The sequence below is a fragment of the Lysinibacillus antri genome (assembly GCF_003977595.1).
GTDB lineage: Bacteria > Bacillota > Bacilli > Bacillales_A > Planococcaceae > Ureibacillus > Ureibacillus antri.
Genome location: NZ_RYYR01000025.1, coordinates 1 through 57,385, shown reverse-complemented (window position 1 = coordinate 57,385; position 57,385 = coordinate 1). Strand labels below are relative to the sequence as shown.

Sequence of the window (57,385 nt, the reverse complement as noted above, 5' to 3'; positions counted from 1 at the left end):
TATTAGCTCCGGTTTCCCGGAGTTATCCCCAACTATAGGGCAGGTTGCCCACGTGTTACTCACCCGTCCGCCGCTAACCTTTAGGAGCAAGCTCCTAAAGGTCCGCTCGACTTGCATGTATTAGGCACGCCGCCAGCGTTCGTCCTGAGCCAGGATCAAACTCTCCATAAAAGAGAAAATTTGATTAGCTCAAATTTCTTGCTGGCATCAATTATGATGTCCAAATTTTGTTTCCTAACTTAATAAGAAACTATATTTCATTAACGTTTTGTTGTTCAGTTTTCAAAGTTCATAACTTCATATGTCTTAACGACTTACTTATAATAACAAGGATTTCGACTTAAGTCAACACTTCTCAACAAAAAAATACCTATTTTTTATAACCGTACTAGAATTCTTTCTTTATAAACCTCCAACTTCATGAGAAAAACAGGGGAGAACATCGCTTTCTCCCCTTATTCATTTGTAATAACACGCGAAATATAAAAACTACGATTCTTTGATAAATCTACTATTTCACCAGTAGTCGACAATTTAATTAATGGACGCGTTGGAGCAAATTTGTTAATAAACATTACCTCACCACGTTCTAAATTTGTTAACTCAATTTTTGTACCAATAGGTAGGGCAGCAACAAGATCAATAAGTGCTTGTACCACTTTAATATCAAATTTACCAAACTCAGATTCCTTTATCATTTCAATTACTTTAAATGGCGACTCTTTTGATCGATAAAGGCGCTCACTTGTCATAGCATGAAACGTATCGGCAACTGCAATAATTTGCGCATAGTTTGAAACTTGACCGATTCTAAATTTATCAGGGTAACCGCTTCCATCTAAACGTTCATGATGTTGATGAATTGCTTCTTTCATTTCTTCTTTAATAGCAGGTAGACTTTTAATCATTTGAAAGCTATAGGTAGGATGTTTACGAACTTCTTCAAACTCCATTGCGTTTAGAGGTTCCTTTTTTTCCCTAATACGAAGAGGAACCTTTGACATACCGGAATCAGCTAATGTTCCAGCAATAGCCATTTGAAGGATATAACCACGTTCATATCCTAATTTTTGTGTAATAGCAGCGCTAATTAAACCTGTTGCGATACAATGATGATATAAATAATCCTTTGCATTAGAATAGCTATTTAAATTAAAGATAATTGTTCGGTCTTCAAGCACTTTTTCTACTAAAGGTAAAATAACGCCACGAACTTTCGTTATATCTACTTTCGTACCTCCACCCCATCCATTAAATAATTTCTTAAACTCCTCTACTGCATCACGATAGTTTTTTTCAAATCGATCAACAACTGGTGGTAATTGAATTTGTATAACCTCAGACGTTTCTTCAACAGTTTGTCCACCTTTATTCGTCTTAGGATCATTTTCTATAAGAATAGGAATTTTAAAAATATGAAATGCTTTGAGTACGTGTAAATGCTCGGATGTTACTTTCGTATTTTTTAAAACAATTGGGTATGGTGAATTTGCATAAATATCTTCCGCAATCACTTTACCAATTCGAAGTTCATTTAAGGTTACATTGATAGCTTCCAATTCAAAAACCCCCTTATATCAATTCTAACTAGTTTGTTTTAAGAGATTGTTTTTTGTATCATTTATTCTATATGTAAAATTATACTATATTTTTTGTATCTAAATTTGCTTGTCTACGAAAAAAATCAGAAACTTTGTCTAAACTAAGTTTCTGATTTTAATGATTAGTTATTTTCTGAATCTGTATTTGGGATGTTATTACGGTTTTCAGTCGCTTCTTCAGTCGCTTCTAATTCTTCTTGGTTATCTGTTAATTCTACTTCTTCATCTATTTCATCTTCATGTTCTTCTTTCTTAACACGAGCTACAGTTGCCACTGTTTCATCTTCGCCTAAACGAATTAGACGTACACCTTGTGTGCTACGGCCGACAATTGAAATATCATTTACATCCATACGAATTAACATACCATTAACAGTAATTAACATTAAGTCTTCTGTTCCATCCACTGTTTTCACTGAACACATTGGTCCATTTTTATCAGTGATATGAATTGTTTTAATTCCTACTCCACCACGACTTTGGAGACGGTATTCTGTTTCAGGCGTTCTTTTACCATAACCTTTTTCAGTAACTACAAGTATTTCTTGACCTGGTTCAATAATTTCCATTCCAACAACATAGTCGCCATCACGTAATTTGATACCACGCACGCCAGCCGCAGTTCGACCCATCGAACGTATATCATCTTCTTTGAAACGAATTAACATTCCATTATGCGTACCAATAATGACATCTTTTGTTCCGTCTGTTAAACGTACGGAAATTAAATCATCTTCTTCATGTAAGCTAATTGCAATTAAACCATTGTTTCGGATGTTAGCGAATTGAGAAAGTTGCGTTCTCTTTGTAATACCCGTTTTTGTTGTGAAGATGAAATAAGCGTCTTCTTTAAATTCATCAACACGTATCATGGCTGTTACTTTTTCAGATTTATCTAGGTTTAAAAGATTAACAATCGGTAACCCTTTTGCCGTCCTTCCAAATTCAGGAATTTCGTATCCCTTAGAACGATATACTTTTCCTTTTGTTGTGAAGAATAATATTGTATCGTGGGTAGAAGTAAATAATAAATGTTCAACAAAGTCATCTTCATGAGTACCCATTCCTTGAACACCACGGCCACCACGTTTTTGACTACGATAAGTATTTGCAGCAAGTCTCTTAATATATCCGTTATGTGTTAGTGTAAGAACTGAATCTTCACGTGGGATTAAATCTTCGTCTTCAATCATTTCAAGACCACCAGCTGAAAATTGTGTTCGACGATTATTATTGTATCGATCCTTAATTTCAAGCAACTCAGTCCGAATTATATCTATTATTCTTCCTTCATCAGCTAAAATTGCTTTTAAATCAGCAATTAGCACTTGTAACTCTTGATATTCATTTTCAATTTTTTCTCGCTCTAGACCACTCAAACGAACAAGTCTCATATCTAAAATTGCTTGTGCTTGACGATCAGTTAGGCTAAAGCGCTCCATTAAGGTCGGTTTTGCCTCTTCACCTGTACGTGACGAACGAATTATCGAGATAATTTCATCGATGTGGTCAAGTGCAATACGTAAACCTTCTAAAATATGTGCACGATCTTCAGCTTTTCGTAATTCAAACTGTGTACGACGAGTAATGACTACTTTTTGGTGCTCTAAGTAGTAATGTAAAACTTCTTTTAAACTTAAAACTCTAGGTTGACCATCTACTAGAGCAAGCATATTTACTCCAAAGTTAGATTGCATTGCTGTTTGTTTATATAAATTATTTAAAATAACATTGGCATTTGCATCTTTACGTACTTCCATAACGATTCGCATACCGCGGCGATCTGATTCGTCACGTAAATGTGTAATCCCCTCAACTCGTTTATCACGAACTAATTCTGCAATTTTTTCAATTAATTTTGCTTTATTTACTTGGTAAGGTAGTTCATTTACAATGATTGTTTCTTTACCATTTGATTGAACTTCTATTTCAACCTTAGCACGAACAGTGATTGATCCACGACCGGTTTCATAGGCACGACGAATACCACTGCGCCCTAGAATAATTCCACCTGTAGGAAAGTCTGGACCAGGAATGATCTCCATTAATTCGTCAGTCGTAATCGCAGCGTTTTCTGATAATGCAATAATGGCGTCAATTGTTTCTCCTAATTGATGCGGCGGGATATTAGTTGCCATCCCAACTGCAATACCAGAAGCACCATTTACAAGTAAATTTGGGAAACGGCTAGGTAACACGATCGGTTCTTTTTCCGATCCGTCATAGTTATCTTGATAATCAATTGTATCTTTGTTAATATCACGTAGCATTTCCATTGCAATTTTAGACATACGTGATTCCGTATAACGCATAGCGGCAGCACCGTCACCGTCTACAGAGCCAAAGTTACCATGACCGTCAACTAACATATAACGATAACTAAAATCTTGCGCCATACGTACCATTGCATCATAGATAGAGGAGTCGCCATGTGGATGGTATTTCCCCATTACATCCCCAACAATACGGGCGCTCTTTTTATATGGTTTATCAGAGTAGTTCCCTAATTCATGCATTCCATATAGAATACGACGATGTACTGGTTTTAAACCATCCCGTACATCTGGTAATGCACGGGAAACAATAACACTCATTGCATAGTTTAAAAATGATGTTTGGACTTCTTCGCTAATTTTTATTCCTTTTACACCAGAATGTTGATTTTCAGACATTTAATTACCTCCCTTCAAAGAAGAACTTATATATCTAGATTTTGAACATATACTGCATTTTCTTCGATAAATTGACGGCGAGGTTCAACCTCATCCCCCATTAACTCTTGGAAAATTTTATCGGCTTTCATTGCATCATCTAACTCCACTTGTAAAAGTGTGCGATGCTCTGGATCCATTGTTGTATCCCATAATTGCTCAGCATTCATCTCACCCAACCCTTTATAGCGTTGGATGGCTGGTTTTGGGTTTTGTGATAAGCGACCTAAAATTTCTTGTAGTTCTTCATCCGAGTAACAATACTCCACATGTTTCCCTTGTTTCACTTGATAAAGCGGTGGCTGTGCAGCATATACATAACCCGCTTCAATTAGTGGACGCATAAAACGGAAGAAGAATGTAAGTAATAAAATACGAATGTGCGCACCATCAACATCGGCATCTGTCATAATAACAATTTTGTGATATCGTGCTTTTTCTAAATCAAATTCTTCTCCAATTCCAGTACCAAAGGCCGTAATCATAGCACGAATTTCAGTATTAGATAAAATACGATTTAAATTTGCCTTTTCGACGTTTAAAATTTTACCGCGCAATGGCAAAATCGCTTGGAAATAACGGTCACGACCAGATTTGGCAGACCCACCAGCAGAGTCACCCTCAACGATGTAAATTTCTGACTCAGAAGGGTTTGTAGAAGTACAGTCTGCTAATTTCCCTGGTAAGCTTGAAACTTCTAAAGCAGATTTACGGCGAGTAAACTCACGCGCTTTTTTTGCTGCAACGCGTGCACGTGCTGCCATTAACCCCTTATCTATAATTTTCCGCGCAATGGCAGGATTTTCTAACAAGAAGCGTTCAAATCCATCAGAGAAAAGGGAGTTTGTAATTTGACTTACTTCTGAGTTCCCTAATTTTGTTTTTGTTTGCCCTTCAAATTGAGGATCTGGATGTTTTACTGAAACAATAGCAGTTAATCCTTCACGAACATCTTCACCTGTTAAATTTGTATCTGAGTCTTTTAATATTCCACTTTTACGTGCATAGTCATTTATTACACGAGTTAGTGCTGTTTTAAAGCCCGACTCATGTGTTCCACCTTCATAAGTATTAATATTATTGGCAAATGAATAGATATTTGAAGAGTATCCGTCATTGTATTGCATAGCAATTTCAACAGATATGCCATCTTTTTCACCCATAATATCAATTGGATCATGTAAAGGCTCTTTTGAATTATTTAAATGCTCAACATATTCACGAATCCCACCTTCAAAGTGGAATGTATTTGAAATGATTTCTTCTCCTCGTTCATCTGCAATCGTAATTTGGATGCCACGATTTAAGTATGCAAGCTCACGAACACGAGTAGCTAAAATTTCATATTCATACTCTGTTGTTTCTTTAAAGATTTCTGGATCCGCTTTAAAACGAGTAGTTGTACCTGTTTCATCCGTATCACCAATAATCTTTAATGGCTGTACTGTTTGACCACGTTCAAAAATAATGGAGTGAATATGACCATCACGTTTTACATAAACTTCCGTAGTAATAGACAACGCATTAACTACGGATGCCCCTACACCATGAAGTCCACCTGATACTTTATATCCTCCACCGCCAAATTTACCTCCAGCATGAAGAACAGTCATGATAACCTCAACAGCAGGTATACCCATTTTTTCCTGAATACTAACTGGAATGCCTCGACCATTATCTTCTACACGAATCCAATTATCTTTTTCAATGGCAACAATAATGTCCGAACAATGCCCCGCAAGAGCCTCGTCAATACTGTTATCCACGATTTCCCAAACTAAATGGTGAAGCCCTTTAGAGCTTGTTGAACCAATATACATCCCGGGACGCTTACGAACGGCTTCTAACCCTTCTAAAACTTGTATCTGTTCAGCATCATAAGCTTGTTGAACTTGTTTCTCTTCTAAAGCCACCACGTTCACCTACTCTTTCCAACTTCAGTATGTGTCAAAATTAAAAAGTCTTATCAAAAAATGTAAAAATTTCAACGAATCATTTAATCTTTGTGTCATTGCATACACAATTGACACACAAATTCTTATGACTCGTTTGGAATTATTTCATTCAGCCCTTATTATTTATGAGAATTATACGTAGGAGTAAGGTTCAACCCCTTCACAAATATAGTAGCCTTTATATTTTTCCCTAAAAAAAGTGGGAATTATTGTAGTAAATAAATATTAACTACTTTCAATTTCACCCTGTTTCACGTGAAACATTTTTGCATGTTGAATTGTCTCATGATGAATCCCATCCACACTTGTTGTTGTGACAAACGTTTGCACTTCACCTTGTATGGTGTTAAGTAAGTGTGATTGGCGATAATCATCTAATTCTGACAACACATCATCTAAAAGCAAAATAGGCGCTTCTTTTGTTTCTTTTTTTATTAACTCTATCTCAGCAAGTTTTAAAGAAAGCGCAGTTGTTCTTTGTTGACCTTGGGAGCCATAAGTTTGTACATCGTAGCCATTGACGATAAATTGCAAATCATCTCGATGTGGTCCAACTAATGTAACCCCTCTTTCAAGCTCTCTTTTTTTTACTTCTGCTAGTTTTTGTTCCAAATATGTAGCCATTTGTTCTTCAGTCCAGTCTGAATCTAGACCAGAAGGAGGACGATATTTAATAACTAGTTTCTCCAACCCACGACTTATACCGCTATGGATTGTTTCCGCCCATTCTTGTATCAGTTCAACAAAATGAAATCTTTTACGAATAATTTGGACAGCAGAATGAATATATTGTTCAGTATATATAGCAAATAACACATCATCTATTTGATGCTTGCCTTGATTGATCTTTAACAGATGATTACGTTGTTTTAATAACTTTTGAAATGTAAGTAATTCATGTAAATAGGTTGCAGATATTTGTCCAATTTCCATATCAATAAAACGGCGCCTTATTTGAGGGCTTCCTTTAACGACATTTAAATCCTCTGGCGCAAACATAACTACATTCATTTGTCCGATATAATTACTTAATTTCGTTTGCTCTAGGTGGTTCACCTTGCCCTTTTTACCTTTTTTTGTAATGGATAATTCCATTGGAAAGCTACTATAACGGTTTTGTACAACACCTTCTATTTTACCATAGTCTGCTTCCCAACGTATCAATTCTTTATCATTACTTGTGCGATGAGATTTTGCCATGGCTAAAACATAAATAGATTCCATTACATTTGTTTTGCCTTGTGCATTTTCTCCGATAAATACATTGATTTTTGGAGAAAAGTCTAAAGCTAGTGATTCGTAATTACGGTAATTTTTTAGTTGTAAATGCTCAATGAACATTTAATTTTCTCCGTTCTGATTGGCAATTACAAATCGTCCCACTCCTGGGATGTTAATTACATCACCATGACGTAATTTACGTCCCCGACGATTATCAATTTCGCCATTTACATATACATCATGTTCTTGTAAAAACCATTTAGCCATACCGCCAGAACTTATTGCATCTGTGACTTTTAATACTTGGCCAAGCGTTATAAATTCTGTTTCAATTACAATTTCATCCAAAGTAAATTCATCCTCCGATTCACATACATCTATCTCTCTATCATACCTAAAATGCGTGGAAAATGCCAAAAGAAAGTGGGTATGGCATATCAATTCAAGAAAAGCTTAAACCTAAAAGAAAAAAGATAGCCACAGCGGACTATCTTTCAAATATATGTTTTATGTTATTAAAATTTAGTACGTTCGAACAGGTAAAATTAGTTGTAAAATTGCATCATCGTGTACAGAACGTAAAATAAACGGTCTCATAGCACCTGTAAATTGAATGATGACATCTTGACCATCAATCGCTTTTAAAGCTTCCATCATGTATTTCGCACTAAATGAAATTTTTAAGTTTTCCCCTTCTAACGATTCAACCTGAATTTGTTCTTCTACTTTCCCTATTTCAGGTGAATTTGATGAGATTTCTACAATGTTACCATCAAATGTTTCAAAGCGAACAACATTATTGCGATCTTCACGTGCTAAAAGAGATGCACGATCGATTGCTTGTAATAATGATTTCCCGTTAATTTGTAAGTTTGTTTTAAATTCTTCAGGAATTAAACGTGTTGTTTCTGGGTAATTTCCTTCTAGCAAGCGTGAGAAGAATAAAACATTGTCTGCTTTAAATAAAACTTGTTGATTTGTAATGACAATTTCTACTGGGTTACTTGAGTCGCCCAGAATTTTATTTAACTCATTTAAACTTTTACCTGGAATAACAACTGAGCTTACATCTGTTGGTAATTGTTCAAGAGTTGTTTTTCTTCTTGCTAGACGATGACTGTCCGTTGCAACACAAACTAATTCATCCCCTTGAATCTGCCAATTTACCCCTGTTAAAACAGGTCGACTTTCTGAAGTAGCTACAGCAAATACAGTTTCACGAATAATAGACTTTAATAAGTCAGCAGCAATTGTAAACTGTTGATTTGTCGATACTTCAGGTAATAATGGGTATTCAGAAGCATCAGATCCAATTAAGTGGAATTCTGATTTACCAGAACGAATATGCGTTTGTAAACCGTTTGATACTTCAATTTCTACATCATTTGTTGGTAATTTACGTACAATTTCATTAAACATACGAGCTTGTAACACAATTGAGCCTGTATTAGAAATATTGATTAATTGATTCCCATCTTCTTCAATCGGAATAAACGTTTGAATTGTAATATCCGCATCACTACCAGTTAATGTTAGTCCCTCGTTTGTTACATCAATTTTTATCCCTGTCAAAATTGGAATGGTTGTTTTTGAACTTACTGCTTTCATTACATCATTCAATCCATCTAGTAAACGGTCTCTCATAATATCAAATTTCATCTATGATACCTCACTTATTAATATATTATTTTTAATAGATTTTAATAGATATAGTAATAGGTCCTGTGGATTTGTGGATAACTATAGTTTTCGCTATAAAAATCAAACTATCCACATGTTGATAAAGTGTGGATTAGTTTGTGTGAAAAGAAAAGAGTTATCCACACTGATTATTTACCTAAAACACTACGAATTTGTTTAATATCTTGTTGTAGTTGTTGATCTTCTTTAAGCATGTTAGAGATTTTTTCATGCGCATGAATGACGGTAGTATGATCCCGTCCCCCAAATTCTTCCCCTATTTTAGGTAAAGAGAAATCCGTTAATTCTCTTGATAAATACATCGCCACTTGACGAGGGTATGCAATAGATTTTGTCCGTCGTTTTGCAGAGAAATCCTCTAACTTAATATGATAATGCTCACCCACAACCGTCTGAATATCCAAAATTGAGATAGCACGAGGCTTAGAATTTGGAATAATATCTTTTAAAGCTTCTGCAGCAAGTTCTGCATTAATATCTCGATTAGCTAAAGAGGAGAACGCAACAACACGAATTAGTGCGCCTTCTAACTCTCGAATGTTCGTATCAATCTGATTCGCAATATAGTGCATTACTTCATTAGGTATATCTAGTCCGTCAGCTTTTGCTTTTTTACGCAGGATCGCAATACGCGTCTCTAGGTCGGGCGGTGTAATATCAGTAATTAAGCCCCATTCAAAACGTGAGCGAAGGCGGTCTTCAAGGGTAGGAATTTCCTTTGGCGGCCGGTCACTTGATATAACAATTTGTTTTGATTCGGTATGCAATGTATTAAACGTATGGAAAAATTCCTCTTGCGTAGATTCTTTCCCAGCTAAAAATTGAATATCATCGATTAGTAGCACATCGACATTTCGATATTTGTTACGAAAATCTACTGCTTTGTTATCTCGAATTGAGTTAATAAATTCATTTGTAAACTTTTCTGATGATAAATAAACGACTTTAGCATTAGGATTATGTTCGAGCACATAATGGCCAATCGCGTGCATTAAGTGAGTTTTTCCTAATCCTACTCCCCCATAAATGAAAAAGGGATTATAGGCTTTTGCAGGAGCTTCAGCTACAGCTAGTGAGGCTGCATGTGCAAATCGATTCCCAGATCCAATGACAAACGTGTCAAATGTATACTTTGGGTTGAGCATTCCTGGTGATATTTCAGAATGCTCATTATTATTTACCTGCATCACCTGTGGGACAGGCAAATCTTCGCTATCATCATCCTGATCCTTTTGAACAACAAATTTTATAAACAAGTCTTCTCCTGTTAATTCAGATAAAATGCCCGCGATTAGATGAACGTAATGATTTTCAAGCCAATCACGAGCAAAAGAGTTTGGGGCTGCAATAGTAACATTGGAACCTTTATATGAAAGTAGCCTTGTTGATTTCAGCCATGTTTCAAAGCTTGGTTTTGAAATTTTTTGTTCTACTTGAGCCAGGACATTGTTCCATAATTCTTCTAAATGTGCCAAGCTTTTTTCTCCTTTTCATGTATATTTTCAATTCAAATTAAATAAAATGCATCTATATAGAATAACAGAATTATTTTAAAACACATAATCACAGTATGTGGATAACTTTTATTCAAGGATTGTGATTAAAATTGTCCACAGGTTATTAACATCTGTGGATAAAATATTTCCCGAGATACATTTCCACAAAGGAAAACACAATAATAGTAACAGAAAAAGATAGGCATTTCAATAGCTCGCAAAACTTATCCACATAGCTATATTTTACTCACAAATGAGTTGTCCACAGGCTTAGTATTTGTTAAAAAGCTGTCAGTAACTACTGTGGATAAAAAAATATTAAAAAAAATTATCCACAATGATTTTTTCATTTAGTGAAAAATTATGTGGATATTTTTAATGTAATAGATAGATAAGGAAGCTATGGAACAGGTGTGTTGATCAAGTTAGTGAAAAGGAATTAAAATGTGCGCTGTAAAATGGAATGTGAAAAAATGTGCTTTAAATTATTAATTGACAAGCTATTTCTTTTGACTATATAATGTTATGGTCTGTATGTTAGATAGATAATCAACTTTCATCTGGAGGTGTATATATAATGAAACGCACATATCAACCAAAAAAACGTAAACATAGTAAAGTACATGGATTCCGCGCACGTATGAGCACAAAAAACGGTCGTAAAGTTTTAGCAGCTCGTCGTCGTAAAGGAAGAAAAGTATTATCAGCATAAGTCCACTGAGCTTCTTCAGTGGTCTTTTTTTTCTTTATTTTAGGTTAGAATAAAAGAAGTACCGATGGAATATGGAGCGGGTGAAGTATGAAAAAGCGCCAAAGAGTAAAAAAGAATGAAGACTTTCAAAAAGTATTTAAAAAAGGAAAGTCCTTTGCTAATCGGCAATTTGTAGTGTATTGCTTACCAAAAGAGGATCAATCTGAGTTTCGAGTAGGGTTATCAGTGGGGAAGAAGATTGGAAAAGCAGTAACGAGAGTTCAAATTAAGCGATATATAAGACAAGTATTTTTAGAATTGAAAGATGAAATACGATTAGATATGGATTATGTTATTATCGCCAGACATCCGGCGGCCACTTTAGACTTTCATGAAACAAAAAAGAGCTTAGAACACGTACTAAAAATAGCGAAAGTACTGAGGAAGAAATAAAAATTTGACGTTGTTATGAGCACTTTTTACTTCCTATATCTGAATTTTCTGAATAAGTGGATTATTGCCAATTAAAATATATGAAATCAAAACAATTAGTAGAGTGAAAGCGTTACCCATGTTAAAATAGCATCAATGAAATTGAATAGTGCTCTAGGAGGAAGAAGGTTGAAGAAAAGATTTTGGATTGTTCTGTCTCTAGTTTCAGTAGCTTTACTGCTTTCTGGATGTACAGAATTCGATCAGCCAATCTCATCTAAAAGTGAAGGCTTTTGGAATGAATTTATCGTTTGGCCATTAGTATCGTTTATCAAGTACTTTGCTGAAATACTAGGCTCATACGCTTTAGGGATTATTATTGTAACGATTATTATTCGTTTAGTAATCCTTCCATTTACTATTAAACAAGTAAAAAGTTCGAAAAAGATGCAAGAAATCCAGCCTAAAATGAAAGAATTACAACAGAAATATGCTTCTAAAGATGCTGTCACACAACAAAAGTATCAACAAGAAATGATGGCGTTAATGCAATCTTCTGGTGTAAATCCAATGGCAGGTTGTTTACCAATTTTTATCCAAATGCCAATTTTAATAGGCTTCTATCACGCAATTAGCCGTATGAATGCAACCCCAGCATTTGATCTAGGAACGTTTTTAATTTTCCCATTAGCTGAACCTAGTATTGTACTAGCTGTATTGGCTGGTTTAATCCAATTTGGAGTGTTAATGACTGGACCTGCAGTTGATAATCCGCAGATGAAAGTCATGATGTATATCATGCCAGTAATGATTATTGGATTTGGTATAGTGTTACCAGCTGCATTATCATTATATTGGGTAGTCGGAAATATTATCTCAGTTATTCAAAACCTTGTGATTTATAAACCTTTTAATAAAAAGAAAACAGAACCTGCGACAACTGGAGGAGCGAAAAAGTGAAACAGATTACGCAATTAGGCGCGAGCAAAGAAGAAGCGATCTCATTAGCGTTACAAAATCTCGGGGTAACTCGTGATCAAGTTGAAGTTGAAGTTTTACAAGAGGCGAAAAAAGGATTTTTAGGTTTTGGTGCACGTGCTGCTGAAGTTCGTGTAACTGTAAAAGAAACACAACAAGAAGAACAACTAGTACCGGAAATTGCAGTAGAAGAAGACCTTGTTAAAGTACAACTAGAAGTAGAAGAGGTAAAAGAGGAACTTATTGAACTTGATGCAGAACAACAAGAAGAAATTCACGAAGATGAGTTACCAAAAGTAAGCCCTGTAGAGGTTGCAAAGGATTATGTTATAAGCATTGCGAAGGATATGGGCATTGAAGACTTAACAATTTACTCTAAAGTAGAGGGAAAAAACGTATTACTAAAGTTAGAGAGTGAGAAAGCAGCTCTATTAATTGGTAAACGTGGTTCAACATTGAACGCACTACAACAATTAACACAGTTAATCGTTAATAAAAGTGCAAAGTCTTTCCTACTAGTTAAGTTAGATGTGGAAGATTATCGTGAACGTCGTCAAGTGGCATTAGAACAATTAGCTGAACGCATGGCAGATCGAGCGATTCGTACCGGAAGAAAAGTTCCATTAGAACCGATGCCTTCATATGAGCGAAAAATTATTCATAATGCACTAGCAAATCGCATTGATATTGAAACTTACTCTGAAGGAACAGAACCAAATCGTTATATCGTAATTGAATCAGTAAAATAAAAACAGAATACAGACAAATGATGAAGGGGATGTCCAGAAAGCACTGCACTTTCTGGACATCTACGTTTCTAATAATAAAATATCGCTAAAAAGCTGTGCTCCTGCGGTAGTAACAATAAATTGTCACTATCCTCGTCGCAAAGGAGCCGTCCAAAATCACTTTTGGACGGCTCCTTTTTTGCGTTTTTTTAAGAGCTATAAGAGTAAAAAAATGAAAATTTTCCACAAAATAAAACCGAGTACACATAAAGACGGAGCTGGGCGAGCACCTATAACTTTTCTTTTATCCACATGTGGGAAATTGCTTTACTTTCGTATTTTAATAAAATATGTTACCCTAAGTTGTTAGTAAACAATGTTCGTTGTAGTTATTCACATGTGGATAAGTTTAATATTGACTGCAGGTTTTGCAGTTGTTGATAAAGTATGCAAAAAGGTAGTTTCACTTAGTAGGAGGATTCATTCATGGAGTACGATACGATTGCAGCCATTTCCACTCCAATGGGCGAAGGAGCTATTGCCATCGTTCGTTTAAGTGGGGATGAAGCAGTAAAAATAGCAGATCAAATTTTCAAATCACCAAATGGGAAACGCTTGAGCGATGAAAAATCACATACCATACATTACGGACACTTAGTTGACCCGAAAACTGAGGAAGTAGTTGAAGAGGTTATGCTAGCCTTAATGCGAGCACCCAAAACCTTTACACGAGAAGATGTTGTCGAAATCAATTGTCATGGTGGAATTGTTTCAGTAAATCGCGTGTTACAGTTGGTACTGAAAAACGGTGCAAGACTAGCTGAACCTGGGGAATTTACGAAACGTGCCTTTTTAAATGGACGAATTGATTTATCCCAAGCGGAGGCAGTAATGGATTTAATTCGTGCAAAAACAGACCGTGCAATGAATGTCGCACTTGGTCAAATGGAAGGGAAACTTTCAAGACTTATTGAACAATTGCGTGGAGCTCTTATTGAGACGTTAGCGCACGTGGAAGTTAATATAGATTATCCTGAGTATGATGATGTAGAAGAAATGACAATTCCAGTATTATTAGAAAAATGTTCTTGGGTACGAGATGAAGTAGCGAAACTTTTACAAACGTCATCACAAGGGAAAATATTACGTGAAGGTCTTTCAACTGTTATATTAGGTCGACCAAATGTAGGAAAGTCGTCTTTATTAAATAGTTTAGTTCACGAGAATAAGGCAATCGTTACTGATATTGCAGGGACAACTCGTGATATTATAGAAGAGTATGTTAATGTGCGCGGTGTACCATTACGTTTAGTAGATACGGCAGGAATCCGTGAAACAGAAGATATCGTTGAACGTATAGGGGTAGAAAGATCTCGTCAAGTTTTAAAAGAAGCCGATTTAATTTTACTTGTGCTGAACTCCGCAGAAAATCTTTCTGAAGAAGATGAACGTTTATTTGAAACCATTCAAAATATGGACTTTATTGTTGTTGTAAATAAGACTGATTTACCGCGTAAAATTGATTTAGATAAAGTAAGTCATTTAGCGAATGGCCGCGCAGTAGTAACAACTTCACTACTACAAGAAGAAGGCGTTATTGAGCTTGAGGAAGCCATTGCGAAAACATTCTTTGAAGGACAAATTGAAGCGAGTGATTTAACCTATGTTTCAAACGCTCGTCATATTGCGTTACTTCACCAAGCAAAAGAGACAATTGAAGATGCAATCAATGCAGCCAATTCAGGAGTGCCGGTCGATATGATTCAAATCGATGTAACCAAAACGTGGGAACTATTAGGTGAAATTGTTGGGGATACTGTACAGGAAAGTTTAATTAATCAGTTATTCTCGCAATTCTGTTTAGGAAAATAAAATCCTAAAAATATCAATTACCGTGATAAACATACGACTTATCTAATTTTAAGTGTAAAAGAAGGCGATTTTCACTTATTATTAGTTAAGCCCTATATAAAATAGGGGGATTAGAATATTTCGATGTGCTAACCCTGAGAGTATTTTTATTTTTTAATATAGAGAGGAAGATAAAGCATGACAACAACATATGAAGCTGGCCATTATGATGTCATTGTCATTGGCGCAGGTCATGCAGGTGTAGAAGCAGCATACGCAGCTGCTAAAATGGGTGCAAAAACACTCATGTTAACAATTAGTTTAGATATGATTGCCTTTATGCCATGTAATCCGTCAATTGGCGGACCTGCAAAAGGAATTGTCGTACGTGAAATTGACGCTTTGGGTGGTGTGATGGGAAGAGTAATCGATAAAACACATATTCAAATGCGTATGTTAAATACAGGGAAGGGTCCTGCAGTACGTGCTTTACGTGCGCAAGCAGATAAAGTCCTTTACCAACGTGAAGCGAAACGCCTTTTAGAAGAGGAAGAAAACTTAACAATTAATCAGGCAATGGTTGAAGAGTTAATTATAGAAAACGATACAGTGCGCGGCGTAATTACGCAAACAGGTGGAATTTATCGTGGTGAAACGGTCATTATCACAACGGGTACGTATTTACGCGGTGAAATTATTATTGGGGATGTAAAATATTCAAGCGGACCGAATAACACACGCCCATCCATTAAATTAGCTGATAATATTCGTGAATTAGGCTTTGATATTATCCGTTTTAAAACAGGAACACCACCACGCGTGAATGGTAAAACGATCGATTATAGTAAAACTGAAATTCAACCGGGTGATGATGTCCCTCGTGCGTTTAGTTTTGAAACAACCGAATTTATCATGGATCAAATCCCTTGTTGGTTAACGTATACAAGTAGCCAGACACATGAAATTATTAATAGTAATTTAGATAAAGCACCAATGTTTACGGGATTAATTACTGCAGAAGGGCCACGTTATTGTCCATCAATTGAAACAAAAATTGTACGCTTTAATGATAAACCACGCCATCAGTTATTCCTTGAACCTGAAGGCCGTGATACAGAGGAAGTATATGTACAAGGTTTATCAACAAGCTTACCGGAAAACATCCAACGTGATATGCTCAAATCCATTCCTGGACTAGAGAATGCTGAGATGATGCGCGCGGGCTATGCGATTGAATATGATTCGGTCGTTCCAACTCAGTTATGGCCAACACTTGAGACAAAACGCATTAAAAATCTTTACACGGCTGGACAAATTAATGGTACAAGTGGATATGAAGAAGCTGCAGGTCAAGGGTTAATGGCAGGTATTAATGCAGCTGCAAAAGTTTTAGGCAAAGAAGAAGTAATTCTGAAACGTTCGGAAGCTTACATCGGTGTATTAATTGATGATTTAGTGACAAAAGGAACAAATGAACCTTATCGTTTACTAACTTCAAGAGCGGAATATCGCTTATTACTTCGCCATGACAACGCGGATTTACGTTTAACGGAAATAGGTTATAAACTTGGAATGATTTCTGATGAGCGATTTGCAAAATTCAATGAGAAAAAAGAACAAATTGAAAATGAAATTGCACGCCTTCGTGAAGTAATCATTAAACCAAATGAAACAACACAAGCCGTTATTCGTTCAGTTGGTGGAACAGAATTAAAAGACGGTATCCGTGGTGCCGATTTATTAAAACGTCCTGAGATGAATTATGAATTAGTTGCTTCTTTATCGCCATCTGAGATCGAATTAAGTGATGAAGTAAAAGAACAAATCGAAATTCAATTGAAATACGAAGGTTACATTCAAAAGGCATTACTACAAGTAGAAAAACTTCATAAGTTAGAAGATAAAAAAATACCGGATAATATCGATTATGATGATATTTCAAGTATTGCTACAGAAGCACGTGAAAAGTTAAAAGAAGTGCGTCCATTGTCGATTGCACAAGCATCCCGAATTTCAGGTGTAAATCCAGCTGATATTTCCATTTTACTTGTGTATATCGAACAAGGGAAAATTGCCCGAGTTGGTAATGAATAATAAATAGTGTTCGAGCGTCAACTTTAGGCGCTCGTTCCTTTTTAGTTAAATCAGAAAGTAAAAAAATTTTGAACAGTGTCTAGCTACATGCGCTAGCACCCTTCACTTTTCTAATTAAAAGGAGATCCGAGATGAACGAACAACAATTTATTGAAGCATTGAAACTTAAGGGTATTGAACTAAATGAGAACCAAATTGCACAGTTTAAAAGGTATTTTGAACTTTTAGTTGAGTGGAATGAAAAAATGAATTTAACAGCCATTACAGATTTAGAAGGCGTCTACTTAAAACATTTCTATGATTCCATTTCTGCAAGTTTTTATTTTGATTTTACAAAGATAACATCCGTTTGCGATGTAGGTGCCGGTGCTGGTTTCCCAAGTTTACCGATTAAAATATGCTTCCCTCATTTGCATGTGACAATTGTTGATTCATTAAATAAGCGGATTACATTTTTAAATCATTTAAGTGAAGAGTTGAAATTAGAAAATGTTAAGTTTGTCCATTCGCGCGCTGAGGAATTTGGTCAAAATCCAAAATACCGTGAGCAATATGATGTTGTAACTGCCCGTGCAGTTGCCCGACTATCCGTTTTATCAGAGTTATGCGTTCCATTGGCTAAACAAAATGGATACTTTGTTGCATTAAAAGCAGCTGCAGGTCCTGAAGAGTTAAAGGATGCGAAAAAAGCCATTGGTACGTTAGGAGCTTCTTTAAAAGAGGAATTTTCATACCTATTGCCAGTGGAAGAAAGTGAACGTACAATTTATGTGTTTGATAAAATAAAACAAACACCAAAAAAATATCCTCGTAAACCAGGAGTTCCTAATAAAACACCTATACAATAAAGAAAAAGCCTGCTAACAGTTTAATCGTATGGCAGGTGTTCTTTCTTTTATTTTCATTTGCGAGATTATCTAGTAAGATAAAAAATAATTAATAAAATTCTAAACCTTGTTTCACATGGAACAATATTTGAAAATTTATCGAAGTTTCACTTTTTATAGATATAATTTGAAGTCTCGCAGCATAAATATTTATATTTACGTTTTCATTTAATAGATTTTATTTCTATCAAACTTTTATATAATTTATAGTTTATAATAAATAATATTTGAAGTTGCAGTGAAAGTTAGAGTAAGAGCAAGATAGTTTCTAAAAGGTGGTGCCTATCGAATGAAAAGTCCTTTTTCACGTTTCTTTGGAGGCGGTGACAAAACTGTTTCTGAAGTGAAAAGTGAAGTAGAAGAAGTAGTGCATGTAGTAAAAAACAAACCAGCTGAAGAAGTAGTGAAAATTCCAATTGATAAAATTATTCCAAATCGGTTCCAACCACGTACAGTGTTTGATGAAGACAAAATTGAAGAGTTATCAAGAACGATTCATACGCATGGTGTGATTCAACCAATCGTTGTTCGGAAGTTTGAAGATGATCACTATGAGATTATTGCAGGTGAGCGTCGTTACCGAGCGATGAAAAAATTAGATTGGACTGAAGTACCTGCAATCGTTCGTAACTTAAATGATAAGGAAACGGCTTCTATTGCATTAATTGAAAATCTTCAACGGGAAGAGTTAACAGCAATTGAAGAAGCCTTAGCTTATCAACAATTGTTAGAACTTCATTCACTTACTCAAGAAGCGCTTGCTCAACGATTAGGAAAAGGTCAATCTACGGTAGCAAATAAGCTACGTTTATTAAAGTTACCTCAAACTGTGCAAGAGGCAATATTAAGAAGAGAAATAACTGAACGTCATGCACGTGCTCTAATTTCGATTAAAGATGAAGCAACTCAAAATAATTTAGTAGCATTGATTAAAGAAAATGATTGGAATGTCCGTCAATTAGAAGAATTTATTCAACAATTGACAAAGCCAAAAGAAGAAAAGAAAGAAAAACCTAAACGTAAGGCAATTAGTAAAGATATTCGTATTGCCTTAAATACAATTAAGCAATCGCTTTCGATGGTTACAAAAAGCGGAATAAACGTAAAAACAGAAGAAGAAGATACAGATGATTACTATCAAATTACGGTGAGAATCCCAAAGAAAAAAGCATAAGCATTTTATGGTTCCTTAAGTTTCTAACAGGAGCCTTTTTTTCTATTAATTTACAAAATAGATTACAATACAACTAGGCTTTAATTTTGTTAAAATGGAAAATGTATATAAAGTGCAAGAAAGATTAAGATTACTCATATGAAGAAACTGTAGATGAAAGCAGGTGCACGCAGTTGGGGAGAATTATTGCAATCACAAATCAAAAAGGTGGTGTGGGAAAAACTACAACGTCTGTAAATTTGAGCGCTTGCCTAGCTAATTTTGGTAAAAAGGTACTTCTAATTGATATTGATCCACAGGGGAATGCAACAAGTGGGGTTGGGATAAATAAAGGTGAAATCTCTACCTGCATTTACGATGTGCTGATTGATGACGAAGATGTAAAAAATACTATTCAACAAACCAAAGTGGAGAATTTATTTGTAGTACCGGCAACGATCTCATTAGCAGGTGCTGAAATTGAACTGGTCTCTACCATTTCTCGAGAAGTACGCTTAAAGCATGCTCTACAAGATGTAAAGGAATTATATGACTATATAATTATTGATTGCCCACCTTCTTTAGGATTATTAACAATTAATGCTTTGACAGCTTCTGATGCAGTGCTTATTCCAGTGCAGTGTGAGTATTACGCCCTTGAAGGATTAAGCCAACTCTTATCTACTGTCCGTCTTGTTCAAAAGCATTTAAATCAACATCTTTACATTGACGGTGTATTATTAACAATGCTTGATGCGCGGACAAATCTTGGAATTCAAGTAATAGAAGAAGTTAAAAAGTACTTCCAAGATAAAGTTTATAAAACGATTATCCCGCGAAACGTACGATTAAGTGAGGCACCTAGCCACGGGGAACCAATTATTATGTATGATTCAAAATCTAGAGGGGCAGAAGTGTATCTAGAGTTAGCAAGGGAAGTGATAAAAAATGGCTAGAGGGTTAGGTAAAGGAATCGGTGCGTTATTTCCAACTGAAACATTAGATCACTTAGAAACAGTGCATACTGAGGATGCAATTGAAAAGATTTCATTGCAAAAATTAGTTGTTAATCCATTTCAACCACGTAAAACCTTTGATGATGAAACCATTGCAGAATTAGCACAATCCATTAATGAACATGGTATTATTCAACCAATAGTTGTTCGAAAAAAAGGTAAGAAGTATGAAATTGTTGTGGGTGAGAGAAGATTTAGAGCAGCAAAATTAGCTAACTTAGAAGAGATTCCAGCTATTGTTCGAGAGATGACGGAAGAACAAATGATGGAGCTAGCGATTTTAGAAAACCTACAACGTGAAGATTTAACACCAATTGAGGAAGCTGAGGCATATCATAGTCTAATTGAAAAATTAAACTTCACACAAGAAGAATTAGCGAAAAGATTAGGGAAAAGTCGACCGCACATAACAAATCATATGCGGTTATTACAATTACCCCAAGAGATTCGTGAATTAGTAAACAATGGTACACTCTCTATGGGACATGGTAGAACACTTCTTGGTTTGAAAAATAAGAGAAGAATTCCAGAAGTAGCGAATAAAGTAATTAATCAAGGGTTAAATGTTCGTCAATTAGAAGCATTAATTAAACAATTAAACGAAGAAGTTTCACGTGAAACAGAAAAAATAGTGAAAAAAGACGTATTTGTACAAGCTACGGAAACACAGCTTAGAGAATATTTTGGTACAAATGTTCAAATTAGAAAGTCAAAAAACAAAGGTAAAATTGAAATTGAATTCTACTCAGAAGATGATTTAGAGCGTATATTAGAAATTCTTCAGCTTGAACAAGAGCTATAAGTAATGAGCGCCAAAGTTACTGGCGCTCTATTTTTCTTTTTAATAGATTAGAAAGTAAACGTGTTAGCAAAATCCAACTATGTGCTTTCACGGCGCCTTGGAGTCTTAAGCATTTACTGTAATTTAAGAGCGCTAATACTTTTCAAATGAAAGAAGGTTTACAATTGGTTTTATTAGGGTCGTTTGTGAATGCATTATTAATTATTATTGGTGCAATTGTCGGTCGTTTTTTTAAGAATATACCCGAATCAATGAAACATACTGTCTTATCAATTATTGGATTAGCAGTTGCATTATTAGGAATTCAAATGGGATTTCAATCTACAAACTTTATTATCATCATAATTAGTCTTGTAGTAGGTACAGTTATTGGGGAGTGGTTGGATCTAGACAAGTTGCTAAATCAACTAGGCAAGTGGGTTGAAATAAAACTCGGGAAAAATTCATCTGAAAGTGGTATTGCAGAGGGTTTTGTTAATGCTACCCTATTATTTGTAATAGGTTCTATGGGGATTCTTGGTGCGTTAGATAGTGGGTTAAGAAATGATCATTCTGTATTAATAACAAAAGGGATAATCGATGGTTTTACATCAATTATTTTGTCTTCAACTCTAGGCATTGGTGTTTTATTATCAGCAATCCCGGTCTTTTTATATCAAGGAGTTATTGCTGTTCTATCCGGTTTTATAAGTGCATACATACCAGAAGCGGCATTAGATTTATTTATTAAGGAAATGACCGCTACTGGAGGCGTCATGATCATGGCTATTGGCTTAAATATAGCAGGTTTAACTAAAATTCGAGTAGCCAATTTGTTGCCCGGTATTGTTATAGTTGGTGTTATTGTTAGCATCATGTTTTTTGTTCAATAAATGACGTTGCCAAGCAAGTAGTAAGCCACGTGCTATTTTATTTCCCATAGCATAAGTTACATTTAAACGTGTGTTTTGTAACACAAGCATTTCCATAAAACCTCCAACATTGACAATTCCTTTTACTGAAATGTCACCGATTGGGGGTAATTCTTTTTTTACGGCTTTTCCTGGGAATAGAGGTCCCTCATGCACAATGATTTGCCCAATATTCTTCTCGTTGCCTAAACAAGCATCAATTGCGACAACAAATGGAGTAATAGGCTTTTGTTGTATTTCCTCGATTGTAGATGCTAAATTGATTGCATGGAGTGGTTGTTCTAAAGTTCCAATAACTTCAAATGGGAACGAGTGAAAGCTTGATAAAAAACTACCTGTTAATGGACCAAGAGCATCTCCGGTTGAACGGTCAGTTCCAATGCAACAAAAAATTAGGTTATCATGGTCGAAGGGAATTTGCTCTAAAAAAATATCACTAAGACGCCATAATGCACCTGTTTGTTCATGGTGAACAAAGGACCTTAACGAGTCATTTAAAATTTTTCGCATGTAACAATCCTCTCTTTCGTTTTAGAATGATAAATTTCTGCCTTTTATGGTAAAAATTAAACTATATTGTTTGCAGTATATTCAAATTTTTAGGAAGTTATACAAGGAGTGGTAAAATGGCGGTAGAAACTTTAGAAACCGGTACAAAAGAACTAGTTACAATAACAGAAAGGTTTTGGAATTACTTAACGAGTGATGACCTATGGAATTTTATACTCGTAGCTTCAGTAAAAATTATTTCAATTTTGATTGTTTCATATTTAGTTGTTTTTATTGGGAAAAGAGTTATTAAGAGGATTTTTACCCTAAGGATGAAAACACCACTAAAACATTCAGAAAGACGTCAAACAACAATATTAAAATTGTTGCAAAGTGTCCTTTCCTATTTGGTATATTTCTCCGCAATTATCGGAGTCTTATCTGCGTTAAATATTAACGTTGCTGGGTTACTAGCTGGAGCAGGGATTGCGGGATTGGCAATTGGATTTGGTGCACAAAGTTTGGTAAAGGATATTATTACAGGGTTCTTTATTATTTTTGAAGATCAGTTTGGTGTTGGAGATTACATAAAACTAAATACCGCAGAAGGAACTGTTGTTGAAATTGGTTTAAGAACGACGAAAATTTTAGGTACAACGGGTGAGCAGTTTATTATTCCAAATGGTCAAATAACAGATGTAATCAACTACTCTGTTAATAATTCAAAGGCAGTCATCGATATGCAAGTTGCTATTGACGCGGACATTGAAAAAGTGGAAAAATTAGTTACAACCTATTTAAAAACATTACCACCTAAACATGAGGAATTAGTTGATATTCCAATCTTTTTAGGCGTTCAAGCCGTTGTAGGAACTGAAGTAACGATTCGAATTGTTGCTGAAACTCATCCGCTACAACACTATGGAATCGCTCGTATCATCCGTCGAGATGTTAAAGCTATTTTAGATAGAAATGGAATTCCAATGGCATATCCAAAAATGATGCTTTATGATCGTGGTAGTAAAGAATCGGAGGGAGAATCATAATGGAGGCAAAATCCTTTGAATTAAATGATGTAGTTGAAATGAAAAAACAACATCCATGTGGAACGAATGCGTGGAAAGTGATTCGCATGGGCGCAGATATTCGGATTAAATGTGAAGGGTGTGGACATAGTGTCATGATCCCTCGTCGAGATTTTGAAAAGAAAATAAAAAAAGTATTAGTGCGAGCAAATGAAGAGTAAATGATTTGTCAAATAGACATTTTCTATCGTTATCCCTATAATTAACTATGGTTTAAAAAACGTACAAACAGATTTGATTGAAAATAGAAAGGTCGTGTCCAACCAATGGCATTAACAGCTGGGATCGTAGGTTTACCGAACGTTGGGAAATCAACACTATTTAACGCAATTACTAAAGCAGGGGCATTAGCAGCTAACTACCCATTTGCTACAATTGATCCAAACGTCGGTGTAGTAGAAGTACCTGATGCACGTCTAGATAAATTAACTGAACTTGTTGAACCGAAAAAAACAGTTCCTACTGCATTCGAGTTTACAGATATCGCTGGGATCGTAAAAGGCGCATCGAAGGGTGAAGGGTTAGGAAATAAATTTTTATCCCACATTCGTGAAGTTGATGCAATTTGCCAAGTAGTACGTTGTTTTGTAGATGAAAATATTACGCATGTATCAGGTTCTGTAAATCCAATAGATGATATTGAAGTAATTAATCTAGAGTTAATTTTGGCAGATATGGAATCAGTAGAAAAACGAATTCAACGTGTTAGTAAAATGGCAAAACAAAAGGATAAAGAAGCTTTAATTGAAGAACCAGTTTTATTAAAAATTAAAGAAGCTTTAGAAAATGAAAAACCTGCTCGTTCTGTAGAGTTATCAGAAGATGAATTGAAAGTGATTAAAGGTCTACACCTTTTAACAATTAAACCAATGCTTTATGTTGCAAATGTATCAGAAGATGAAGTAGCAGATGCAGATAATAATCAATATGTAAAACAAGTGCGTGAATATGCTAATGCTGAAGGCGCTCAAGTTATTACGATTTGTGCAAAAATTGAAGAAGAAATCTCTGAGTTAGACGATGAAGAAAAAGCAATGTTCTTAGAAGAATTAGGCATTGAAGAATCAGGATTAGATCAATTAATCCGCGCATCTTATGATTTATTAGGGTTAGCAACTTATTTCACTGCTGGTGTACAAGAAGTACGTGCGTGGACGTTCCGTAAAGGGATGAAAGCTCCTCAATGCGCAGGAGTTATCCACTCCGACTTCGAACGCGGATTTATTCGTGCGGAAACAGTTGCCTACAAGGATTTAGTAGAAGCAGGTTCTATGACAGCTGCTAAAGAAGCTGGAAAAGTTCGCCTAGAAGGTAAAGAATATATCGTTCAAGATGGCGATGTTATGTTATTCCGCTTTAACGTTTAATAATGGAGTATGTAAAAAAAGGAGCCCGAATTAGGACTCCTTTTTTTCATCTAAGTAAACATGAACTGTAAATTGCTCTGGTAGATCTTTTATTAATGCATTATCAGGGAACTTGCGAAGTTTAAGCAGTCCTTTGAAATTTGCTAATCCACCAGCAATAAAAGACGCACTTGCTAGCAATAAAGGGTAACTACCAAAAGCAAAGGCGAAAGCAAGTGGAATAATACCAGCAATCATAAAAGACGTTAAAAATACAGATTGGTAATGCCCATTTCTTATCTTTTCAGTCGTTGTTGTATAAATTAAACCTTTTTCAAGATGTATAGCTAAAGACAATGTTTCACGTGGAACTTTACATCGATATTTATATCCGAGTAGGTTTAAAATTTCATTTATTACTACAAGTAAAAAGGAAACACCAATAAAGATGAGGATACCTAATAAAAAGCGTATTACATTAAAGGTAAACTCGGGATGTAAAATATAATTAATACTAACGAAGAGGATACTAAGAATAATTGTTAATATAACGGTTTGCTTCATTATTTTTCGTTCATTGAAAGATATAGTATGTATGTTGTTTGACATTTCTTCACCTCTAATCATAAATATATAGTCGTGGAAGTTCGGGATCATCCTTTATTAATGCACTGTTTGGATATTTACGTAATTCCTTGTACATATAAAAGTCCCCAATTGCTCCTGCTATCAGCATTGCTCCTAGTAGAACAATGAGATGGGAATCATAAATAAACCCAAGCAAGGTGGGGATTACCCCAGTTGTCCAAAATGGTAATAATAGAGCTTTTTTCATAGCAGCATTGTTTAAAGCTGTTGTTGTTGTTGCATAAGCTACACCGAGCTTTAAATTAACACCGTATTCTAAATCTTTAAACTTTACCCTGCCAAATAACATAAATCCTATAAGGTGAAATATCTCATGTAAGGCAATTAATAAAATATACCCTAGTATAAAGAGTAATACGTCCCAAAATGAAAAGGATACGCTATATCGCTGGTGAAGTAAGCTATTAAAAAAAACAAAGACAATACATAAAATTAACGTTAACCACAAATTACTTTTTGCAATTCTTCTCATATCCAGTTCTACAATTATAGGTTTTCGCCCATCAGTCATATGTTCACCTCTTTAAAACTTATTATAATGAAGTTAATTGCTTTTTTAAATGCTGCAATAATTGTTGCAAATAGGAAATAACTATGATACAATTCTACGATGTGAGTATATGTTACTTACTCCTTGCTCCCGTAATTGCGGAGAGCCAAAGTCCATAAGGAGGTGCAAATAATAATGAGAAAGTATGAATTAATGTACATCGTACGTCCAAACATCGAAGACGAAGCTAAAAAAGCTTTAGTTGAACGTTTCAATGACGTATTAACTTCAAACGGTGCTGAAATCGTAGAAGCTAAAGAGTGGGGTAAACGCCGCCTAGCTTACGAAATCAATGACTTCCGCGAAGGTTACTACCAAATCGTGAAAGCAAACTCTGGTAATGAAGCAATTAACGAGTTCACTCGTTTAGCTAACATCAGTGAAGATATCATTCGTCACATCGTTGTTCGTGAAGAAGCATAATTAAATTTAACTAAAATGCTGCAAAGGAGGTTGCAATTGTGATAAACCGTGTCGTATTAGTTGGAAGACTTACGAAAGATCCAGAACTTCGATATACGCCAAGTGGAGTTCCAATGACTCGTTTTACAATCGCTGTAAATAGAACATTTTCGGGCCAATCTGGTGAACGCGAAGCTGACTTTATTGGCTGTATTGCTTGGAGAAAACAGGCTGAAAACTTAGCAAACTTCATGAGAAAAGGAAGTTTGATTGGTGTTGAAGGTCGTATCCAAACAGGTAGTTTTGAAGGTCAAGATGGAAAGCGTGTTTACACAACGGATGTTGTTGCGGATTCTGTTCAATTTTTAGAGCCGCGTAACACTGGTGGTGGAGGCGCAAATATGCCAAATCAACAGTATGGAGGGCAATCTTATGGAGGCAACCAACCTGCATATAGTACAAGCCAACCAAACCAACAATTTGGAAACATGGGGCAAGACCCATTTGCGCAGTCCTATCCACAAAGCCAACCTTCTGGAAATCAGCAAAACTATACACGTGTAGATGAAGATCCTTTTGCGTCTAGCAAAGGACCAATCGAAGTTTCAGAAGACGATTTACCGTTCTAATAAGAAATGCGTAAGAGAGACTGAAACAAAAAAATAATAAAGGAGGAATATCGAAATGGCACAACGTCGCGGAGGCCGCAAACGCCGTAAAGTTTGTTACTTCACTTCAAATAACATCACTACAATCGATTACAAAGATGTAGATTTACTTAAAAAGTTCATTTCTGAGCGTGGAAAAATTCTTCCACGTCGCGTAACTGGAACAAGTGCAAAATACCAACGTAAATTAACTTCAGCTATTAAACGTTCTCGTATTATGGCACTTCTACCATTCGTAGCAGAAGATAAATAAGAATAGCTAAGCGGCTCGTCGCTATTGCTATCAATAAAAAATGCGAAAGTACATTCTTTCGCATATAATAAAGTCGACAAAATTTTATTTGAATTTTGTCGACTTTTTATTTGCCTTTTTTGATTTTCTCAATCAAATCTTCCTTGCGCATTTTTGTCCAATACTTAAAAAAATGGTACAATATACGAATGAAAAAGATTTATATCAGCTTGACAGAAAAAGAAGTAAAGAACTTTTTCTGCGTAAGTATAACGAGTGCTGAACATTTAAAAGTATGATGAACAGCTAAGTTTTCGAATTAAAGGAAGGTTATCGATGCCGAATAATCAAACCAAAAGACTAGCTAATGGAGCAATGATGGTTGCGTTATTTTCAATTTTAATTACCATTGCTTTTTATGTTCCAATTATTAGCGTAGTTGCTACCATTTTTGCTCCTTTACCCCTTGCTTGGTATAGTGCAAAATTTGATCGTAGCGCTTCAATTTTAGTAGCAATACTAGGTTGCATTATCCCTTTCTTTTTAGGAGGGTTATTAATAGTACCCTTTGCCCTTATTTTTGCGTCTATCGGGGTTGTTATGGGTGAAGCTCTTCGATTAAAGAAAAGTAAAGTGTATTTATTATTGTCTTCCACAATCACAGTACTAATTACCTTTGCTTTGCAATATGTTATTTCAATAAAATTATTTGAAACAGATTTTATAAAAGAGGCTATGCAAATAATGCGCGAGAGCTATGAGAAATCAATCGAACTTTCGCAAAATTTAACTGGGCAAACGCCAATTGATTCAAAAACATTGAATCTGATGTTTGATACAATGCAAATGGCTTTACCAGCTTCCATAACAATGGGTGCTTTCTTCTTTACTTTTATTATTATTTCAACTAATTTGCCAGTATTAAAACGTTTAGGCGTAAATATACCAAAGTTTAACGCATTCAAAAATTTACGGCTACCTCGTTCTGTTTTATGGTACTACCTAATTGTACTATCCATTAATTTATTTATTAGCCCTGAAACTGGTACAACACTTTATGTGATCTGTTTAAATTTATCTTTAGTATTGTGGTTATTATTAACAATACAAGGGGCTTCTTTAATTCATTTTTGCCTTGATGCATTCGGATCACCAAGTTTCCTAAAAGTACTTGCAACAGTTATGGCAGTTCCGTTATATTCCTTTTATGTATTATTAGGGATTTTGGATTTAGGTTTTGATATCCGTTCATTTGTCAAAGGTAAGATTCAGAAGTAGGGAGCTGATAAAATGGATACTTATAGGAAGCGACTCATTCGACATCCTCTTATGTATCTAACGGTGATTGGTCTGATAGGCGCCACCCTGTTATCCATTTGGAATATTTGGTTTGGCTTATCCTATGGGCTAATTATTGTCATAGCGTTACTATATGCGTGGAATATTGAAAAAATTACCTTTCAAAACACTGAAAAACATATAGAATCGCTTTCGTTTCGAATGAAAAAGGTAGGTTCTGAAGCTCTTTTAGAAATGCCAATTGGAATATTGCTCATTAATGATAAATTTATTATTGAGTGGGCAAATCCATATATGACTCAAATTATTGATGAGGAATCATTAATCGGTCAGGAAATGTTTGTTCTTTCTGATGAATTATATAGTCTTACAAAATCTGAGGAAAAACGTGAACAAACAATAACTGTTAATGACCATAAATATAAAGTTGTGTACAAACAAGAAGAAAAGTTATTATATTTTTTCGATGTAACAGAGCAACTGAAAATTGAATCCCAATATTACGCTGATCGCACAGTTTTGGCCATTCTCTTCATTGATAATTATGATGAGATTACACAAGGGATGGATGACCAAACAAGAAGTTTAACAAATACTGTTGTTACATCGATTGTGAATGATTGGGCTTTTACACATGGGATTTATGCAAAGCGAATTAACTCTGATCGTTTTCTAGCCGTTTTAAATGAGAAGATATTAAATGAATTGGAAAAGAAGAAGTTCTCCATTTTAGACGATATACGCGAAAAGACTGCGCAAAAGAACTTATCTCTTACCCTGTCGATTGGGGTTGGCGCTGGTTCTGGATCCCTCATCAAATTAGGTGAATTAGCTCAATCTAGTCTAGATTTAGTATTAGGCCGAGGTGGTGACCAAGTTGCCATTAAGCAACCTAATGGGAAGCTGAAGTTTTATGGCGGAAAAACAAATCCAGTAGAGAAACGAACTAGAGTGAGAGCGCGTGTTATATCTCATGCATTGCAAGATTTAATTATTGAAAGTGACCAAGTATTTGTCATGGGGCACAAAAACCCTGATATGGATTCAATCGGTGCTGCAATTGGTGTACGTAAAATGGCACAAAAGAATAAGGTAAATGGCTATGTAGTCCTTAACTTTGACGAACTAAATGGTAGTGTTAGCCGATTAATGCAACAAATTGATAAAAACCCTGAATTAGCTTCGTACTTTATTACTGTTGAAGATGCCTTAGCACTAATGACGGAAAAATCACTAGTTGCGATTGTAGATACACATAAACCAAGTCTGGTTATAGATGATCGAGTATTGAAAAGCTCAGAAAAGGTCGTGGTGATTGATCATCATCGACGCGGAGAAGAGTTTATTCAAAATCCAACACTTGTTTATATGGAACCATATGCATCTTCTACAGCAGAATTGGTTACAGAATTAATCGAATACCAACCAGAAGAAGAAAAGCTCACAAAATTAGAGGCAACTGCGCTACTAGCAGGTATCATTGTAGATACAAAAAGCTTTACTCTACGTACAGGGGCACGGACATTTGAAGCAGCGTCTTATTTAAGAACAAATGGAGCAGATACTGTATTGGTGCAGCAATTATTAAAAGAAGACATTGATACGTATATTGAACGATCAAAAATTATTCAAACAGTTGAATTTGTCTACCCAGGAATTGCAGTAGCATATGGGCAAGAAAACAAACTATATGATTCAGTGTTAATTGCACAAACTGCCGATATTTTACTTACGGTTAAAGATGTTTCGGCATCTTTTGTTATTGCACACCGCCAAGATGGATTAATCGGAATCAGTGCTAGATCTCTAGGTGAATTCAATGTTCAGCTAGTAATGGAGAAGCTTGGCGGAGGAGGTCATTTAACAAATGCAGCATGTCAACTTAACATTGACACACTAGATGAAGCAATTTCTTTATTAAGAACTGCAATAATCGATACACTTGAAGGGAGAAATGAAGAATGAAAGTAGTATTTTTGAAAGATGTTAAAGGTAAAGGAAAAAAAGGGGAAATAAAAAACGTTGCAGATGGTTATGCACAAAATTTCCTTATTAAAAATGGCTATGCAGTAGAAGCATCAAATCAAGCACTTAGCCAATTAGAAGGTCAAAAGAAATTAGAAGCAAAAAATGCAGCTGCTGAATTACAAGCAGCAAAAGATTTAAAAGAAGAGATTGAAAAACTAACTGTTGAAATTAAAGCGAAATCTGGTGAAGGTGGTCGTCTATTCGGTTCAGTTTCAACAAAACAAATTGCATCTGCACTTGAGAAGAATTTTGGTATCAAAATTGATAAACGTAAAATGGACTGCAATGAAGGGATCCGTTCATTAGGTTTTACAAATGTACCTGTGAAACTTCACCAAGAAGTAAAAGCGACTTTAAAAGTACATGTTATTGAAGAAGCATAAGGAGAGGACTCTATGAGCGAAGGCGTTATAGATCGCGTTCCACCGCATAATCATGAAGCAGAGCAATCGGTTATCGGTGCCATTTTCCTAGAACCTCAAAGCTTAATCACAGCATCTGAAATTTTACTCGCTGAGGACTTTTACAGAATAAGTCATCAGAAAATATTTCAGACGATGTTGGACTTAAGTGATCAAGGAAAAGCGATAGATGTTGTCACTGTTACAGAGGAACTTTCAGTAAAAAAGGAACTTGAAGATGTTGGTGGTCTTTCATATTTAACAGAACTTGCGAATGCCGTACCAACTGCTGCCAACATTGCGTATTACGCTAAGATCGTAGAAGAAAAAGCATTATTACGACGATTGATTCGCGTTGCTACAAAGATTGTGGAAGACGGTTATACGCGTGAAGATGAAGTTGAAGCATTATTATCCGATGCTGAAAAGCGAGTAATGGAAGTTGCCAATCGTAAAAATGCTGGTGATTTTAAACATGTTAAGGATGTCCTCGTTCAAACATATGATAATATTGAACAACTTCAATTTCGTGAAGGTGATGTAACGGGTATTCCAACAGGCTTCAATGATTTAGACCGTATGACTGCAGGATTCCAACGAAACGATTTAATTATCGTTGCAGCTCGACCATCCGTTGGGAAAACGGCCTTTGCTTTAAATATTGCACAAAATGTAGCAATTAAAGCGCGGGAAAATGTGGCTATCTTCTCTTTAGAGATGGGGGCTGAACAGTTAGTGATGCGTCTATTATGTGCTGAGGGGAATATTGATGCGCAAGTATTACGTACAGGTGCATTAACTTCCGACGACTGGAGTAAGTTAACAATGGCGATGGGCAGTCTTTCTAACTCTGGGATCTATATTGATGATACACCGGGCTTACGAATTAATGAAATTCGTGCAAAATGTCGTCGCCTTCATCAAGAACATGGTTTAGGGATGATCTTAATTGACTACTTACAACTAATTCAAGGTAGTGGGCGAAGCGGTGAAAACCGTCAGCAAGAGGTTTCTGAAATTTCCCGTTCCTTAAAAGCACTTGCGCGTGAATTGAAAGTACCGGTTATCGCTTTATCTCAGTTATCTCGTGGTGTAGAACAACGCCAAGATAAACGCCCTATGATGAGTGATATTCGTGAATCAGGAAGTATCGAGCAAGATGCCGATATCGTCGCCTTTTTATATCGAGACGATTATTATGATAAAGAATCTGAAAGTAAAAATATGATTGAAATCATAATTGCAAAACAGCGTAATGGTCCAACAGGTACGGTTACGTTAGCGTTTAAAAAAGAGTTTAACAAGTTTATTAATATTGACTGGTCACAGCATCCACAACCAGTAAATGCGTAAATATAGTGATCACGGTGAAGCTTCACTGCATTCTCACTGGGACACAGATAGAATGTCTATCAAAATATAAAGCTATGAAGAACACGAACGATTGTTGAGAAATTTCAATGATATGTTCGTGTTCTTTCCTATTCTTCATTGACTTTAAGTAGGAATCACTGTTACAATAGTTCTGTTTGATATAATAATAAATTAGTGTAAACAAGACTCCACTTATGGAAGTCTTATTCATGATGATTTCGGAAAAAGGACGTAATGTCTAGCGGAGGTGCTGATATGACATCAGTTGTAGTTGTAGGGACACAATGGGGAGACGAAGGTAAAGGTAAAATTACGGACTTCCTATCTAAAAAAGCAGATGTAATCGCTCGTTTTTCGGGTGGGGATAACGCAGGTCATACAATTAAATTTGACGGTGAAACGTATAAATTGCATTTAATTCCATCAGGTATTTTTTATAAAGAAAAAACTTCAGTTATGGGGAACGGTATGGTAATTAACCCAAAATCGTTAGTAACTGAATTAAAAGGCTTACAAGAGCGTGATATTGATACTTCAAATTTACGTATTTCAAATCGTGCACAAGTAATTCTTCCATACCACATTTATCAAGATAAAGTAGATGAAGCTTCTCGTGGTGATAATAAAATTGGGACAACTTGTAAAGGGATTGGACCATGTTATCAAGATAAAGTCGCACGTATTGGTATTCGTGTCGCAGACTTATTAGACCGAGAAACGTTTGAAGAAAAACTACGTGAAAACTTAGAAAAGAAAAACCGTTTATTTGAGAAATTTTATGAAGTAGAAGGTTTAAAATTCGAAGACATCTTTGAAGAATTTTACGGATATGGTCAAGAAATTGCGAAATACGTGACAGATACTTCTAAAGTATTAAATGACGTATTAGATGAAGGCGGTCGAGTACTATTTGAAGGTGCGCAAGGTGTAATGTTAGACGTGGATCACGGTACGTATCCATTTGTTACATCATCAAACCCTGTTGCAGGTGGCGTAACGACTGGTACTGGTATCGGACCTTCTCATGTTTCACGTGTTGTTGGTGTATCGAAAGCTTATACATCACGTGTTGGTGACGGCCCATTCCCAACAGAATTATTTGATGAAATTGGACATCATATTCGTGAAGTAGGTCGCGAGTATGGTACAACTACGGGTCGCCCTCGTCGTGTAGGATGGTTTGATGCAGTAGTAGTTCGCCACTCTCGTCGTGTAAGCGGAATTACAGACCTAGCATTAAACTCAATTGATGTATTATCAGGCTTAGAAACAGTAAAAATCTGTACAGCATATAAGTACAACGGTGAAATCATTACAGAATATCCAGCAAGTTTAAAAGTAATCGAAGCTTGTGAACCTGTATATGAAGAGCTTCCAGGTTGGTCAGAAGACATTACAAACGTACGTACATTAGACGAACTACCAGAAAACGCACGCAAATATGTAGAACGTATTGTAGAGTTAACTGGTATTAACTTAATGACATTCTCAGTTGGCCCAGCTCGCGAACAGACAAATGTTGTTAACCCTATTTGGGATTAATAACACTCGTTCTGCGGTCAATAATCGCAACCTTCAACTACTAATGACTAAATGTCATTAGTAGTTTTTACTTTGTCAACGTTAGTCTGTAACGAGTAAGCGCAGCCGCAAACATAGATGCAGTGGTAAATAAAGAACTACTAATGGCAAAGTATCATTAGTAGTTTTTTAATTTCAAGATTTGAGTATACATAACTAAGAAAGTGATTTGCCGTTTACTATTTTTAATCACACTAGTTATGAAGCTAGCTCCACATTTCTTAGTGGATCCCTTTCTTCTTAAAGCGCCCACCTTTTACTTCACTAATACTTCCAATAGCTAAAAATGCTTGATTATCAATGCTTCGTACAATTTCTTTCATTTTAGATTCTTCAAGTCGGGTAATTACACAGAAAATCACCTTTTTATTATTTCCTGTATAGGCACCTTCCCCATGTAAATATGTAACGCCACGCCCTAATCGATTCAATATGGCTTGTCCAATTTCTTCTATGTCGTCACTAATGATATAAACTGATTTGGATTCTTCCATACCTAAAACAACAATATCAATTACCTTTGAGGCAATATAATAGGCTACTACAGAATACATTGCTTGCTCCCATGTAAATACAAATCCTGCAATGGTGAAAATAATTAAGTTAATAAATAAAATGATTTCCCCTACTGAAAATGGTAGTTTGATATTTGAAAGAATGGCCAAAACCTCTGTTCCATCTAAGCATCCCCCATAGCGGATAACTAGACCCACACCAATCCCTAAAAAAATCCCGCCAAAGACGGTTGCTAACAATAAATCTTTTGTAAAAGGATCAATATGATGCATAACAACCGTAGCAACTGAAAGAATGGTAATACCTAAAGCTGTTGTTAACGCAAAGGTTTTCCCAATTTGCTTATAACCAATGAAGATAAAAGGAAGGTTTAAAATGAAGATAAAAACACCAACAGGCAAACCAAATAAGTGGGATGAAATAATGGAGATACCAACAATTCCTCCATCCATTACATTGTTTGGAACCAGAAATAACTCTAAACCTACTGCAAAGATTAATGCACCAATAATAACCATTACTATTCTAAAAATGTGATGGCCTATGGTTGTTTTATTCTTTACAGCAGAATGTACAACACTTTTGCTCATAAATTCCCCCCAATCATTTCTATAGTGTAAATTTTATATGAAAAAAACATTTCAAAAAAGCAAATTCTCAAATTTATCCTAAAGTAAATTTATTCGCCATTCGAGCAAGGCATGAAAAGATAATAGGAAATTTAATATGACATATAGGTCTACAAATATACAAAAATCGCGAAAATTTGACAAAGTACCACCAAAAAGTTTCGAACTTTGATAATTAAATAAAATAATTTCTTATAAATTGTTAAAATAAGTAATTTAATTAATCTAAAAAACCTATTTTGTAACAAAAAACGTGCAAATAATACAATTTCATTACAAAAGACTCAATTGGTTCAAAGCAAAGGAGGATTATGGTACATTAGGAAAGTGTGATTTTTCACATGAAAAAATCCGTAAATGGATAGTCTTTGGAAGGGGCTTCAAAATGAGTTCGAAATGGAACGTCAAAAAGGACTTTACAAAGGAACAGCATTTAAGTCTGGATCAAAAGAAGAAAAGTATAATTAAAAAAGCAATACTTACCGCAGCATTACTTTCTACTGTAACGTTTAACTTAGCTTTTGCAAATGAAGACAGTAGCAAAGAATCATTCGAGAAAATCTACCATGTCTACTTAGAAGATACATATATTGGTCCTGTTTCAGAGGAAGAGGCAGTTTTAGAAGTAATTGAAACAAAAGAAAAAGAAGCGAGTGTTCAATTTGATGGGATGGAAGTTGATGCAGGATCCAATATTTCTTTGGTTCCAGAGCAAGTTTTCTCTTATCAAACAAATGATTCTGAAACGATCGAAAAACTTAATAGTGAATTAGTGGTTCAAACGCCCGCTTATGCACTTAAAGTAGGCGATGAATCGATTGCCTATTTTAAAGATGAAAAAGATTACGAAGAAGCACTGCACCAACTAAAGCTTCAATATGTAACAGAAGAACGATTAAAACAATTAGAAGAAGCAGCTACTAAGACACAAGAAGAGTTACCTAAACTAAAAAACGATGAAATTCGGATGATAGAAGTTTCGCTACTTGAGGATGTCTCTGGTGAAATGACAAAGGCTAATCCTTCTGAAATTTTAACTCCGGAAGCAGCTGTAAATTATTTGAAATCAGGCTCTATTGAAAAGGAATTGTATACAGTACAATCAGGGGATGTACTTGGTAAAATCGCTGCGAAACACAATTTATCTACTGCAGAATTACTAGAGTTAAATCCAGATTTACATGTAGATTCTCTTTTACAAATTGGACAGCAGATTAATGTAACTGTTGAAAAGCCATTAATAAATGTTCAAGTGGTTTATGAAAAAGGGAAAGAGGAACAAATTGCTTTTCAAACGATTGTAGAAGAAGACCCATCAATGTTTAAAGGTGAAAAGAAAGTTACACAAGAGGGCGCTAATGGGAAAAAAGAGGTAGAATATATTATTACAGGTTTGAACGGTACTCGTACAAGCACCCAAGTAAAATCTGAAACAATTATTTCTGAACCAGTTAACCGTGTTGAGGTAATCGGAACAAAAGTAATTTCAAGTCGTGGAACAGGTGAATTTGCATGGCCAACTTCGGGGGGCTATATCTCTAGTAATATGGGAAATCGATGGGGTGAATTCCACCGAGGAATCGATATTGCTCGACCATCAAATTATAACATTACTGCATCCGATAATGGTGTTGTTACTTTTGCTGGTTGGGATGGAACATATGGTCAGAAAATCGTGATTAATCATAATAATGGTTATGAAACTTTATATGCTCACCTATCTGAAATCAAAGTGAATGTCGGACAAGTTGTCCCTCAAGGCGCATTAATCGGCATAATGGGGTCAACAGGGCGATCAACGGGTACGCATCTACACTTTGAAGCGCATAAAAATGGCTCTTATGTAAATCCTTTAAATTTATTAAACTAATATTAATGACAGTCCGTTAGTAGAAGGGCTGTCTTTCTTTTTTATTTCCATTCATCTCTCGCGGATTGAGGTGAAAATTTTGTCGAAATATTTCCCAGAAAATATAACAAGCTGATTGCTACTCTACATTACCCACCCTGGAGTCCTTTTAAACAGAAGAAGGAGATATTACCACGACCTCTCTTTAGTCTTCAAACGTAGTTCTTTGCTATAATGGACTGTATAATGCATGGATAGATAAAGCATGATAGAGTAAAGAATAGAAATTGTACTTAATTTACTTGAACAATAGATAGATTAATGAAAAGGAGATTGAGAAAATGACGAAAACGATACTAGTAGTAGATGACGAAAAACCAATTGCAGATATATTACAATTTAATTTAGTAAAGGAAGGCTATCAAGTAATCTGTGCTTATGACGGTGATGAAGCGCTAGAAATCATTGAGGAGCAACAACCAGACTTAATGCTTTTAGATATTATGCTTCCTAAAAGAGATGGAATGGAAGTATGTCGTGAAATTCGCAAAAAATATGATTTTCCAATTATCATGTTAACAGCAAAGGGTTCGGAAATCGATAAGGTTCTTGGTCTTGAAATGGGCGCAGATGATTATGTGACAAAGCCATTTAGTACACGTGAATTGATTGCCCGAGTAAAGGCAAATATGCGCCGTTTAAAAGTTTCGACGCAAGTAGAAGAAACTAAAGATGAACCAAATGATATTACAGTAGGAGCATTAATTATCCAACCAGATGCTTATCTCGTATTAAAACGTGGTGAATCCATTGAATTAACTCACCGTGAATTTGAGTTATTACATTACCTTGCAAAACATATTGGCCAAGTAATGACACGAGAACATCTTTTACAAACAGTATGGGGGTACGATTATTTTGGTGATGTGCGTACTGTGGATGTAACAATTCGACGTCTTCGTGAAAAAATTGAAGATAATCCAAGTCACCCAAATTGGATCGTAACCCGTCGTGGTGTAGGCTACTATTTGCGGAATCCTGAACAGGAGTAGTCTCAATGCACAAAGTGAGCTTTTTTAAGTCGATTCATGTAAAACTAGTTTTAATCTACGTTTTACTTATTATTATTGCATTACAAATTATCGGACTTTATTTCTCTTCTAATATTGAAGAGAATTTAAAAGCAAATTTTCAAGAATCAATTTCTCAGCGAATTGATTTAGTTCAATATAGTATAAGAGAAGAAATGCTGAAAGAACGCGATGATACGGCGCCAACTTTAGAGCAAAGCTTAAGTGTCATTTTAAGAGAGTTTACGACAAGTGATATTAATGAGATTAGAATCGTTGATAATCGAAACAAAGTAATTGCTACGTCCGATACAGATAACCAAGCAATTGTAGGACAACGATTTAATGATGATATTGTAACAAAGTCGATCTCCGCTGGTACATTTTGGGAAGAAATCGCATTGGACCCCGATACAAAAAATCGGGTTTGGGTATTATCTAAACCTATTTTAAATACAGTTGGTCCAAATGGAGAAGTCATTGGGGCCATTTATATTGAATCAAATATCGAAAAAGTATTTGAGCAAATGAATGATATTAACGGTATCTTTGCAGTTGGGACAGCAATGTCTTTAGTGATTACAGTAGTTCTTGGAATATTAATTGCAAAAACTATTACGAAACCAATCATTGATATGCGAAGACAAGCACAAGCTATGTCTCGAGGGAACTTCTCACGAAAAGTGCGTGTTTATGGTGATGATGAAATCGGGCAGCTTGCGATTGCCTTTAACCATTTGACCAATCGCTTACAAGAGGCAACATCAACAACCGAAGCTGAAAGAAGAAAATTATCATCTGTTTTAAGTAATATGACAGATGGGGTAATTGCAACTGATCGAAAAGGGAAAGTAATTCTCATAAATGACCCAGCCTTAAATTTTTTAGATGTTACACGTGAAACATCTTTAAATCGTCCAATTACATCTGTCTTAGGCCTTGATCAAGAATATAGCTTTGAAGATTTAATCTATATGAAAGAATCGGTTAACCTTAATTTTAGTACAGAGGAAAAGCCTTTAATACTGCGTGCCAACTTCTCTGTGATTCAAAAGGAAACAGGCTTCGTAAATGGATTTATTACAGTTTTGCATGATATTACAGAGCAAGAAAAGATTGAAATGGAACGTCGCGAATTTGTAGCAAATGTTTCACATGAATTGCGGACACCGTTAACAACAATGCGTAGTTATTTAGAAGCGTTGGCAGATGGTGCATGGCGTGATGAAAACATTGCACCAACTTTTTTAAATGTGACCCAAACCGAAACAGAACGAATGATTCGCTTAGTCAATGACCTTTTAAATCTATCAAAAATGGATAGTCGAGATTATAAGTTAAATAGAGAATTTGTCGAGTTTAATAAATTCTTTAATCGTATAATCGACCGATTTGAAATGTCAAAATCTCAAAATGTAAAATTTATTCGGTATATTCCAGAAGCTACTTATTTTGTTGATATTGATACAGATAAATTGACCCAAGTTATTGATAATATTATTTCAAATGCATTGAAGTATTCACCAGATGGAGGCAATATCCGTTTTGGTTTTACCGTACAGGACCAAATGTTAAAAGTAATGGTTTCAGATGATGGAATGGGTATACCGAAAGAAAATGTGAATCGCATTTTTGATCGTTTCTATCGTGTTGACCGTGCTCGCTCTCGTGCAATGGGAGGGACAGGTTTAGGTCTTGCAATTGCAAAGGAAATGATTGAAGCACATGGAGGGAGAATTTGGGCAGAGAGTGAGGAAGGTATAGGAACAACCATTTTCTTCACATTACCTTATGAAATAGATGAGGCGGGTGATTGGGATTGAAATATGTAGAGCAAATTAAATCCGTTGTCCTGGCACTCTTAGTCATTCTAAGCATCCTATTAACATTTTCAATCTGGAGTTATACACCAAATTACCAACCAATAGAAGAATCACAAGTAGAACAAATTCTAGTAGATGAGCAAAAAGAACTTCACCAAGTAATCAAACCATTCCGCGTATTAGTGACGAAGGATAATTCTTTATCCGGTACGATATCATCTCGCATGATAAGCGATATTATGAGTACAATTTCTAACTTAAGAGCAACAGAACTAAAATTTATTCAAAATAACTTAACGGAAGAAAAGATCAACTCAATTATTCAAACGAATGAACGAATCTCGCTTTTTTTCCCAGCTGAAGTACCTATTAATACATTACGTTCCATATTAGAATTTAGCCAAAATGAATTGCCAGAAGTCTCATTTAAATATCTCGTGATGGACTGGAGTAACTTCCAACAAACAAGAATGTTAAAATTATTTTTTATTAGTGGCGAGAACAGAACGCTTTATAGCACAGATGTAGCCATTAGTGATGAAGATTTCAACTCAACGTTTAATGAAATCTTTAAACAATCCGTTCCTTATAAAGAAATAAAACGAGATGAAAAGTTATCTTTATATGTTCCTGTTAACCCTGTGGAAGTAGTTCAATACACGTATGTAATTGATCAAGTTTCCCCTGAAAAATTTAAGGAAGTGTTATTTAAAGATCCGAACATTGTTAAGAGAAATATTGAAAGTGCTACTTCATCTAAATATACAGATGGCATGGCGTTCATGACTTCTGAAACCAATACAAAGACGATTAATTATGTTTATCCTGCTTCGGAAAGTATTATTGATATTAAAGGGTCCAAACTGCTGCAAAATAGTTTTGACTTTATTAATGAGCATGGTGGTTTAACCGGCGACTACCGTTATGTATATCGAAATATCCCCAAACAAATAACAGAATATCAATTATTCTTAAAGGGAGTGCCTGTCTATAGTAGTATCACATCTACACGGATTAGTACGACTTGGGGTGATAATCAAATTTTCCGATATAAAAGACCGTATTACTCTTTAGATATGGATATCGCATCAGAAACGCAACAATTACCACCTGGTGAAAGAATTGTAGAAACTCTAGAAAATCTAAATGATATTGATGACATATTCGTTGGGTATTTTTTAGTGCAAAACGATGAACTTTTATATACATTAGAGCCAAGTTGGTTTGTCATTCATAATGGAGGTTGGACACGTATAATGTCAGAATCAGTAGGGGGGCTTGGATATGGATTGGAGTAAATCAAAATCTATATTCATCGTCGTATTTCTAATACTGAACATTTTTTTGTACTCTCTCTATGTTAACCGTTATACAGAAGCACAGTTAGTTCCTGTGTTAGGAGATAAAGATATTGAAGCAAGATTACAAGATGATCATATTACGTATGGTACGTTACCAACGAATGTAGAAAAGGCAGCTTACCTCTCAGGAGAAGTGAAAAACTTTGATGAGGAAAAGATCGATATTCAAAATGCCCATTCGATTATAGTAGAAAATAAAAATAAGCTTGTCGTAACGTTAAAAAATCCAGTGAAAATTAGCAATATCAATAATGAGATCAATTATAAATTATTTTTACAAAATCACGTATATGAAGGAGAGTCATACTCTTTATGGCAAGTAGATAAAGAAAATAAAAAAGTGACATTTTTCCAACGTGTAAAAGATCGAAAAGTCTATTATAATATTAACGGCGTTCTGACTCTGCATCTTAATGAAAAAGATGAAGTCATTAGATACGAACAAACCTTATTAGAGAAAATAGAGGAATATGAGGAACAGGAAAACTTATTAACACCTGTGCAAGTTTTCCAAGCACTTTATTCAAAGGGTCTTTTAAAACCAAACTCTAATATTACCGAACTAAAATTAGGCTACTCTACTCTCGTTCAACTGACTCGAACACAAGTATTTGTACCAACATGGGAAGTACGCGTCACGACCTCAGATAATAAGCATGAGGAATATTTCGTGAATGCAGTTGAAGGGAAAATTATTGATGTTCAGTTGGATGCGACAAAAGTGGAAGCAGTAGAAAATGAAGTAGAAGACGCTCTTAAGGCAGAAGAAATACAAAAACAGATTAAAGAAAACAATGAAGATGTAGTTGAAGAATAGGGAGTAATGATATGCGATTTAGTGTTTTAGCAAGTGGCAGTTCTGGAAATGCCATCTATGTGGAAAATGATGACCATGCATTTTTAGTTGATGTCGGTTTAAGTGGCAAAAAAATGGAGCAATTGTTTGCTAAAATCGGTCGCGACATGAAAAACTTATCAGGCATTTTAGTTTCACATGAACATAGTGATCATATAAAAGGGCTCGGAGTAGTAGCCAGAAAATATAAAGTACCTATTTTTGCAAATGAAAAAACATGGCAAGCAATGGATGGACTTATTGGAAATGTACCGACAGATTTACGCTTCAATTTTAATATGGAAACGGTCCAATCTTTTGGCTCATTAAACATTGAATCATTTGCAGTTTCACATGATGCGGCTGACCCAATGTTTTATGCTTTCCATGAAAATGACCGAAAGCTCGTGGTGATTACTGATACAGGATATGTTAGTGACCGGATGAAAGGGATTATCCGAGGAGCAGATTCTTTTGTATTTGAAAGTAATCACGACATTGGAATGCTTCAAATGGGTCGTTATCCATGGTCTGTTAAACGTCGTATATTAAGTGATGTAGGACATGTTTCCAATGAAGATGCAGCCGTTGCAATGAGTGAAGTTGTTTTTGAAAAGCCAACTCAAATTTATTTATCCCATTTAAGTAAAGATAACAATATGAAAGACTTGGCGCGAATGAGTGTGACCCAAACATTGCAATCTTGTGGTATTATCGCAGGTGAATATGTTCATTTACACGATACCGATGCTGAAGAACCGACAATGTTAGTAACGGTTTAAAAATTTCCATATAGGTAAATTATAAAAGGTATGACGGTTTTGTCATGCCTTTTTTATTTTTGTTTTAACCCATTTTCATGTAATTTTAATGTTTGCTTTGTATCATAAGGATAACAAAGTAAAGAAAGGACCTGAGGCAATGAGTTATTTTAATGATAATGAACATAAACAACCAAATGAAAACGAATCCTTAAACTCTTATTCTCCATTGCAAGAACGGCTGCAACGTGAACAAGAAGAAGAGAGTAAAAGACGTGCAAATAAAAATAGTGGAGGAAAGAAAGGAGGTTACTTTATAAGTGGTCTTGCGGGTGTCATTGTTGGCGCTTTAGTCATGTGGCTACTCCTACCATCTATGGTTGGACAACTACCAGGGAAGACAACGAGCCATACGAAAAATGGTGACTCACAAACAACTATTACGCAAACGGCGACAGAGGTTACGACAGATATTACATCAGCAGTAGAGAAAGTGTCAGATGCCGTCGTGGGGATTACAAATATTCAAGAAGTAACAGACTTTTGGAATCAACGTTCTGCAGAACAAGAAGCAGGTAGTGGGTCAGGTGTAATCTATAAAATTGAAGATAATAAAGCCTTCGTTATTACAAATTACCACGTTGTTGAAGGCGCAAAACAATTAGAAGTTACATTAGCAGACGGTACAAAAGAAGAAGCAACACTAGTAGGTAGCGATATTTGGACAGACTTAGCCGTCATATCAATTAAAAGCGAAAATGTTAAAGTAGTTGCAGAATTTGGGGATTCTGAAGTATTAAAACAAGGTGAAACTGTTATTGCAATCGGTAATCCACTTGGGTTAGATTTCTATGGTTCTGTCACAACAGGCGTTATTTCTGGGAAAGATCGTGCTGTTCCAGTTGATTTAAATGCGGATGGTTATGAGGATTGGGAAACAGAAGTATTACAAACAGATGCAGCTATCAACCCAGGAAATAGTGGTGGTGCGTTAATTAACATTGCGGGTGATTTAATAGGGATTAATTCGATGAAAATTGCAGAATCAGCTATTGAAGGTTTAGGCTTCTCGATTCCAATTAATACGGTCATCCCAATTGTTGAAGAGTTAGAGCAAAATGGTGAAGTAAAACGCCCAACAATGGGAATTGGTTTATTAGATTTAACAGAAGTTCCTGCGTTCTATCAACAGCAAACATTACGCTTACCTGAGGAAGTGACAACAGGTGTTGTGGTATCAGAAGTAGTACGTGGATCTTCAGCAGATAAAGCAGGTGTACAACAATATGATGTAATTGTTGAAATGGATGGACAAAAAATTGAAAACTCCATAGACCTTCGTCAGCATTTATATAATGAAACGGACATTGGTGATACATTACCGATTAAAGTGTACCGACAAGGGAAATTAGTGGAATTACAATTAACCTTAACAGAAGGTACAACATTATAGTGAATTTAGAGTTTGTGGATAACTGAAATTAAATAGTCACAACGAGTAGAGAAAGGAAGCCTATTCTTTCCTACTCGTTTTTTGTTTGTTACAATGGATTGTGGATAACATATAAACAAATGTGAATAAGTTTGTGGAAAATTCTAAAAATAGGGGGATGTAAAAAATGAAAACATATAGCTGTGAAACCCATATAAATCATGCCTTAGATCTACTTGTAGCAGAGACAAAAGAGTTCCCAATAATGGATATGCTAAATGATGAAGAAAAGTTATCCACAAAGTGTGCCTACTGTGAGGAACAAGCAACATATATTGTATCAAGTAAATAACTTTACACAATATATAGAAATGGATTGTGGATATGTGAATAACTTTTGTGGATAAGTTGTTTGTAAATGGTTTATTAAGGTGGATAAACTGTATATATTGAAATTTTCTAATAAAATAGAATGCTTATACAATCAAGGTTTTGAAGGCGAATTGCGTGTTTAGAAAGCAATTGTATATAAATTTTATGAATGAAATGTAAAGGTGGATAAGTTGTGAATATCACAATTATTTCGGTTGGAAAGTTAAAAGAGAAGTATTTAAAGATGGGCATTGAGGAATATGTGAAACGTTTAGGTGCCTATGCAAAAATTGATTTGGTTGAAGTGCCTGACGAAAAGGCGCCTGAAGCATTAAGTGATTCAGAAATGGATATTGTAAAGCGTAAAGAGGGCGAACGAATTTTAAGTAAAGTAAACGATGGCATGCACGTAATCGCTCTAGCCATTGACGGCAAAATGAAATCATCGGAAGAAATGGCGAGTGGACTAGAATCCCTTATGACCTATGGAACAAGCAAAGTTGCCTTTGTCATTGGCGGATCATTAGGTTTACATGACGATGTATTACGACGCGCGGATGAAAAATTGAGCTTTGGCAAAATGACATTACCCCACCAATTAATGAAGTTGGTACTAGTAGAGCAAATTTATCGGAGTTTTAGGATTATGAAGGGTGAACCGTATCATAAGTAAGTGAGGTTTTTGAGGGAATATAATAATCTAAAAATTGTAAACATTTAATCTATTTAATCAAGTTTTTAAATTGACTAGCACTGTGAAAGGATGTTGACAGGCTAATAAAGCAAAAAGGCTGACTAAAAAACAGAAATTTTTTTAGCCAGCCTTTTGGATTATGCATTTTTGGAAATGATTTGGTTATTTTCTAATAAGACCATTGATTCATCATAAGCGGGCTGGTAACCTTTTCAATTAGTTTTTTTATGTATAATTTATTTTAATAAAAGAAAACACAATCCCCGTTACAGTTGAACCAATCCACAGCGTAAATGATCCAAATACTCCGCAATTAAGCAAAAGAAGCACCTTCCTTACAGTTAAGTGAAGGTGCTTCTTTTCTAATAGGTTTTGTAAAGCAACATTGTAAATTTAAGCTTATGCTTAATTGTTTAATTCCGTGATATCCATTTCTTTTATGATTTCTGCTATCCGATTTTTTCCCCATTCATACATCATTTCAACGATAGGAAGTAAAGTCATCCCCAATTCAGTCATGGAATATTCTACTTTCGGTGGAACTTCTGGATAAACCTCGCGATGAACTATTCCATCTTCCATCAGTTCTCTTAATTGATTCGTTAATATTTTATGAGATATTTTTGGAAAAAGCCTTTGGAGATCACTGAATCGATGTGGTCCTTCTACCCCCAAGTGCCATAAAATAACAATTTTCCATTTACCACTTATAATTGATAAGGTAAGTTCTTTTTCACAATTATAATCACCATTTATGATCTTTTCTTTAACTTCATCTCTAAATGTATCTGGCATAAATTCTTACCTCCTTATTTGTATCAATTGTAACCTGTAGGTAACCTCCTTACAAAAAAGTGCATTCTTCACAGTGAAGAAAACAAGCAGTAGAATGAAATAGTCGTCTTACCGGCGAATCTTTTTTATTAATGAGGAGGAACTACAAATGAGTAAAAAAGCACTTTTAATTATACCACCAGAACGTTTCAATGAAGACGAATTATTTCAACCAAAAGCGGAATTGGAAAGCAACGGAATTGATGTGACAATTGCAAGTACAAAAACAGGTGAAATCATAGGGGATTATGAAGGTAAAGCAACTGCTGAGGTCATTTTCTCAGACGTTTCTGCTTCTGACTACGATGTTGTATCTGTTATTGGTGGATCTGGTACGAACGATCATCTATGGGAAAATCAAGAATTACAAGACTACTTGAAACAAGCGTATATTAATAAAGTTCTTGTAACAGGAATTTGTGCAGGTGCGGTTACTGTAGCTAAAACGGGTTTACTTACTGGAAGAGAAGCAACTTGCTATCCAGTAGATATACAAAAAGACCAATTAAAGGCGAATAAAGTAACATATGTTGAAAAACATGTTGTTTTTCATGATGATATTATCACTGGTGATGGTCCAGATGGCGCTAAAGAATTTGGAGAAGCTTTAGTAAAAGCATTAAGCTAATTCTTTGTGTTATTGTATAATTATGACAGAAATTACACAAAGCGATAGATTGTAAACAAAATGCCCTAGAATCGTTAGATTCTAGGGCATTTTGTTTACGTTATGAGTTATTCAAAAGGAAAAATTAAAGGTTTGGCCTTTTTGAATTTGCATCCGTCAAAGGATCGATATTAATATTGTATTTTATTTTAATGTCCATCTTCTCAAACATTTCAATCCATTTTTTTTCTTCCATTGGTTTTGAGAATGGTCTTTTTGTTTGTATGCCAAGCTGTAATGGATCCACTTTCAATTCTTGCATCTTTTTAACTAGTTCATGCGTTTGTTTTTCAAGATGGGTTTCGATATCTTTTTTCATATTTTCTAACTCCTTTGGGTCAAATAATTGCTTCTCTCCCCGGTATTCCTCAATCCTAGTGTCTATATTCACGGTATAGGTCATTGTAGAATAGCTGCTATCGATATCTACTATTATTTTAGATCTAACATGACCCAGTACAATTTCAAATTCTAGAATCGGTAAAACTTTTAAGTAGTGATCGTTGTTTATCAGCTGGAAGATACGATCATCTAAAGATGAAATAGTTTCAACTAGCTTGTCATCTTGAAACAAGGCTGTACCTTCATAGTTGACCCCATCCTCTTGTATTTTGAATACAGGCAAGAAAGGATCTGAATAAGGAGTATAGAGCAAATTTTTAAATTCATGAAGATTAACGACAGATAATTCTCCTTGGTTTTTTTCCTCATAATGCTTCAGCATTCGGTAAAACGAGTAATCAAAGTTTTCATCTTTGTCCAATTGACTTTCCAAGTATTCATCAAAATTTCCTTTTACGATAACTAAATAGATTCTCGGAGAAATATCCGGATCAGTCAATAATACATTTATAATAGACATAATCCCATCTTTTCCAAGTTCATCACTAATTACCAGCATACGCATTTGTCCGGATTTAATTTCCTGGTAGAAGTTTAAGTTGTACTTCTGTACTCCCTCCTTTAATAAGCTGACTTCTTGCGACATAACAAACTTATTTTCTTTACTTAGAGGAGGCATAATTGTACTGACTTTTAATTTCCCTTTATCCCCCTTACTAATTGACAAAAAGGTAACGGGGGAAATTTCTTCAATAAGGTTGTTTTCGGTAAAAGGGGCACAGCCAGATAACCAAAAAGTCATAAAAAGGAGTATCAATCTTTTACATATCTTTTTATGTAGACGCATGTTTTTTAACCCCCTCTTTTTTCATTGCTAAAACAATAACAAGTGGAACAAGAAAATAGCTTATGCTTCCAGCTATAATTTGAAGATTAAGTAAAAAGTTCTGCTTCTCCCAAGACTTCCAAAATAATTCATTCAGAAGAACCATTCCGATAAAAATAAGGAATACACTGAATAACAAACCTTTTCCACTGGACGGCTTGCTCATTTTACCAAAAGCTATTTTAGATGCTCCATAAAACAATAGTAGAAATAGAGAAATTGCAAAAACTAGGTTAAATAATAGAAAGGAAAGCATCATTATATCGATTCGTTCAAACACTGGGTTTTGATAATAACGGCCCATATTAATAATTGGATATTGAGTTTTACTTAAAAAATTGGAACCGAAATAAAATAGGGATGCTATAAATAGGAATACATACTCTACAACGGTGAGAGCGTTGCCGTAAGACAAATAGCGAAAGGTTTTATTGTTTGTTTTAAGCCATGGTCCCAAAAACACCAGAAATTCTGGACCAGAATAGGAAGACAAAATTAAAAAAAAGGCTTTCCAATTTTCTACTTTCCACTCCATTGGAATAAGTGGATACAAATCACTGAGTTGAGCTATTGGAGGAAAGAAGAAAAAAACGAAAAATGTGATTATCCAAATTGTACAGAAAAAAGAAATCAACACAAAACGAATGGTATGTTCAACGCCCTTACCTGCGACATAAAAACAGAACAACAAAATAAAAAAAACAAGAAAATTTGTATCTGTTGATGGAAGCATAAATGTTTGAACAATTTCGCTGAATCCTAACGTTATGACGGAAAGTTTAAGTAGAATAAAGAACAACCCGATGAAAGAGAGAAATCGTACCATTTTTTTTCCAAACAATTGGACAAATCCATTATATCCATTGCTAGATAAACGGGTTAAAAGCCACTTCGATAAAAGAAGAAGGTTTAGTTGGGATAATATCCCGACAGCTATAAGCACCCAAATCATATATGGATTGATCAAGATACTTGGCATAATCAGATAAAAGTATAACATTTGGAGGCGATTTACCAACAACATGGCATAGAGCCCATTATAGGTTTCATTCTTTTTAAATAATTGGTGGGTTTCCATCAAGTCACCTCCTAGTTTTATATCTCTTCGGTTTTAGAGGTTTAAGATGCTCTGGACGCTCCGACATTTTGACTAATGGCCCTCGAATGAATAAGTCAATCCAATCCTTCCTAAAGAAAGGGGAAACTGGTGAAAAATAGGGTTGTTTGATTGAAGACAAGCTATTAAGATGGGCTAAAATAGCAATGCTTCCTAGTGCAATCCCAATTATCCCAAGTAAAGAAGAAAAAACAAGAAGCATCAATTGAATTAATGAATTTGCTTTTGTCATAAGGTAGTTGGGAACAAGAAAGGAAGCTATCGTCGAGATCCCAACCATGACAATTAATACTTTGCTAGCGAATCCAGCCTCAACAGCCGCTTGACCAATCACAATACCACCAATAACCCCAAGTGTTTGACCTGTTTTTGTAGGCATTCTTAAACTTGCTTCTTTTATGATTTCAATAAAAGTTAACATGATAAATGCTTCCCAAAAAGGAGTGAAAGGAAGCTTGCTCCTTGAGTCGACCAAGACCAGAAGTGTTTGTATAGGAATCATTTCATAGTGATGAGTTGTCAATGCCACATAGACAGGAATCAATGCGACTGACAGAATAAAACATACATATCGGATGATGCGCAAAAAACTGGCAACTACCCATCGATTAATATAGTCCTCGGGTGATTGGAACAAATGGAAAAAAGTTATGGGTGCAACAAGAGCAAATGGTGTATTGTCTACCAGAAGGGTGATCTTTCCTAATCCCAGAGAATAAGCAACTACATCAGGCCGGTCAGTTTGCTGAAACTGAGGAAAAATACTGTTTTGATGTTCCTCCAAGAATGCCGCAACTTGAGAAGAGTCAAAGAAGAGATCAAAATTAATTTCAGAAATCTTCTCTTTGACTGTTGAAACAAAATCTGGATTAGTTAGCCCCTCTATGTACATTAAAACCACACTTGTCTCACTCATAGAACCGACAGTAAACTTCTCTGCTTTCAGTTCATGTATGGGGAGTCGTCTTCGAATAAGCGTAATATTTTGTTCTACTTGTTCACTAAAGCTATCTTTTGCTCCGAACAGGATAGTTTCTGTTTCAGAAGTTTCAATGGCACGTCCAATAGGATTTTTTAATGGCACAGCTAACCAAAGGTTTTGCGAAGAATCAAATAACAAAATGGACCCTGAAAACAATTGTTTTTTTGCCTCTATAAAAATAGGAATGGGAATAATTGAGGAATTCACAATGCAATCTTGAATAGACGGTTTGGAACAATTAGTTAAAGGTTTTATAATGCTTTCATTTAATTTTTCTTGGTCAATGAGAGTTCGTATGTAAACAAGATGAATTTTTCGAATATCGGAAATGTCAATTTCCACAAATTCTGCATCATCCATTTGAACGAGGCTTTTTTTCAGAGATTCTATTGATAATTCTGATTCAGCTATTGATTGAGTAACAAGCTTACTTTCAATTTGTTTTTTTTTCCAAAACATACATCCCACCTCCCGTATTGAGAAAAAATTTCTAGTGGTACTTAAAAGTGCCATATTCATACACATTATTAGCAATTTAATTTTTAAATATACAAAACACGTAGAGGTGCATAACGACCCAAGAGGAACAAAGGCAATCCATAATCTTCATCTTAAAGATTGTTATAATAAAGAAGTGTCAAAAGCTAACTGTAGCTTTGGATGCTCTTTTTTTGTCCAAAACACGAATCTTACTAGCCAAGGAGTTAAAATTATAGATGAATAACAAAGATATAGCAGAGATTCGAAAACAATTTAAGTTGGATAACGATTTACTGAAAATAGTGGTGGAAGAAGAGAGTACTCCTACTTTAGATACTAAAGAGAATGAACGTGTGCTGAAGTCGAGCGGCGTAAAAGATGTGAATAAGGAAAAAGTGGAAAGGGCATTTCAGCAGGTGGTTGAAGACAAAACGTATGAAATGAAAGCAAGCCATATCGTTCCGAGTTACGCGTCCAAGTCCATTAAGATCAGCACAAAAGTAGCGAATATTGCGATCAGCCCTCAAGACTTGAGATATGTCAAACAGGTCAATTACAATGGCAAACGCTGTCTATTGATCGAGGTGGAAGAAGACACGATGATTGAAGGATTTAAGCTGCTTCCGGAAGAACTGTTGGAGTAAGAGAGATTGGGTGATCCTTCAGCCAGCTATCTAAAATGGACAAGGAAAAAACCCTCATTTAGCCCTGCTACGGTGAACCATATCACAAGTAAGTGCGGTTATTAGAAAGACCATTTAGAACCTTGAAATGACAGTGTTCTAAATGGTGTAATTTTATTTTTGATTTGCGTATCCCTCTTTTTCAGCGTTTCCAAGTAAGTATAAAAATGCGAAGGCAGGAATTCGTATAACCGGGGTTGTAGTAGTATGTTTTGTAATACCATAATCGTCGTCATTTTTAGTAACGATAATAGCACCTTTAGTTTTAGGATCATTAGCCCATTGAACAATAGCTTCATTTTCAGAAATTGTAGAGTTTTGTCTGTATTTTACTTCAATTAAAATTCTTCCTATTGGGAATGATACTATAACATCAATTTCTTTTTGAGTTTTCGCATCTCTAAAATAACAAATTTCTAATTGCTGTTTATAAAAGAATGTATGAATATGTTTATAAACCGCAGTTTCAATTATAATACCCATCTCTAAAGGATCTGTTAATACCTCTTCTCCCAGCATTAGAACAGCATTCCTTATTGCAGGGTCAGCTAGGTAAATCTTAGGTTTTGATTTTAGAATTTTTTTCCCACTTAAATCTAATGGACGACTTGAATAAATTAAATTAGCCTGTTCAAGTAACTCAATATAGTTACTTATAGTTTGTCGAGTTACGCCTACTTCTTTAGCAATTGTATCTTGTACTAAGATATTACTACTTGTCATACACAAGTATAAAAAGATTTTTTCAAATTCAGCAACATTACGGACATTGAATAGAGAAACGATATCCCTTTTAATGACTTTATCTACAACATCTTCTCTGATTATTTTTTGTGCGAAACTAATGTCATCGGTTAGAGCAATTTCAGGGAATCCTCCAATTAATAAATAATTATGAAAATGTCTTTGTAAAGGCTTCAAGGAAATCATTAAATCAGCTAATTCTTTTGTAGTTAATTGAGCGAGAGATGTAGGTTTAATACCTAAAGGCAGTTTTGGTCGCTCAATATCTAGAAGTTCAATGTACTCATAAAAGGAAAGTGTTGGTACTTTTATTTGAGTCCATCTACCAACACCACTTTCAGCCATTTTAGTTGAAATGATAGGACTAGCAGATCCTGTAGCTAAGATTTTATATTGTGGATGTTGATCATAAAGTGTTTTTAACCAGGTATCCCAATCGGGTGCATATTGAATTTCATCGAAGAATAGATATAATTCGTCAGTATTGGATGAAATATTATTTTCAAAAACATCAATTATTTCACCAATATTAGAAAGCTTTAACATAGGGTGGTCAAATGATACATAAAGAATCTGTTTTGATGAGACAGTTTCAATTAATTCCTCCATCATTTGATACATAATTGTAGTTTTGCCAACTCGTCTTGGACCAGAAAGTATAATTTCACGACGTATTTGAGGATGATAAAAAATCTTTTTAGCTTCATAAAACGCTAGTCTTTTAACAGGACGAGTTAAATTATCCGGAATTTTTTCTGTATTCCACCAAGGATTGAAGCCAACTAAAACTTTTAATATTTGTTCTTGCGTAATAAAAGACATAAAATACACTCCTCTCCTATTTGTGTTAATTATATAATACATTTTATACTTATAAATGTAAAATAAAAAGAATGTTTACAAAGAAAAAATTGCACTTATATTAGTTACGGTGAACCGTATCATAAGTAAATGAGGTTTTAAAGAATAGAAGAGAGAGTTAATATAGACTAGACTTACTTATAATTTACTAGGAGAAACCCTACACAACTTGTTGTTTTGGTTTCTCTTTTTTATGCCTGCTTAAAGGAAGAATGTAACACATGTTTTCTATTTTATGTGTTAATATTTAGAAAAAAAGAGGTCTTTAAGGGACAGTAATGAATGGATGATGATATGAAAAGAAAGCAATTTCATCCGAATTGGATTGATTATGTATTTATGGGAATACGCTTATTATGGCTTTTATTATGGATTCTCATTTTTATTAATAATGAGGAATTTAATCAAACTTCAGTTCCATTTCTTGTATTGTTATTATGGCTTCTGATGTCTTATCTCCTTCCACAACTTTTTCTACTGCATGTTAATCATTCATACCCAATGTACTATTTACTAGAGTTTCTCTTAACTGGAAGTCTTTATATTTATTTATTATTATTTGTCGGCTCTGATTCATCTTTATTATTGATTCCTTTAATAAGTCTAGGATTCTACTACTCGCATCGTTTTTTATGGTGGAGTATAGGTTTTCTATTAATGATGATACCGGTTATGGGACTTGTATTACACAGTGAACCTTTAATTATTCTTTTTACACATTTATTAAACAATATGATTGCATTAGGGATTGGATTTACCTTTAATCGGATGGATTATTTATTCAAGAAAAATCAGAAACAGTACTCATTAATAAATGAGCAGAAGATTGTCTTGGAACAGTATGCTAAACAAGTTGAAAGTTTAACATTGCTGGAAGAACGGAACAGGATGGCAAGTGAACTGCATGATACAGTTGGACATACTTTTACATCTGTCATTGTTGGAATTGATGGCATCATTTCGAATCTTAAGCGCTCCGACACAGAGAGAGCACTTAATAAATTGCATGTGTTAAGAAATTCAACCCGAAAAGGCCTTGAAGAAATTAGACAAAACATACACATGAATAACGACTTTGTAAATGATGAATCCATAGTATATAAATTGTCGGTCTTGGCTGATGATTTTGCAAAGAATACAGGAACAAAAATCGACTTTAAACATATTGGCAGTATACAAGAAGTGGGTTACCATGCTCAGTATACTTTGATGCGTTGTCTTCAAGAAGCACTGACTAATGCCAAAAGACATGGTAATGCTCAAAATATTACGATTACTTTTGCATTTGAGAGTGAAGGTGTGATACTAACGATTAAAGATGATGGGGACGGTATAGAAGAATTTCAATTTGGTTTTGGCCTGAATAGTATGAGACAAAGACTATTAACCTTAAATGGCAATTTACATATTACAGCTTCATCTGGGTTCGGTATGGAGCTTACCTGCAGCATTCCTTACCAAGGAGGATATACACATGAACAGAATAAAGTTACTCATAGTAGATGATCAGGAAATCATTCGTGAAGGATTGCAGGATACCTTTCTGCTGGATGATGATATTGATGTTATTGGACTTGCAGAAAATGGAGAAAAGGCGATCCAGTATTGTGAAAAATTGAAACCGGATATTGTATTGATGGATGTTCGTATGCCTGTTTTGGATGGAGTTGAAGCTACAAAAATTATTAAATTAAAATGGCCGCAAATCAAGATTGTTATTTTAACAACATTTCAAGAAATTAAATATGTAAAGGAAGCGTTAAAAGTAGGAGCGGAGGGTTATCTTCTTAAGGCAATCGATCCAATCGATTTAATAGCTGGAATGAAGCTGATTTCCCGTGGTGGAACCTTTATTTCAAAAGAAATAGCCTATTTATTGATTGAACAGATGAGCAGTGAAATCCCTAAAAAAATAGTGGGGGAAAATCAAAATAATTATGGCTTAACAGAAAGAGAGATGGAAATTTTAAGTTGCCTTGCTGAAGGTTTGAATAACACAGAGATATCAGCTCGGTTATTTTTATCATTAGGGACTGTAAAGAACTACATCTCCAATATCTATGCAAAGCTCGATTTACATGATCGATTAAAAGTTGCAAGAAAAGCTATAGACGAAGGTATGGTATGACTCTAGTCATAACTTAGGGGAGTACTTATACAATATGACCGTAGTCACTATTATGAGTTCCTTTTTATGTCAGATAATATGTTTGAAGATATAAGAAGGGACTGCTCGAATTGATTAAAAGAATAGTGATATTGTTATGTATGACTTTACTTCTCTTAAGTGGAACATTAGAAATGTATGTAGAGGCTGAGGGTAAAGAGGGAAAGTATCAACACATTGATTCATATTTGCAAAATCAAATGGAGGTACAAGCAATAAGTGGTTTAGCCTATGCAATCCTCCAGGAGGATAAAATTGTCCACATAAAGGCTTTTGGAAAGGCTGATACGGATATAAGTTTGACGGTACAGACTCCAATGAAGCTGGCATCGGTAAGTAAATCTTTCACGTCTTTAGCCATTATGCAGCTGGTTGATCAAGGAAAAATTGATTTAGATGCATCGATTAAACAGTATATTCCATGGTATAGATTGGAAAATGAAGAGGCAGCAACGAGCATTACGATTCGACATCTATTAAATCAAACAAGCGGACTCCCATCTGAAGTGGTCATTGGGAAAGATTTGATGAAAAGATCGTTAGAGGAAACGGTAAGGCTCATGAAAAAAGTCGACTTAATTCACCCAACAGGAACGAAATTTGAATACTCCAATTTAAACTATGTCAGTTTGGGTCTAGTGGTTGAGTACGTAACAGGGATGCAGTTAGCTGATTATATTGAAACACAAATTTTAACTCCATTAAACATGAACACCTCTTACACTTCGATTGAGGAGGCAAAGAAAAATGGTCTTTCGAAAGATTTCACTTCATGGTTTGGAAAGCTTTTACCAACGAAGACGATTATGAGTGACATGCCAAACTTCTTAGCAAGCGGTTATATGGTATCAAGTGTAGAGGATATGGGAAAGTATTTGCTAATGTATATGAATAAAGGGACACTAGCAGGGCAGAAGTTAGTTTCTGAAAAAGGTATACAAACACTTCATACTCCTTCAGAAACAGCAAAAATGTATTTAGATGACGAGTTTTTTGGTAATTATGCAATGGGCTGGTGGCAAAGAAAAGTTCAAGGAACAACTGTCATTGGGCATTCAGGAGATTTATTTTCTGCAGCAAGAACAGATATGTATATCATTCCGGAGAAAAAAATAGGAGTGGTTATTTTAACGAATACCAACACAGGAACCTTTGCTCCAGGGGACTCTCATATCAGTACGGATGGTGTTATTTCGATGTTATTAGGTAAAGAGCCACAAGTCGATAAAACACTTAGTTTTAAAAGTTATTATATGATTTTTGATATGATAGTAGTTACAATTTTTGCAGGATTGCTATGGTATAGCTTTCGTTTAAAAAGAAAGTTAGTGAGGCTAAATACAATCACTAAACGGTCAATGGTCAAAACAGCTTTGCAAATTATTTTATCAATTGGAATGATTGTGGCAGGACCGAAACTATTGGGCGTTCCCTCATGGGGGTTTTTATTTAGTGTTCAGTCTGATATGACCTGTGTACTACTTTTTACTTTACTTACGGTTTTAGCTCTAGGTTTAACTAAAATGGTGTGGATGCTTTTGTTATTCAATCGAACCCAATTTAAGATAATAAATAATTAGTAAGTCGATTGCAAGGTTTGAAAAAGTATCTTATTGAAAGACATAAAAAGGGAGAGATTGAAATTAAATAAATTCTCTCTTACTTTTTTATTAAATAAGACGAAAAACTTCCTTTAGTTTAAACGAAAACACTAGTTAATTAGGTGAGATGAGCCGTACCATAAGTAAAAGAGGTTTTATATTAACTAAATTATTAAAGTTATGACAATAGATATAACTATAAAATAGGAATTACTCATAGTATTACCCATTAATAAGACCGCTAAGATTTTTTTGAACTGCACCCCAATTGTTAGACAAAATCTAATAATTGGAGGTGCAGTTTTTCTATGTCTAAATTTACTTTAGAAGAAAAGTTAGATGCCATTA

Annotated in this window: 51 protein-coding genes, 1 rRNA gene and 1 pseudogene; 36 read left to right on the top strand and 17 right to left on the bottom strand. The window is 35.1% G+C overall.

Translation table 11 applies throughout. The annotated features are described in order from the left end of the window. From EK386_RS15375 to dnaA, 8 genes are all read right to left on the bottom strand, one after another. Nucleotides 1–171: ribosomal RNA gene (locus EK386_RS15375) — 16S ribosomal RNA — on the bottom strand; the annotation flags it as partial. Nucleotides 172–455: 284 nt separating this feature from the next. Further along, on the bottom strand, nucleotides 456–1,559 hold the full coding sequence (locus EK386_RS15370; RefSeq protein WP_126660068.1) for an HD-GYP domain-containing protein: 1,104 nt from the start codon (nucleotides 1,557–1,559) through the stop codon (nucleotides 456–458). 164 nt (nucleotides 1,560–1,723) lie between these two features. Continuing rightward, a complete protein-coding gene (gene gyrA, locus EK386_RS15365) occupies nucleotides 1,724–4,273 on the bottom strand; it encodes a DNA gyrase subunit A (protein WP_126660067.1) in 2,550 nt (849 codons plus the stop codon). 26 nt (nucleotides 4,274–4,299) lie between these two features. Further along, nucleotides 4,300–6,234, bottom strand: coding sequence for a DNA topoisomerase (ATP-hydrolyzing) subunit B (gene gyrB / locus EK386_RS15360; protein ID WP_439331241.1), 1,935 nt, complete (start codon nucleotides 6,232–6,234; stop codon nucleotides 4,300–4,302). 258 nt (nucleotides 6,235–6,492) lie between these two features. Continuing rightward, entirely contained in the window at nucleotides 6,493–7,608 is a 1,116-nt protein-coding gene (gene recF, locus EK386_RS15355) for a DNA replication/repair protein RecF (protein WP_126660066.1), read from the bottom strand. Further along, nucleotides 7,609–7,836 (bottom strand): S4 domain-containing protein YaaA, encoded by a 228-nt coding sequence (gene yaaA / locus EK386_RS15350; protein ID WP_126660065.1) that lies wholly within the window; start codon nucleotides 7,834–7,836, stop codon nucleotides 7,609–7,611. A 174-nt stretch (nucleotides 7,837–8,010) separates the two neighbouring features. Beyond that, on the bottom strand, nucleotides 8,011–9,147 hold the full coding sequence (gene dnaN / locus EK386_RS15345; RefSeq protein ID WP_126660064.1) for a DNA polymerase III subunit beta: 1,137 nt from the start codon (nucleotides 9,145–9,147) through the stop codon (nucleotides 8,011–8,013). Nucleotides 9,148–9,317: 170 nt separating this feature from the next. After that, nucleotides 9,318–10,664 carry a chromosomal replication initiator protein DnaA gene (gene dnaA, locus EK386_RS15340; protein ID WP_126660063.1) on the bottom strand — a complete coding sequence of 449 codons (1,347 nt, stop codon included), beginning with the start codon at nucleotides 10,662–10,664 and terminating at the stop codon, nucleotides 9,318–9,320. Nucleotides 10,665–11,262: 598 nt separating this feature from the next. On the opposite strand from dnaA, the gene rpmH reads away from it, so the two are divergent. The 11 genes from rpmH to EK386_RS15285 all read left to right on the top strand — a co-directional run bounded on the left by rpmH (nucleotide 11,263) and on the right by EK386_RS15285 (nucleotide 22,189). Further along, entirely contained in the window at nucleotides 11,263–11,397 is a 135-nt protein-coding gene (rpmH, locus tag EK386_RS15335) for a 50S ribosomal protein L34 (RefSeq protein ID WP_004233310.1), read from the top strand. Between the two features lie 87 nt (nucleotides 11,398–11,484). Continuing rightward, nucleotides 11,485–11,829 carry a ribonuclease P protein component gene (gene rnpA, locus EK386_RS15330; protein WP_126660062.1) on the top strand — a complete coding sequence of 115 codons (345 nt, stop codon included), beginning with the start codon at nucleotides 11,485–11,487 and terminating at the stop codon, nucleotides 11,827–11,829. Nucleotides 11,830–11,997: 168 nt separating this feature from the next. Further along, a complete protein-coding gene (yidC, locus tag EK386_RS15325; protein WP_126660061.1) occupies nucleotides 11,998–12,768 on the top strand; it encodes a membrane protein insertase YidC in 771 nt (256 codons plus the stop codon). Then, entirely contained in the window at nucleotides 12,765–13,535 is a 771-nt protein-coding gene (jag, locus tag EK386_RS15320; RefSeq protein WP_126660060.1) for an RNA-binding cell elongation regulator Jag/EloR, read from the top strand. Before yidC ends, jag begins: the two co-directional genes overlap by 4 nt. 465 nt (nucleotides 13,536–14,000) lie before the next feature. Next, on the top strand, nucleotides 14,001–15,386 hold the full coding sequence (gene mnmE / locus EK386_RS15315) for a tRNA uridine-5-carboxymethylaminomethyl(34) synthesis GTPase MnmE (protein WP_126660059.1): 1,386 nt from the start codon (nucleotides 14,001–14,003) through the stop codon (nucleotides 15,384–15,386). Nucleotides 15,387–15,563: 177 nt separating this feature from the next. Next, entirely contained in the window at nucleotides 15,564–17,459 is a 1,896-nt protein-coding gene (gene mnmG / locus EK386_RS15310; protein ID WP_126660058.1) for a tRNA uridine-5-carboxymethylaminomethyl(34) synthesis enzyme MnmG, read from the top strand. Between the two features lie 131 nt (nucleotides 17,460–17,590). Further along, a complete protein-coding gene (rsmG, locus tag EK386_RS15305) occupies nucleotides 17,591–18,307 on the top strand; it encodes a 16S rRNA (guanine(527)-N(7))-methyltransferase RsmG (RefSeq protein WP_126660057.1) in 717 nt (238 codons plus the stop codon). 328 nt (nucleotides 18,308–18,635) lie between these two features. After that, the gene (gene noc / locus EK386_RS15300; protein ID WP_126660056.1) at nucleotides 18,636–19,520 is read left to right on the top strand and encodes a nucleoid occlusion protein; all 885 of its coding nucleotides are present in this window, start codon (nucleotides 18,636–18,638) and stop codon (nucleotides 19,518–19,520) included. A gap of 173 nt (nucleotides 19,521–19,693) precedes the next feature. Then, nucleotides 19,694–20,455, top strand: a complete 762-nt coding sequence (locus tag EK386_RS15295; protein ID WP_126660055.1) for a ParA family protein — start codon at nucleotides 19,694–19,696, stop codon at nucleotides 20,453–20,455. Further along, the gene (locus EK386_RS15290; RefSeq protein WP_126660054.1) at nucleotides 20,448–21,317 is read left to right on the top strand and encodes a ParB/RepB/Spo0J family partition protein; all 870 of its coding nucleotides are present in this window, start codon (nucleotides 20,448–20,450) and stop codon (nucleotides 21,315–21,317) included. Before EK386_RS15295 ends, EK386_RS15290 begins: the two co-directional genes overlap by 8 nt. Nucleotides 21,318–21,481: 164 nt before the next feature. Further along, the gene (locus tag EK386_RS15285) at nucleotides 21,482–22,189 is read left to right on the top strand and encodes a DUF554 domain-containing protein (protein WP_126660053.1); all 708 of its coding nucleotides are present in this window, start codon (nucleotides 21,482–21,484) and stop codon (nucleotides 22,187–22,189) included. Here EK386_RS15285 and yyaC read toward each other — a convergent pair. Then, on the bottom strand, nucleotides 22,106–22,738 hold the full coding sequence (gene yyaC, locus EK386_RS15280) for a spore protease YyaC (RefSeq protein ID WP_126660052.1): 633 nt from the start codon (nucleotides 22,736–22,738) through the stop codon (nucleotides 22,106–22,108). The genes EK386_RS15285 and yyaC overlap by 84 nt on opposite strands. A 116-nt stretch (nucleotides 22,739–22,854) precedes the next feature. Between yyaC and EK386_RS15275 the strand changes: the two genes are divergently transcribed. The 3 genes from EK386_RS15275 (at nucleotide 22,855) to ychF (ending at nucleotide 25,169) form a co-directional block, all read left to right on the top strand. Beyond that, nucleotides 22,855–23,763, top strand: a complete 909-nt coding sequence (locus tag EK386_RS15275; protein WP_126660051.1) for a mechanosensitive ion channel family protein — start codon at nucleotides 22,855–22,857, stop codon at nucleotides 23,761–23,763. Continuing rightward, nucleotides 23,757–23,963: a DUF951 domain-containing protein gene (locus tag EK386_RS15270; protein WP_126660050.1), complete on the top strand. Its 207-nt coding sequence runs from the start codon at nucleotides 23,757–23,759 to the stop codon at nucleotides 23,961–23,963. Before EK386_RS15275 ends, EK386_RS15270 begins: the two co-directional genes overlap by 7 nt. Nucleotides 23,964–24,068: 105 nt before the next feature. Continuing rightward, nucleotides 24,069–25,169: a redox-regulated ATPase YchF gene (ychF, locus tag EK386_RS15265; RefSeq protein ID WP_126660049.1), complete on the top strand. Its 1,101-nt coding sequence runs from the start codon at nucleotides 24,069–24,071 to the stop codon at nucleotides 25,167–25,169. Nucleotides 25,170–25,199: 30 nt separating this feature from the next. Here the strand turns inward: ychF and EK386_RS15260 are convergent, their stop codons facing one another. Then, nucleotides 25,200–25,757 carry a metalloprotease family protein gene (locus tag EK386_RS15260; RefSeq protein ID WP_158674447.1) on the bottom strand — a complete coding sequence of 186 codons (558 nt, stop codon included), beginning with the start codon at nucleotides 25,755–25,757 and terminating at the stop codon, nucleotides 25,200–25,202. 10 nt (nucleotides 25,758–25,767) lie between these two features. Continuing rightward, nucleotides 25,768–26,307 carry a DUF3267 domain-containing protein gene (locus EK386_RS15255; protein ID WP_126660047.1) on the bottom strand — a complete coding sequence of 180 codons (540 nt, stop codon included), beginning with the start codon at nucleotides 26,305–26,307 and terminating at the stop codon, nucleotides 25,768–25,770. Between the two features lie 174 nt (nucleotides 26,308–26,481). Here EK386_RS15255 and rpsF point away from each other — a divergent pair, with 174 nt between their 5' ends. The 8 genes from rpsF (at nucleotide 26,482) to EK386_RS15215 (ending at nucleotide 34,292) form a co-directional block, all read left to right on the top strand. Further along, nucleotides 26,482–26,769, top strand: coding sequence for a 30S ribosomal protein S6 (rpsF, locus tag EK386_RS15250; protein ID WP_126660046.1), 288 nt, complete (start codon nucleotides 26,482–26,484; stop codon nucleotides 26,767–26,769). A 38-nt stretch (nucleotides 26,770–26,807) separates the two neighbouring features. Next, nucleotides 26,808–27,377, top strand: a complete 570-nt coding sequence (ssb, locus tag EK386_RS15245) for a single-stranded DNA-binding protein (protein WP_126660045.1) — start codon at nucleotides 26,808–26,810, stop codon at nucleotides 27,375–27,377. 55 nt (nucleotides 27,378–27,432) lie between these two features. Further along, nucleotides 27,433–27,669 carry a 30S ribosomal protein S18 gene (rpsR, locus tag EK386_RS15240; RefSeq protein WP_126660044.1) on the top strand — a complete coding sequence of 79 codons (237 nt, stop codon included), beginning with the start codon at nucleotides 27,433–27,435 and terminating at the stop codon, nucleotides 27,667–27,669. Between the two features lie 315 nt (nucleotides 27,670–27,984). Further along, the gene (locus tag EK386_RS15235) at nucleotides 27,985–28,926 is read left to right on the top strand and encodes a YybS family protein (RefSeq protein ID WP_126660043.1); all 942 of its coding nucleotides are present in this window, start codon (nucleotides 27,985–27,987) and stop codon (nucleotides 28,924–28,926) included. A 12-nt stretch (nucleotides 28,927–28,938) separates the two neighbouring features. Continuing rightward, nucleotides 28,939–30,912, top strand: a complete 1,974-nt coding sequence (locus tag EK386_RS15230) for a DHH family phosphoesterase (RefSeq protein ID WP_126660042.1) — start codon at nucleotides 28,939–28,941, stop codon at nucleotides 30,910–30,912. Further along, a complete protein-coding gene (gene rplI, locus EK386_RS15225) occupies nucleotides 30,909–31,358 on the top strand; it encodes a 50S ribosomal protein L9 (RefSeq protein WP_126660041.1) in 450 nt (149 codons plus the stop codon). The genes EK386_RS15230 and rplI overlap by 4 nt, the downstream gene beginning before the upstream one ends. Nucleotides 31,359–31,370: 12 nt before the next feature. After that, nucleotides 31,371–32,729 (top strand): replicative DNA helicase, encoded by a 1,359-nt coding sequence (gene dnaB, locus EK386_RS15220; RefSeq protein WP_126660040.1) that lies wholly within the window; start codon nucleotides 31,371–31,373, stop codon nucleotides 32,727–32,729. Nucleotides 32,730–33,005: 276 nt separating this feature from the next. Beyond that, on the top strand, nucleotides 33,006–34,292 hold the full coding sequence (locus EK386_RS15215; protein ID WP_126660039.1) for an adenylosuccinate synthase: 1,287 nt from the start codon (nucleotides 33,006–33,008) through the stop codon (nucleotides 34,290–34,292). A 260-nt stretch (nucleotides 34,293–34,552) separates the two neighbouring features. On the opposite strand, the gene EK386_RS15210 is transcribed toward EK386_RS15215, so the two are convergent. After that, nucleotides 34,553–35,365, bottom strand: coding sequence for a YitT family protein (locus tag EK386_RS15210; RefSeq protein ID WP_246027691.1), 813 nt, complete (start codon nucleotides 35,363–35,365; stop codon nucleotides 34,553–34,555). 496 nt (nucleotides 35,366–35,861) lie between these two features. On the opposite strand from EK386_RS15210, the gene EK386_RS15205 reads away from it, so the two are divergent. The 9 genes from EK386_RS15205 to rlmH all read left to right on the top strand — a co-directional run bounded on the left by EK386_RS15205 (nucleotide 35,862) and on the right by rlmH (nucleotide 45,652). Next, nucleotides 35,862–37,346 (top strand): M23 family metallopeptidase, encoded by a 1,485-nt coding sequence (locus tag EK386_RS15205; RefSeq protein ID WP_126660037.1) that lies wholly within the window; start codon nucleotides 35,862–35,864, stop codon nucleotides 37,344–37,346. A 320-nt stretch (nucleotides 37,347–37,666) separates the two neighbouring features. Next, complete coding sequence (gene yycF, locus EK386_RS15200) at nucleotides 37,667–38,377, top strand: response regulator YycF (RefSeq protein ID WP_126660036.1); 711 nt, start codon at nucleotides 37,667–37,669, stop codon at nucleotides 38,375–38,377. A gap of 5 nt (nucleotides 38,378–38,382) precedes the next feature. After that, nucleotides 38,383–40,218 carry a cell wall metabolism sensor histidine kinase WalK gene (walK, locus tag EK386_RS15195; protein WP_126660035.1) on the top strand — a complete coding sequence of 612 codons (1,836 nt, stop codon included), beginning with the start codon at nucleotides 38,383–38,385 and terminating at the stop codon, nucleotides 40,216–40,218. Continuing rightward, the gene (locus tag EK386_RS15190; RefSeq protein ID WP_126660034.1) at nucleotides 40,209–41,516 is read left to right on the top strand and encodes a YycH family regulatory protein; all 1,308 of its coding nucleotides are present in this window, start codon (nucleotides 40,209–40,211) and stop codon (nucleotides 41,514–41,516) included. The genes walK and EK386_RS15190 overlap by 10 nt, the downstream gene beginning before the upstream one ends. Continuing rightward, complete coding sequence (locus tag EK386_RS15185) at nucleotides 41,503–42,396, top strand: two-component system regulatory protein YycI (protein ID WP_126660033.1); 894 nt, start codon at nucleotides 41,503–41,505, stop codon at nucleotides 42,394–42,396. Before EK386_RS15190 ends, EK386_RS15185 begins: the two co-directional genes overlap by 14 nt. 11 nt (nucleotides 42,397–42,407) lie before the next feature. After that, complete coding sequence (locus EK386_RS15180) at nucleotides 42,408–43,196, top strand: MBL fold metallo-hydrolase (protein WP_126660032.1); 789 nt, start codon at nucleotides 42,408–42,410, stop codon at nucleotides 43,194–43,196. 139 nt (nucleotides 43,197–43,335) lie between these two features. Beyond that, nucleotides 43,336–44,628, top strand: coding sequence for a S1C family serine protease (locus EK386_RS15175; protein ID WP_126660031.1), 1,293 nt, complete (start codon nucleotides 43,336–43,338; stop codon nucleotides 44,626–44,628). Between the two features lie 166 nt (nucleotides 44,629–44,794). After that, nucleotides 44,795–44,959, top strand: a complete 165-nt coding sequence (locus EK386_RS15170; protein ID WP_126660030.1) for a CxxH/CxxC protein — start codon at nucleotides 44,795–44,797, stop codon at nucleotides 44,957–44,959. A 213-nt stretch (nucleotides 44,960–45,172) separates the two neighbouring features. Next, a complete protein-coding gene (rlmH, locus tag EK386_RS15165; protein ID WP_126660029.1) occupies nucleotides 45,173–45,652 on the top strand; it encodes a 23S rRNA (pseudouridine(1915)-N(3))-methyltransferase RlmH in 480 nt (159 codons plus the stop codon). Nucleotides 45,653–46,078: 426 nt separating this feature from the next. Here rlmH and EK386_RS15160 read toward each other — a convergent pair whose 3' ends face one another. Further along, nucleotides 46,079–46,468, bottom strand: a complete 390-nt coding sequence (locus EK386_RS15160; protein ID WP_126660028.1) for a winged helix-turn-helix transcriptional regulator — start codon at nucleotides 46,466–46,468, stop codon at nucleotides 46,079–46,081. A 148-nt stretch (nucleotides 46,469–46,616) separates the two neighbouring features. Here EK386_RS15160 and EK386_RS15155 point away from each other — a divergent pair, with 148 nt between their 5' ends. Next, a complete protein-coding gene (locus EK386_RS15155; RefSeq protein WP_126660027.1) occupies nucleotides 46,617–47,135 on the top strand; it encodes a DJ-1/PfpI family protein in 519 nt (172 codons plus the stop codon). Between the two features lie 124 nt (nucleotides 47,136–47,259). Here the strand turns inward: EK386_RS15155 and EK386_RS15150 are convergent, their stop codons facing one another. From EK386_RS15150 to EK386_RS15140, 3 genes are read right to left on the bottom strand one after another with little or no spacing between them, the layout of a single operon-like run. Then, complete coding sequence (locus EK386_RS15150; protein ID WP_126660026.1) at nucleotides 47,260–48,363, bottom strand: Ger(x)C family spore germination protein; 1,104 nt, start codon at nucleotides 48,361–48,363, stop codon at nucleotides 47,260–47,262. Further along, nucleotides 48,350–49,480 carry a GerAB/ArcD/ProY family transporter gene (locus EK386_RS15145; protein ID WP_246027690.1) on the bottom strand — a complete coding sequence of 377 codons (1,131 nt, stop codon included), beginning with the start codon at nucleotides 49,478–49,480 and terminating at the stop codon, nucleotides 48,350–48,352. The genes EK386_RS15150 and EK386_RS15145 overlap by 14 nt, the downstream gene beginning before the upstream one ends. 4 nt (nucleotides 49,481–49,484) lie before the next feature. Then, complete coding sequence (locus tag EK386_RS15140) at nucleotides 49,485–50,960, bottom strand: spore germination protein (RefSeq protein ID WP_126660024.1); 1,476 nt, start codon at nucleotides 50,958–50,960, stop codon at nucleotides 49,485–49,487. A gap of 329 nt (nucleotides 50,961–51,289) precedes the next feature. Between EK386_RS15140 and EK386_RS15135 the strand changes: the two are divergent. Continuing rightward, nucleotides 51,290–51,625 (top strand): annotated as a pseudogene (locus EK386_RS15135) (DUF4317 family protein); the annotation flags it as partial. Between the two features lie 153 nt (nucleotides 51,626–51,778). Here EK386_RS15135 and EK386_RS15130 read toward each other — a convergent pair. After that, the gene (locus EK386_RS15130; RefSeq protein WP_126660023.1) at nucleotides 51,779–53,230 is read right to left on the bottom strand and encodes an ATP-binding protein; all 1,452 of its coding nucleotides are present in this window, start codon (nucleotides 53,228–53,230) and stop codon (nucleotides 51,779–51,781) included. A 321-nt stretch (nucleotides 53,231–53,551) separates the two neighbouring features. On the opposite strand from EK386_RS15130, the gene EK386_RS15125 reads away from it, so the two are divergent. The 3 genes from EK386_RS15125 to EK386_RS15115 all read left to right on the top strand — a co-directional run bounded on the left by EK386_RS15125 (nucleotide 53,552) and on the right by EK386_RS15115 (nucleotide 57,016). After that, on the top strand, nucleotides 53,552–54,775 hold the full coding sequence (locus EK386_RS15125; RefSeq protein WP_126660022.1) for a sensor histidine kinase: 1,224 nt from the start codon (nucleotides 53,552–53,554) through the stop codon (nucleotides 54,773–54,775). Continuing rightward, nucleotides 54,744–55,397 carry a response regulator transcription factor gene (locus tag EK386_RS15120; RefSeq protein WP_126660021.1) on the top strand — a complete coding sequence of 218 codons (654 nt, stop codon included), beginning with the start codon at nucleotides 54,744–54,746 and terminating at the stop codon, nucleotides 55,395–55,397. Before EK386_RS15125 ends, EK386_RS15120 begins: the two co-directional genes overlap by 32 nt. Nucleotides 55,398–55,507: 110 nt before the next feature. After that, on the top strand, nucleotides 55,508–57,016 hold the full coding sequence (locus EK386_RS15115; protein WP_126660020.1) for a serine hydrolase domain-containing protein: 1,509 nt from the start codon (nucleotides 55,508–55,510) through the stop codon (nucleotides 57,014–57,016). Nucleotides 57,017–57,385: the final 369 nt, after the last annotated feature.

What these genes read in the sequence shown, in the direction of transcription:
- EK386_RS15170 (WP_126660030.1), top strand. Translation starts at nt 44,795, where the DNA reads ATGAAAACATATAGCTGTGAAACCCATATAAATCATGCCTTAGATCTA.
- EK386_RS15235 (WP_126660043.1), top strand. Translation starts at nt 27,985, where the DNA reads ATGCCGAATAATCAAACCAAAAGACTAGCTAATGGAGCAATGATGGTT.
- noc (WP_126660056.1), top strand. Translation starts at nt 18,636, where the DNA reads ATGAAAAGTCCTTTTTCACGTTTCTTTGGAGGCGGTGACAAAACTGTT.
- EK386_RS15290 (WP_126660054.1), top strand. Translation starts at nt 20,448, where the DNA reads ATGGCTAGAGGGTTAGGTAAAGGAATCGGTGCGTTATTTCCAACTGAA.
- EK386_RS15275 (WP_126660051.1), top strand. Translation starts at nt 22,855, where the DNA reads ATGGCGGTAGAAACTTTAGAAACCGGTACAAAAGAACTAGTTACAATA.
- EK386_RS15175 (WP_126660031.1), top strand. Translation starts at nt 43,336, where the DNA reads ATGAGTTATTTTAATGATAATGAACATAAACAACCAAATGAAAACGAA.
- rpmH (WP_004233310.1), top strand. Translation starts at nt 11,263, where the DNA reads ATGAAACGCACATATCAACCAAAAAAACGTAAACATAGTAAAGTACAT.
- EK386_RS15215 (WP_126660039.1), top strand. Translation starts at nt 33,006, where the DNA reads ATGACATCAGTTGTAGTTGTAGGGACACAATGGGGAGACGAAGGTAAA.
- EK386_RS15125 (WP_126660022.1), top strand. Translation starts at nt 53,552, where the DNA reads ATGGATGATGATATGAAAAGAAAGCAATTTCATCCGAATTGGATTGAT.
- dnaN (WP_126660064.1), bottom strand. Translation starts at nt 9,147, where the DNA reads ATGAAATTTGATATTATGAGAGACCGTTTACTAGATGGATTGAATGAT.
- yycF (WP_126660036.1), top strand. Translation starts at nt 37,667, where the DNA reads ATGACGAAAACGATACTAGTAGTAGATGACGAAAAACCAATTGCAGAT.
- rsmG (WP_126660057.1), top strand. Translation starts at nt 17,591, where the DNA reads ATGAACGAACAACAATTTATTGAAGCATTGAAACTTAAGGGTATTGAA.
- EK386_RS15230 (WP_126660042.1), top strand. Translation starts at nt 28,939, where the DNA reads ATGGATACTTATAGGAAGCGACTCATTCGACATCCTCTTATGTATCTA.
- dnaB (WP_126660040.1), top strand. Translation starts at nt 31,371, where the DNA reads ATGAGCGAAGGCGTTATAGATCGCGTTCCACCGCATAATCATGAAGCA.
- mnmE (WP_126660059.1), top strand. Translation starts at nt 14,001, where the DNA reads ATGGAGTACGATACGATTGCAGCCATTTCCACTCCAATGGGCGAAGGA.
- rnpA (WP_126660062.1), top strand. Translation starts at nt 11,485, where the DNA reads ATGAAAAAGCGCCAAAGAGTAAAAAAGAATGAAGACTTTCAAAAAGTA.
- EK386_RS15255 (WP_126660047.1), bottom strand. Translation starts at nt 26,307, where the DNA reads ATGACTGATGGGCGAAAACCTATAATTGTAGAACTGGATATGAGAAGA.
- EK386_RS15155 (WP_126660027.1), top strand. Translation starts at nt 46,617, where the DNA reads ATGAGTAAAAAAGCACTTTTAATTATACCACCAGAACGTTTCAATGAA.
- mnmG (WP_126660058.1), top strand. Translation starts at nt 15,564, where the DNA reads ATGACAACAACATATGAAGCTGGCCATTATGATGTCATTGTCATTGGC.
- gyrA (WP_126660067.1), bottom strand. Translation starts at nt 4,273, where the DNA reads ATGTCTGAAAATCAACATTCTGGTGTAAAAGGAATAAAAATTAGCGAA.
- recF (WP_126660066.1), bottom strand. Translation starts at nt 7,608, where the DNA reads ATGTTCATTGAGCATTTACAACTAAAAAATTACCGTAATTACGAATCA.
- rplI (WP_126660041.1), top strand. Translation starts at nt 30,909, where the DNA reads ATGAAAGTAGTATTTTTGAAAGATGTTAAAGGTAAAGGAAAAAAAGGG.
- EK386_RS15210 (WP_246027691.1), bottom strand. Translation starts at nt 35,365, where the DNA reads ATGGTTATTATTGGTGCATTAATCTTTGCAGTAGGTTTAGAGTTATTT.
- yyaC (WP_126660052.1), bottom strand. Translation starts at nt 22,738, where the DNA reads ATGCGAAAAATTTTAAATGACTCGTTAAGGTCCTTTGTTCACCATGAA.
- rpsR (WP_126660044.1), top strand. Translation starts at nt 27,433, where the DNA reads ATGGCACAACGTCGCGGAGGCCGCAAACGCCGTAAAGTTTGTTACTTC.
- EK386_RS15145 (WP_246027690.1), bottom strand. Translation starts at nt 49,480, where the DNA reads ATGGAAACCCACCAATTATTTAAAAAGAATGAAACCTATAATGGGCTC.
- ychF (WP_126660049.1), top strand. Translation starts at nt 24,069, where the DNA reads ATGGCATTAACAGCTGGGATCGTAGGTTTACCGAACGTTGGGAAATCA.
- rpsF (WP_126660046.1), top strand. Translation starts at nt 26,482, where the DNA reads ATGAGAAAGTATGAATTAATGTACATCGTACGTCCAAACATCGAAGAC.
- EK386_RS15120 (WP_126660021.1), top strand. Translation starts at nt 54,744, where the DNA reads ATGAACAGAATAAAGTTACTCATAGTAGATGATCAGGAAATCATTCGT.
- EK386_RS15150 (WP_126660026.1), bottom strand. Translation starts at nt 48,363, where the DNA reads ATGCGTCTACATAAAAAGATATGTAAAAGATTGATACTCCTTTTTATG.
- EK386_RS15160 (WP_126660028.1), bottom strand. Translation starts at nt 46,468, where the DNA reads ATGCCAGATACATTTAGAGATGAAGTTAAAGAAAAGATCATAAATGGT.
- EK386_RS15130 (WP_126660023.1), bottom strand. Translation starts at nt 53,230, where the DNA reads ATGTCTTTTATTACGCAAGAACAAATATTAAAAGTTTTAGTTGGCTTC.
- walK (WP_126660035.1), top strand. Translation starts at nt 38,383, where the DNA reads ATGCACAAAGTGAGCTTTTTTAAGTCGATTCATGTAAAACTAGTTTTA.
- EK386_RS15140 (WP_126660024.1), bottom strand. Translation starts at nt 50,960, where the DNA reads ATGTTTTGGAAAAAAAAACAAATTGAAAGTAAGCTTGTTACTCAATCA.
- EK386_RS15260 (WP_158674447.1), bottom strand. Translation starts at nt 25,757, where the DNA reads ATGTCAAACAACATACATACTATATCTTTCAATGAACGAAAAATAATG.
- EK386_RS15185 (WP_126660033.1), top strand. Translation starts at nt 41,503, where the DNA reads ATGGATTGGAGTAAATCAAAATCTATATTCATCGTCGTATTTCTAATA.
- EK386_RS15180 (WP_126660032.1), top strand. Translation starts at nt 42,408, where the DNA reads ATGCGATTTAGTGTTTTAGCAAGTGGCAGTTCTGGAAATGCCATCTAT.
- EK386_RS15205 (WP_126660037.1), top strand. Translation starts at nt 35,862, where the DNA reads ATGAGTTCGAAATGGAACGTCAAAAAGGACTTTACAAAGGAACAGCAT.